Annotated in this window: 47 protein-coding genes and 5 tRNA genes (1 of these 52 only partly in view); 26 read left to right on the forward strand and 26 right to left on the reverse strand. The window is 71.8% G+C overall.

Features of this window, described 5'->3' with window-relative positions; genetic code table 11:
* Together AB0M93_RS41365 and AB0M93_RS41370 are read right to left on the reverse strand one after the other, a co-directional pair.
* On the reverse strand, positions 1 to 251 hold the 5' portion of the coding sequence (locus tag AB0M93_RS41365) for a YciI family protein (RefSeq protein WP_364284993.1). 100 nt of this gene lie to the left of the window's left edge; only the first 251 of its 351 coding nucleotides appear in the window; the start codon lies at positions 249 to 251; its stop codon lies beyond the left edge, outside the window.
* The gene (locus AB0M93_RS41370; protein ID WP_364284995.1) at positions 251 to 676 is read right to left on the reverse strand and encodes a YciI family protein; all 426 of its coding nucleotides are present in this window, start codon (positions 674 to 676) and stop codon (positions 251 to 253) included. Before AB0M93_RS41370 ends, AB0M93_RS41365 begins: the two co-directional genes overlap by 1 nt.
* A gap of 145 nt (positions 677 to 821) precedes the next feature.
* Here AB0M93_RS41370 and AB0M93_RS41375 point away from each other — a divergent pair, with 145 nt between their 5' ends.
* A complete protein-coding gene (locus AB0M93_RS41375) occupies positions 822 to 1,805 on the forward strand; it encodes a small ribosomal subunit Rsm22 family protein (protein WP_364284997.1) in 984 nt (327 codons plus the stop codon).
* Between the two features lie 22 nt (positions 1,806 to 1,827).
* Positions 1,828 to 2,403, forward strand: a complete 576-nt coding sequence (locus AB0M93_RS41380; RefSeq protein ID WP_364284999.1) for a dihydrofolate reductase family protein — start codon at positions 1,828 to 1,830, stop codon at positions 2,401 to 2,403.
* 320 nt (positions 2,404 to 2,723) lie between these two features.
* On the opposite strand, the gene AB0M93_RS41385 is transcribed toward AB0M93_RS41380, so the two are convergent.
* From AB0M93_RS41385 to AB0M93_RS41415, 7 genes are all read right to left on the reverse strand, one after another.
* Positions 2,724 to 3,560: a maleylpyruvate isomerase N-terminal domain-containing protein gene (locus tag AB0M93_RS41385; RefSeq protein ID WP_364285001.1), complete on the reverse strand. Its 837-nt coding sequence runs from the start codon at positions 3,558 to 3,560 to the stop codon at positions 2,724 to 2,726.
* Positions 3,561 to 3,799: 239 nt separating this feature from the next.
* Positions 3,800 to 4,396 (reverse strand): DUF4232 domain-containing protein, encoded by a 597-nt coding sequence (locus AB0M93_RS41390; protein WP_364285003.1) that lies wholly within the window; start codon positions 4,394 to 4,396, stop codon positions 3,800 to 3,802.
* Between the two features lie 20 nt (positions 4,397 to 4,416).
* A complete protein-coding gene (locus tag AB0M93_RS41395; protein ID WP_364285005.1) occupies positions 4,417 to 4,905 on the reverse strand; it encodes a DUF4232 domain-containing protein in 489 nt (162 codons plus the stop codon).
* Between the two features lie 131 nt (positions 4,906 to 5,036).
* The gene (locus AB0M93_RS41400) at positions 5,037 to 7,583 is read right to left on the reverse strand and encodes a CHAT domain-containing tetratricopeptide repeat protein (RefSeq protein ID WP_364285007.1); all 2,547 of its coding nucleotides are present in this window, start codon (positions 7,581 to 7,583) and stop codon (positions 5,037 to 5,039) included.
* An 85-nt stretch (positions 7,584 to 7,668) separates the two neighbouring features.
* Entirely contained in the window at positions 7,669 to 8,151 is a 483-nt protein-coding gene (locus AB0M93_RS41405; protein WP_364285009.1) for a hypothetical protein, read from the reverse strand.
* A complete protein-coding gene (locus tag AB0M93_RS41410) occupies positions 8,151 to 8,720 on the reverse strand; it encodes a sigma-70 family RNA polymerase sigma factor (protein WP_364285011.1) in 570 nt (189 codons plus the stop codon). The genes AB0M93_RS41405 and AB0M93_RS41410 overlap by 1 nt, the downstream gene beginning before the upstream one ends.
* A 2-nt stretch (positions 8,721 to 8,722) precedes the next feature.
* The gene (locus AB0M93_RS41415; protein ID WP_364285013.1) at positions 8,723 to 10,348 is read right to left on the reverse strand and encodes a S8/S53 family peptidase; all 1,626 of its coding nucleotides are present in this window, start codon (positions 10,346 to 10,348) and stop codon (positions 8,723 to 8,725) included.
* A 198-nt stretch (positions 10,349 to 10,546) separates the two neighbouring features.
* On the opposite strand from AB0M93_RS41415, the gene AB0M93_RS41420 reads away from it, so the two are divergent.
* A complete protein-coding gene (locus AB0M93_RS41420) occupies positions 10,547 to 13,630 on the forward strand; it encodes a SpvB/TcaC N-terminal domain-containing protein (protein WP_364285015.1) in 3,084 nt (1,027 codons plus the stop codon).
* 25 nt (positions 13,631 to 13,655) lie between these two features.
* On the opposite strand, the gene sigJ is transcribed toward AB0M93_RS41420, so the two are convergent.
* Entirely contained in the window at positions 13,656 to 14,537 is an 882-nt protein-coding gene (sigJ, locus tag AB0M93_RS41425) for an RNA polymerase sigma factor SigJ (RefSeq protein WP_364285017.1), read from the reverse strand.
* Between the two features lie 153 nt (positions 14,538 to 14,690).
* On the opposite strand from sigJ, the gene AB0M93_RS41430 reads away from it, so the two are divergent.
* Positions 14,691 to 17,510 carry an alpha-L-fucosidase gene (locus AB0M93_RS41430; protein ID WP_364285019.1) on the forward strand — a complete coding sequence of 940 codons (2,820 nt, stop codon included), beginning with the start codon at positions 14,691 to 14,693 and terminating at the stop codon, positions 17,508 to 17,510.
* Here the strand turns inward: AB0M93_RS41430 and AB0M93_RS41435 are convergent.
* The gene (locus tag AB0M93_RS41435) at positions 17,499 to 18,122 is read right to left on the reverse strand and encodes a hypothetical protein (protein ID WP_364285021.1); all 624 of its coding nucleotides are present in this window, start codon (positions 18,120 to 18,122) and stop codon (positions 17,499 to 17,501) included. The genes AB0M93_RS41430 and AB0M93_RS41435 overlap by 12 nt on opposite strands.
* A 77-nt stretch (positions 18,123 to 18,199) precedes the next feature.
* On the opposite strand from AB0M93_RS41435, the gene AB0M93_RS41440 reads away from it, so the two are divergent.
* Complete coding sequence (locus AB0M93_RS41440; RefSeq protein WP_364285023.1) at positions 18,200 to 19,393, forward strand: DUF2716 domain-containing protein; 1,194 nt, start codon at positions 18,200 to 18,202, stop codon at positions 19,391 to 19,393.
* Here the strand turns inward: AB0M93_RS41440 and AB0M93_RS41445 are convergent.
* Positions 19,382 to 20,611, reverse strand: a complete 1,230-nt coding sequence (locus AB0M93_RS41445) for a peptidase S8 (RefSeq protein ID WP_364285025.1) — start codon at positions 20,609 to 20,611, stop codon at positions 19,382 to 19,384. The two genes, AB0M93_RS41440 and AB0M93_RS41445, sit on opposite strands and share 12 nt — an antisense overlap.
* A 268-nt stretch (positions 20,612 to 20,879) precedes the next feature.
* Here AB0M93_RS41445 and AB0M93_RS41450 point away from each other — a divergent pair, with 268 nt between their 5' ends.
* Complete coding sequence (locus tag AB0M93_RS41450; protein WP_364285027.1) at positions 20,880 to 23,207, forward strand: chitobiase/beta-hexosaminidase C-terminal domain-containing protein; 2,328 nt, start codon at positions 20,880 to 20,882, stop codon at positions 23,205 to 23,207.
* A 48-nt stretch (positions 23,208 to 23,255) separates the two neighbouring features.
* Here the strand turns inward: AB0M93_RS41450 and AB0M93_RS41455 are convergent, their stop codons facing one another.
* Together AB0M93_RS41455 and AB0M93_RS41460 are read right to left on the reverse strand one after the other, a co-directional pair.
* Complete coding sequence (locus tag AB0M93_RS41455) at positions 23,256 to 24,149, reverse strand: hypothetical protein (protein WP_364285029.1); 894 nt, start codon at positions 24,147 to 24,149, stop codon at positions 23,256 to 23,258.
* 127 nt (positions 24,150 to 24,276) lie between these two features.
* A complete protein-coding gene (locus AB0M93_RS41460; protein WP_364285030.1) occupies positions 24,277 to 25,269 on the reverse strand; it encodes an erythromycin esterase family protein in 993 nt (330 codons plus the stop codon).
* A gap of 17 nt (positions 25,270 to 25,286) precedes the next feature.
* Here AB0M93_RS41460 and AB0M93_RS41465 point away from each other — a divergent pair, with 17 nt between their 5' ends.
* Positions 25,287 to 25,988, forward strand: a complete 702-nt coding sequence (locus tag AB0M93_RS41465) for a TioE family transcriptional regulator (RefSeq protein ID WP_364285032.1) — start codon at positions 25,287 to 25,289, stop codon at positions 25,986 to 25,988.
* Here AB0M93_RS41465 and AB0M93_RS41470 read toward each other — a convergent pair.
* Together AB0M93_RS41470 and AB0M93_RS41475 are read right to left on the reverse strand one after the other, a co-directional pair.
* Entirely contained in the window at positions 25,977 to 26,819 is an 843-nt protein-coding gene (locus tag AB0M93_RS41470) for an ion transporter (RefSeq protein WP_364285034.1), read from the reverse strand. The genes AB0M93_RS41465 and AB0M93_RS41470 overlap by 12 nt on opposite strands.
* Positions 26,820 to 27,021: 202 nt before the next feature.
* On the reverse strand, positions 27,022 to 28,005 hold the full coding sequence (locus AB0M93_RS41475; protein ID WP_364285036.1) for a hypothetical protein: 984 nt from the start codon (positions 28,003 to 28,005) through the stop codon (positions 27,022 to 27,024).
* Between the two features lie 398 nt (positions 28,006 to 28,403).
* On the opposite strand from AB0M93_RS41475, the gene AB0M93_RS41480 reads away from it, so the two are divergent.
* Complete coding sequence (locus AB0M93_RS41480; protein ID WP_364285038.1) at positions 28,404 to 30,599, forward strand: tetratricopeptide repeat protein; 2,196 nt, start codon at positions 28,404 to 28,406, stop codon at positions 30,597 to 30,599.
* 327 nt (positions 30,600 to 30,926) lie between these two features.
* Positions 30,927 to 31,088, forward strand: a complete 162-nt coding sequence (locus AB0M93_RS41485) for a hypothetical protein (RefSeq protein WP_364285040.1) — start codon at positions 30,927 to 30,929, stop codon at positions 31,086 to 31,088.
* A 15-nt stretch (positions 31,089 to 31,103) separates the two neighbouring features.
* Here the strand turns inward: AB0M93_RS41485 and AB0M93_RS41490 are convergent, their stop codons facing one another.
* From AB0M93_RS41490 to AB0M93_RS41520, 7 genes are all read right to left on the reverse strand, one after another.
* Complete coding sequence (locus AB0M93_RS41490; RefSeq protein WP_364285042.1) at positions 31,104 to 31,730, reverse strand: TetR/AcrR family transcriptional regulator; 627 nt, start codon at positions 31,728 to 31,730, stop codon at positions 31,104 to 31,106.
* A 14-nt stretch (positions 31,731 to 31,744) separates the two neighbouring features.
* Complete coding sequence (locus AB0M93_RS41495; RefSeq protein WP_364285044.1) at positions 31,745 to 33,148, reverse strand: MFS transporter; 1,404 nt, start codon at positions 33,146 to 33,148, stop codon at positions 31,745 to 31,747.
* A 108-nt stretch (positions 33,149 to 33,256) separates the two neighbouring features.
* Positions 33,257 to 34,117 (reverse strand): alpha/beta hydrolase, encoded by an 861-nt coding sequence (locus AB0M93_RS41500; protein ID WP_364285046.1) that lies wholly within the window; start codon positions 34,115 to 34,117, stop codon positions 33,257 to 33,259.
* A gap of 68 nt (positions 34,118 to 34,185) precedes the next feature.
* Positions 34,186 to 34,258: transfer RNA gene (locus tag AB0M93_RS41505), tRNA-Cys, on the reverse strand.
* Positions 34,259 to 34,489: 231 nt separating this feature from the next.
* A tRNA-Glu gene (locus AB0M93_RS41510) sits at positions 34,490 to 34,561 on the reverse strand.
* Positions 34,562 to 34,595: 34 nt separating this feature from the next.
* A tRNA-Arg gene (locus AB0M93_RS41515) sits at positions 34,596 to 34,672 on the reverse strand.
* Between the two features lie 53 nt (positions 34,673 to 34,725).
* A tRNA-Trp gene (locus AB0M93_RS41520) sits at positions 34,726 to 34,794 on the reverse strand.
* A 390-nt stretch (positions 34,795 to 35,184) separates the two neighbouring features.
* On the opposite strand from AB0M93_RS41520, the gene AB0M93_RS41525 reads away from it, so the two are divergent.
* Positions 35,185 to 36,396 carry an Ig-like domain-containing protein gene (locus tag AB0M93_RS41525; RefSeq protein WP_364285048.1) on the forward strand — a complete coding sequence of 404 codons (1,212 nt, stop codon included), beginning with the start codon at positions 35,185 to 35,187 and terminating at the stop codon, positions 36,394 to 36,396.
* A 110-nt stretch (positions 36,397 to 36,506) separates the two neighbouring features.
* Here the strand turns inward: AB0M93_RS41525 and AB0M93_RS41530 are convergent.
* A tRNA-Thr gene (locus tag AB0M93_RS41530) sits at positions 36,507 to 36,579 on the reverse strand.
* A gap of 179 nt (positions 36,580 to 36,758) precedes the next feature.
* Here AB0M93_RS41530 and AB0M93_RS41535 point away from each other — a divergent pair.
* The 8 genes from AB0M93_RS41535 to AB0M93_RS41570 all read left to right on the forward strand — a co-directional run bounded on the left by AB0M93_RS41535 (position 36,759) and on the right by AB0M93_RS41570 (position 46,652).
* A complete protein-coding gene (locus AB0M93_RS41535; protein ID WP_364285050.1) occupies positions 36,759 to 38,258 on the forward strand; it encodes a threonine/serine exporter family protein in 1,500 nt (499 codons plus the stop codon).
* Positions 38,259 to 38,339: 81 nt separating this feature from the next.
* Positions 38,340 to 39,782 (forward strand): trehalose-6-phosphate synthase, encoded by a 1,443-nt coding sequence (locus AB0M93_RS41540; RefSeq protein ID WP_364285052.1) that lies wholly within the window; start codon positions 38,340 to 38,342, stop codon positions 39,780 to 39,782.
* Between the two features lie 38 nt (positions 39,783 to 39,820).
* Entirely contained in the window at positions 39,821 to 42,355 is a 2,535-nt protein-coding gene (otsB, locus tag AB0M93_RS41545; protein WP_364285054.1) for a trehalose-phosphatase, read from the forward strand.
* Between the two features lie 88 nt (positions 42,356 to 42,443).
* Entirely contained in the window at positions 42,444 to 42,971 is a 528-nt protein-coding gene (locus AB0M93_RS41550) for a hypothetical protein (protein ID WP_364285056.1), read from the forward strand.
* 93 nt (positions 42,972 to 43,064) lie between these two features.
* On the forward strand, positions 43,065 to 43,631 hold the full coding sequence (locus tag AB0M93_RS41555) for a helix-turn-helix domain-containing protein (protein ID WP_364285058.1): 567 nt from the start codon (positions 43,065 to 43,067) through the stop codon (positions 43,629 to 43,631).
* A 48-nt stretch (positions 43,632 to 43,679) separates the two neighbouring features.
* The gene (locus AB0M93_RS41560; protein WP_364285138.1) at positions 43,680 to 44,945 is read left to right on the forward strand and encodes an alpha/beta hydrolase; all 1,266 of its coding nucleotides are present in this window, start codon (positions 43,680 to 43,682) and stop codon (positions 44,943 to 44,945) included.
* Between the two features lie 47 nt (positions 44,946 to 44,992).
* Positions 44,993 to 45,586 (forward strand): sigma-70 family RNA polymerase sigma factor, encoded by a 594-nt coding sequence (locus AB0M93_RS41565; protein WP_364285060.1) that lies wholly within the window; start codon positions 44,993 to 44,995, stop codon positions 45,584 to 45,586.
* The gene (locus tag AB0M93_RS41570; protein ID WP_364285062.1) at positions 45,579 to 46,652 is read left to right on the forward strand and encodes a CU044_5270 family protein; all 1,074 of its coding nucleotides are present in this window, start codon (positions 45,579 to 45,581) and stop codon (positions 46,650 to 46,652) included. Before AB0M93_RS41565 ends, AB0M93_RS41570 begins: the two co-directional genes overlap by 8 nt.
* Here AB0M93_RS41570 and radA read toward each other — a convergent pair whose 3' ends face one another.
* Together radA and AB0M93_RS41580 are read right to left on the reverse strand one after the other, a co-directional pair.
* On the reverse strand, positions 46,653 to 48,011 hold the full coding sequence (gene radA / locus AB0M93_RS41575) for a DNA repair protein RadA (RefSeq protein ID WP_364285064.1): 1,359 nt from the start codon (positions 48,009 to 48,011) through the stop codon (positions 46,653 to 46,655).
* 39 nt (positions 48,012 to 48,050) lie between these two features.
* Positions 48,051 to 48,758, reverse strand: a complete 708-nt coding sequence (locus AB0M93_RS41580) for a hypothetical protein (protein ID WP_364285066.1) — start codon at positions 48,756 to 48,758, stop codon at positions 48,051 to 48,053.
* Between the two features lie 286 nt (positions 48,759 to 49,044).
* Here AB0M93_RS41580 and AB0M93_RS41585 point away from each other — a divergent pair, with 286 nt between their 5' ends.
* Genes AB0M93_RS41585 through rlmB form a run of 8 tightly spaced genes read left to right on the forward strand, consistent with a single transcriptional unit; the run spans position 49,045 to position 54,625 of the window.
* Positions 49,045 to 49,536 (forward strand): CarD family transcriptional regulator, encoded by a 492-nt coding sequence (locus AB0M93_RS41585; protein ID WP_004559016.1) that lies wholly within the window; start codon positions 49,045 to 49,047, stop codon positions 49,534 to 49,536.
* A gap of 53 nt (positions 49,537 to 49,589) precedes the next feature.
* Positions 49,590 to 50,204, forward strand: coding sequence for a 2-C-methyl-D-erythritol 4-phosphate cytidylyltransferase (locus AB0M93_RS41590; protein ID WP_364285068.1), 615 nt, complete (start codon positions 49,590 to 49,592; stop codon positions 50,202 to 50,204).
* Positions 50,201 to 50,668 (forward strand): 2-C-methyl-D-erythritol 2,4-cyclodiphosphate synthase, encoded by a 468-nt coding sequence (gene ispF / locus AB0M93_RS41595; RefSeq protein WP_364285070.1) that lies wholly within the window; start codon positions 50,201 to 50,203, stop codon positions 50,666 to 50,668. Before AB0M93_RS41590 ends, ispF begins: the two co-directional genes overlap by 4 nt.
* A 28-nt stretch (positions 50,669 to 50,696) precedes the next feature.
* Complete coding sequence (locus tag AB0M93_RS41600; protein WP_364285071.1) at positions 50,697 to 51,092, forward strand: PPOX class F420-dependent oxidoreductase; 396 nt, start codon at positions 50,697 to 50,699, stop codon at positions 51,090 to 51,092.
* Between the two features lie 10 nt (positions 51,093 to 51,102).
* Positions 51,103 to 51,498: a PPOX class F420-dependent oxidoreductase gene (locus AB0M93_RS41605; RefSeq protein ID WP_364285073.1), complete on the forward strand. Its 396-nt coding sequence runs from the start codon at positions 51,103 to 51,105 to the stop codon at positions 51,496 to 51,498.
* Positions 51,499 to 51,520: 22 nt separating this feature from the next.
* The gene (locus AB0M93_RS41610) at positions 51,521 to 52,207 is read left to right on the forward strand and encodes an HAD family hydrolase (protein ID WP_364285075.1); all 687 of its coding nucleotides are present in this window, start codon (positions 51,521 to 51,523) and stop codon (positions 52,205 to 52,207) included.
* Positions 52,208 to 52,250: 43 nt separating this feature from the next.
* Positions 52,251 to 53,639 carry a cysteine--tRNA ligase gene (gene cysS / locus AB0M93_RS41615; protein WP_364285077.1) on the forward strand — a complete coding sequence of 463 codons (1,389 nt, stop codon included), beginning with the start codon at positions 52,251 to 52,253 and terminating at the stop codon, positions 53,637 to 53,639.
* A gap of 29 nt (positions 53,640 to 53,668) precedes the next feature.
* Complete coding sequence (gene rlmB, locus AB0M93_RS41620; RefSeq protein WP_364285079.1) at positions 53,669 to 54,625, forward strand: 23S rRNA (guanosine(2251)-2'-O)-methyltransferase RlmB; 957 nt, start codon at positions 53,669 to 53,671, stop codon at positions 54,623 to 54,625.
* Positions 54,626 to 54,732 lie beyond the last annotated feature (107 nt).

A 54,732-nucleotide genomic window follows, 5' to 3' on the forward strand; every position in this document is an offset into this window, starting at 1 on the left:
AGCACCCAGAACCCGGCGACCAGTTCCTTCGTCTCCGCGAAGGGCCCGTCGATCACCTTCGGCTCGGCCTCGCCGTCGAAGACGACCCGCGCGCCTTCCGCGCTCGACGTCAGCCCGTCCACGAGCACGATCCGGCCTTCGCTGAACAGCCGGTCGTTGAACTTCGTCATCTCGGCCAGATCCTCGGCGCTGGGCTGGAAGCCGGGTGCCTCGGACTCGGGGCTGGCCTTGACCATCACCAGGAACCGCATCACGCCTGCCCGGCGCTCTGCGCGCGCAGCCGGCCCTCCAGGGCTTCGACCTCGGGCGTCATGTTCTCGAAGTCGGCCGGCTCGGCGACGCGCCGGATCTCGACCTCGCCGGCGTGGCCGTCCTCGTTGGGCATCCGCTTGATCCACTCGATGCACTCTTCGCGGTCGCGGCACTGGAGGATCCAGAAGCCGCCGACGAGCTCCTTGGTCTCGGCGAACGGACCGTCGGCGACCTTGGGCTCTTCGGTGCCGGAGAAGATGACCCGCGCGCCCTGCGAGCTCGGGGTGAGGCCTTCGGCGGCGATCAGGATGCCGGCCTTGACCATCTCTTCGTTGAACTTCCCCATCTGCTCCAGCAGCTCCGCGCTGGGGCCCTTGCCCGCCTCGAAGTCCTCGTTCGCCTTGACGATCACCATGAACCGCATCGCGGTCTCCCTTCGTTGCCTTCGCCTACGCGTCGAACGGCCGGCCGCCGGATCGACAGCCGGCGCCGAAAAACTTCCCGGGCGGAAAACTAGCAGCTCAGGGCCGGTCCGAGTGGACAATCCGGACAGGGGAGAATCGACACCCGTGGCCGTTCTCCCCGACGATCTTTCCGCCGCCCTCGACACCGAGCTGGCCCGGCACCCGGTGGCCCGGCTGACGCAGTCCGTCGACCGGCTCAGCGCGCGCTACCGCCAAGGCGACGCCGCGGCTTCGCCGATCCTGAGCTCCGAAGCCGACGTCGCCGCGTACGCGGGCTACCGGATGCCAGCGACCTACGCCGCTGTACACGCTGTGCTCGCCGAAGCCGCTTCACGCGCTCCCGGCTTCGAGCCGCGTACGCAGATAGACGTCGGCGGAGGCACCGGTGCGGCGGTGTGGGCCGCCGCGGGGGTGTGGCCGTCGCTGACGAAGTGCACCGTGCTGGAGCAGGTGGCCAGCGCGATCGGCCTCGGCAAGCGGCTCGCCGCGGGGGCGGGTCTCGCGGCGGTCCGGGACGCGGAGTGGCGACGCGGGTTCGTCGACCCGGCCGCACCGGCCCCCGAGGCGGACCTCGTCACGCTGTCGTACGTGCTCGGCGAGCTGCCGGACGCGGGCCGCGCGGACGTCGTGCGGTGGCTGGCGGCGAAGGCCGGCGCGGTCGCGCTGATCGAGCCGGGCACACCGGCGGGCTACGAGCGGATCCGCGCGGCGCGGGCCGAGCTGATCGCCCTCGGCCTGCACGTGATCGCCCCCTGCCCGCACGACGCGGCGTGCCCGATCGTGCCGGGCGAGGACTGGTGCCACTTCGCCGCCCGCCTCCCGCGATCGGGCCTGCACCGGAAGCTCAAGGCGGGCACGCTCGGGTTCGAGGACGAGAAGTACGCCTACGTCGTCGCGTCCCGGATCGAACCGGACCGGCCGGACGCGCGGATCATCCGGCACCCGAAGAAGCACAAGGGGTGGGTGGCGCTGGACCTGTGCACGAGTTCGGAAGGGCTGAAGCCGGGCGTGGCGGTCTCGAAGAAGCAGGGCCCGCGGTACCGCGCGGCCCGCGACGCCGAGTGGGGCGACGGCTGGTCTTCCGCCTGATCCGGTGGCAAGGTGGCGGCCCATGGGGAGAGTCATCGCGGAGATCAGCGTTTCGGCGGACGGCATCGTGGCCGGCCCGGACACCAGCACCGAGCACCGCCTCGGCAAGGACGGCGACCTGCTGCACGAGTGGATGTTCGAGGGCACCGACGCCGACGGCGCGCTCGCGGCGCAGCTGTTCGACGGCACGGGCGCGTTCGTGGTCGGCCGGTCGATGTTCGACGTCGGCGTCGACCCCTGGGGCGACGACGGCACGTTCAAGAAGCCGGTGTTCGTGGTGACGAACCGCCCGCACGAACCGGTGGTCAAGGGCCCGACGACGTTCACGTTCGTCACCGACGGCGTGGAAAGCGCGCTGCGGCAGGCGAAAGCCGCGGCAGGCGAGGAGAACGTCGTCCTGATGGGCGGCGGCACGACGCTGCGGCAATTCTTGCTGGCCGGGGTGGTCGACGAGCTGCGCCTGCACGTGGTGCCGTTGTTGTTCGGCGCCGGGGTCCGGCTGTTCGACGCCGAGGTGGGCGAGCACGTGAAGCTGGAACGCACGGCGGTGCACGAGACGCCGAACGCGACGCACCTGACGTTCCGCGTGCTGAACTAAGGCATCCGTCTGCGGGAATCGCGGCCCGCCGAGCCCCATGGGCCAACGAATGTGGTGCTCCGGAGGGGGTTGTCCACAGCTTGGCCGTGATGTGGACAACGAGGCCGAGTCTCGGTTCTTTCGCGGCTTTTCGTCGGGCGGCGCCGATACGCTGGGCGCGGGGCGGAACCCCCGGGAGGGTGGGTGCTGCCCGGCGGCGTGCTGCACCAGGGCGTGGGCGTGCACGTGCTGGACCAGGGCGTGCGGAACCAAGGCGTACACGTGCTGGACCAAGGCGTGCGGAACCAAGGCGTACACGTGCTGGACCAAGGCGTGCCGGACTAAGGCATCCGGACGGTCCGCAGGAACTCCGGCAGCAGCCACGGCCGCGGGCCGCCGATCCGCACCCCGCCGAGCAACACCGCCCGCAGCTTCGATATCCGGCCGAACATCATCGGCACCAGCACTGCCGGGTCGAACCGCAGCCGCACGTCGGCCGTTCCGTCCGGCTTCTCCAACCGCAGCTGTCCGTGCTGCAGGGCCAGTACCGCCGGTCGCGTGTACGCCGAGCGGAACTCCACCGCGATGCGGCGGGGTGAGGGCGTTGCGTCGTCGAGCAGGTGGCCCGTGCCGCCCGAAACCATGCCGAACAGGAACAACTCCACGAACATAGCCTCGAGGCGGGCCGGGATCCGCCACGGCTGCCCGGCCGCCCGGGCGATGTCGAGGCCGTGGATCAGCAGCTCGTTGACCAGGTGCGCCAGGACGCCCGCCACCGGGACCCGGGAACCGCCCAGCCACCACACCGGCTTCCCCGGGTCGAGGTCCGCACTCACCACCAGCACCTCGGCGATGTCGGCGCGCAGGCGCTCGGCCAAGCGGAGCGGGTTGCGCTCCGGGTACAGCTCCAGGGCCAGCGCGTTCAGCCCGGCGATCGAGTCCACGCTCACCGCGTCGATCGGGTCCGCCAGGCCCGGCAGCGGGAGCGGGCCGCCGTCGCCGCGGATCATCGCCGTGTACATCAGGGCGATCATGCCGACGTGGGCTGCCGTTTCCGCGATCGACCACTCGCCCAGCGACCTCTGGTGCGGGTCCGGCACACCGGTCAGCAGGTCCGCGAACCGGCCGCCGGCCTCGGGCAGGGCCGCGCGCACCGACTCCCACTGTTCGACCGTCACGGCTTCCGACGCTAGCCGCGGGCACGCCGGCCCGGATCTTCGAAGGTGCGGTCTCCGCGCGAGCCGAAGCAGTACCCAAAGGACGGACTCCGCCGTGCCGCTCCACCGTGAGTAGGAAACTCGCAGCGGTAACCGGCCAGTCGGGGGGCGTGCCGGCCGGTTACCGCCGCACCGAGGAAGAGGGAACCCTGCGCCGGGAATGACGCGCGGCCCTGGGCTTCACTCGATCGAGTGACGGGTCAGGCCGGATCGGCCAGGATGCCGTTCACGTACGAGCCCGGGTGGGTCGCCGCGTCCTGGCGGAGAACCGGCAGGTCGGACGGCCACTCGACGCTCAGCGGCCGGGTCTGGCCCGGCGGGATCGTGGTCAGCTTGGCCGGCGTCCAGGACGCCCCGCCTTCCGACGGGGTCAGCACCGTGATGGTCGCTGAAGCCGTCGTCCCGGAGGTCACCTCGTTGTTCTTGACCCCGTTGTCGACGCGGGGCAGGTGGTACACCGGGCCGAACGTCGGGTCGTCCGGGCCGACCAGGTCGACGCCCGGGACGCCGTGCAGGGCGCACGTGTGGTCCGAGGTGTTCCGGTACGTCAGCGGCACGTCGAACTGCCCCGGTGCACCGGTCTTCTCCGCGGGCTTGCCCAGCGAGACGGCCAGGTCGGCCGTGGTGCACCGCGGGGTGGCGGCCGAAGCCACAGCCACGCCGCCCCCAGCGGGAGCCCCGGCGGCCGGAACCGCGGCCGCCCCACCCCCGGCCGGCGTCGACGCTGCGGACGTGCCGCACGCCGCCAGCGCGAACGCCCCCGCCACCGTGCCGAGCCCGATCAAGATGCGCTTCATGTGAGTTCCCCTCTCGAAGTTCAGCTGCTGACCGGCGTGACGGCGACGGTGTCGCCCTTCAGCGGTGCCCCCGCGGGCCACGCGACGCTCACCGGCTGGCCGTACGGCCCGGTCGGCAGGTCGAACGTGACGAAGTCCGGCGTGGCCGGCGCGGCGGCCGCGCGCTGCACGATCCGGGACACCGCCGGGTGGCCGTCGCGCAGGTTCACCGGCAGCGCCTCGCTGCCGTCCGGCCTCGCCGTGACCGGCAGCCGCTGCCCGCCGGCCAGGAAGGACACCGCCGTCGGCGTGCCCTCCAGCTTGCAGTTCGTGTTCGGCGACGCCGCGGTGTAGGTGAGCACGTAAGCCTCGTGCCCGGCAGCGTTCGACGGGTCCGGTGTCACGGTCACCCGCACGTCCGAAGCCCCGCACGGGTGATCGCTCGGCATGGCGTTCGCCGTCCCGCCCGCCAGGACCAGCCCCCCGGCCAGCAGACCCCCGGCGATCAGCGCGGTGCCAGTTCGCTTCATGGTCATCCTCCCGTGTTCCGTGATCGACTGGACTCACCGGGAAAGATGCCCACCTGCCCCGCGGGGATGCGCCGGGATGCGATCGATCACCGCAAAGCAACCCGCGAGATCGACAGACGTCGAAAAGAGTGTCAGCTGCGGCCGAAGCAGACGAACGGCATCAGCGGTTCCGACTGGGCCGCGTCCGCCAGGGCCCGCGCCGGGGGCGTGCCCACCGACAGCGCCTTGTGGAACGCCAGCATCACGCCGCCCGCGGTCCGGTCGTCGACCCGCGCCACGCTCGAGACCACCGTGCGGCTGCCGCCGTAGAGCAGCGCCGCCGTGAAGCCGAGGACCTCGTCGCCCGCGCGGACCACCGCCTGACCGACGTCGCACGACGACAGCACCACCTGCTCCGGCGCGGTCGCCAGCTGCTGGACGTCGTAGGCCATCAACGGCCCGTCGGCCAGGTTGAGCCGCGAGAACAGCACGTTTTCCTGCTCGTGGTGGCCGTGCGCGGCGAAGTGGGCCAGGCGGCAGCCGTCGAACGCCTTGAGCGTGGCCGCGACCGTGGCGTCCGGGCCGGTCAGCACCTCGGCGTCCGGGTACAGCGACGCCAGCCGGGCGACTTCCGCCTCGGCGTGGGTCAGGTCGGAACCCGCCACGAGCAGCGGCGCCCCGGTCGCCCGGCCGGCCCGGTGGCCCGCGTCGAGCCACGCCGACGACGACGGCGTGACCGTCACCGGGCGGCCGCGCAACGTCGGCAGCAGCCCCCACGGGATCGCCGAAAGCCCGCCGGTCGGCACGACGACGACGTCGAGGTCGCCGAGCCGGGAAGCCAGCGGGGCCAGCAGGATCGCGTCGAGCGCGGTCACCTGCGTCCGCACCGACCGGCGGATCACCTGGTCCAGCTGCGGCGGCAGCTGGCGCCCGCACAACGCGTCGAGGTCGCTGTGCAGCCGCGCGACCGGCTCCGCGACGGCCGACGCCGGGCCGAGTTCGACCAGCGCCACCCGGTGGTTCGCGATCACCTGCGCGCACAACGTCCCGCGGTCGGCGAGGAAGCACACCAGCGCGCTGCCGGTCGCCGCGAGCTCGTCGCCGACCTCGCGCAGCTTCGCTTCCGAGTGCTCGGCGGCTGCGCCTTCGGCCTGCCAGCCCTTGGCGCGGATCTCCCGTTCCAGCGCGGCACACCGCTTCGCGGCCTGGGTGTCCGGCTTCCCGGACAGCTCGCCCGCGCGGATCTGCATCGAGAGGAAGCGCAGCTCGGCGACGGCGTCGACGGTCTCCGGGTGGGACGGCGGCCGCACCGGCCGGAACCGGAACGCCTGGGCGCGCGACCGGTCGAGCCAGCGGAACACCACCCCGGGCGAACGCTGGGCGAGCGCGGCCGCGAGCCCCGCGGCGGCGAGTTCCTTGCCCAGCGACGTCGTCCCGGTCTGCAGGTCGACGCTGCCGAACCGGCTGCGGTGCCGCTGCAGCTGCGCCAGCCCGGCCCGCGCGTTCGCGAACGTCACACGCCGGTGCCCGCTCGCGGCCCCGAGTTCGGCCAGCGCGAGCCGCCGCACCAGGCGGTTCTCCAGCGGCGCGGTCCGGCGGTCGCGCGGGGCGATCCCGGCGCGGGCGCCGTCCAGGTCGCCCAGCGCGATCCGGGCCCGCGCGGCCAGCAGCGCCGCGATTTCCGCGTCGTTGCGCAGGCCCAGCCCGGTGAGCCGGTCGGCGAGCGCGGTCGCCTCCGCGCCGACCCGGGCGATCCGCCGTCCCGCCGCGAAGTCCGCGCGCAGCACGGTCAGCTGCGCAACCGCCGCCCAGGTTTCGTTGCCACGGCGGCGAAACCGCCGTTCGGCCCGGCCGGCCCAGCTCCGCGCGGCCGCCGGGTCGCCGCCGGCCAGCGCGGCCAGCGCCCGCGTCAGCTCGGCTTCGGCGTGTTCCTGGTTCATCCGCAGCCGCGGGAACTGTTCCAGCGCCGCGTCCAGTTCGGCGGCGGCTTCGTGCGGCAGCCCGGCGGCCAGCAGCGCCCGCGCCTTGTCGACGGCCAGCACGGGCAGCATCCCGACGCTCTGCTCGGCGTAGAACCCGCTCGCCGCGTCGAAGTCGCGCAGGGCGCCCGGGATGTCGCCGGTGAGCACGCGCGCCTGGCCGCGGCCGTGCGCTGCTTTCGCGAAGATCCGGGCCAGGCCGTCCTCCCCGGAGTGGCCGGCGCCGATCTGCTCGCACTGGTCGAGATCGGCGAGCGCGAGCCGGACGCGCCCGGCGTACTGGTGCAGCATCGCGCGGTTGAGCAGCGTCCGGGCGAGCACGACGTGCTCGCCGGCCTGCCGCAGCAGCGGGATCGCCTCGTCGAAGCACGTCAGCGCCGCGTCCATCCGGCCGATCAGGATGAGCACCAGCCCGCGTTGCTGGCGCAGGATCCCGCGCCCGGCGTCCGACACGAGCGCGTCGGCCTCGTCGAGCAGCGCCAGCCCGCGGGCGCTGTTGCCCAGCGCGGTTTCGACGGCCGCGTACGTGCCGAGGACGCGCGTCGCGAGGTCCGGCCAGGCGGGCCACTCGGGCGGAGGTTCCGTGGCGGGCAGGCCGAGAAGCCGCGCGGCCGAGCGGATCAGCCGCCCGCCGACGACGGGCTGGCCGTCGTTGGTCGCCGCGACCGCACGCCGGTGCAGCTCCCTGACCCGGTCTTCGACCTTCGGGGACGCGACCACGGGCTGCCCTTTCGGCCGGGGAAGGACGCCCCGGATCGTACCTCCGAGTCAGAGGTACCAGGCAGCTGACGCGAATCCCGCGAATTCAGAGTTCGATGGCCGGCGTGCTCACCGTCCTCGTCCGGCCGAGGGTGCGGACCAGCACCTGCACCATCCCGTGCGGTACGCCGCTCACCGCGAACCGGCCCTCCTCGTCCGACGTCGTCGTCAGGGGGCCGTTCGCCGTGCGGACCTCGATCGGGTGCTCGGCCGGGGGTGTCAGCCAGCCGTCCAGGCGGATCGTGCCGCCCTGCTCCGGGCTCACGTTCACCATGATCGTCAGGCTTTCGCTGTCGAACGTGATGAGGCGGCCCTGTTCGGCGGCGCTGCGGGTGACCGCCAGCCCCTCCTGCTCGCGGATGCGCATCACCTCCAGGTCGACGTCCTCCAGCTGGATCGCGAACCGGATCTGGTCCACCAGCGTGGCGGGCATCGGGTCGGCGTCTTCCCACAGCTCGCGCACGCCGGCCAGCAGCCGGAAGTCGAGCTCGTCCAAGGGCTCGTCGGCGCCTGGTGGTTCGACGGTCATCACAGCCAATCTCCTTCGCCGTTGGCGAGTAGCTGCTCGCGCAGGCGCGCGAGGCAGCGTCCCCTGGTCGGGCCGATACTCCCCCTCGGCATGCCCAGCCGGGCGCCGACTTCGGCGTAGTCCGGCCGGTGCACGAACGCGACGATCCGCAGCAGGCTGCGGCAGCGTTCGGGCAGGTTGTCCACCGCGCGCCACAACCGCGCGCGCTGGTCGTCGCGCAGCACCCGCTCCTCGGGTGCCGGTGACGCTTCGGACAGCCGCTCCGGGAGCTCCGGCAGCGGCCGTTCGACCTGGCGGCGTTCCCCCGTGCGCCAGGCCTCCCGTTTGGTGACGGTGATCAGCCAGCCGGTCAGCGCGACCGGCGAGCGGATCTCCGCGAACGAACCGAGCAGCCGCAGCCACGCCGTCTGCACGACGTCACCCGCCTGGTCGGCGTCGAGGCCCTGGTCACGCGCCACCTGCCAGAGCAACGGCGTGAGCAGGGCGACCAGCTCGTCCAGCGCCGCGCGGTCGCCATCCCGCGCCGCGCCGAACAGGGCCGCCACGCGGCCGTGGTCGGTCTTGGCCACGTTCACAGCGAGCCCAGCGCGGCCCACGCCCGCTTGACGCCGGTTTCGCGGTCGGCCGTGGCGAGGTCCCCCGACTGCAGCAGGGCCTTGCCGAGCTCGGCGGCGGCGAGCGGCGCGGCGAACGACGTCCCGTCCCAGACCGCGAAGCCGGCGCTGTAGTCGTCCGGGTCGAAGGAGTTGCGGCCGAAGCCCGGCACCTCGTGGTCGGCGGCCGCGCTGCCGCGGACGTCGGTCGGGTACGTGCTGACGACGCCGGCGCCGGTCGCCCAGCAGCGCACCCACGGGCCCTCGTTGGAGAACAGCGCCTTGCTCGCGGCGACGTCGGGGTTCAGCGCGCCGACGCTGATCACCTGCGGGCCGCAGCCGGGCCCGAGCGGCTGGTCGGCGAAGGCCGCCGGGTAGAACCGGCGGGTGGTGGCGTCGTTGCCCGCGGCCGCGACGACGAGCACGCCGAGGCCGAGCAGTTCGGCGATCACCGAACCGAACTGGCCGGTGAAGGCGACGTCCGCCGGGTCCTCGACGTAGTAGCCCATCGAGATGGAGACGATGTCCACCAGGTCCTGCGGGCGGTTGTCCGCCTGCGCGGTGCGGACGCGGTCGGCGAGCAGGTGCAGCGCGAGCAGCACGTCGGCCTCGTACGCGACGCCGTCGCTGTGCACGACGCGGATCGCCAGGGTGTCGGCCTCCGGGCAGGCCTGCCGGATGATGCCGGCGATGAACGTGCCGTGCCCGGTGTCGGTGTCGACGTCGCCGATCAGCGGCTGGCCGGTCGACGGCGCGTCCCAGTAGCCGTTCAGCAGCTGGGTGGGCAGGGTGCTGCCGACGGCGAGCTCGGCCTGCAGGATCGCGGCCTGGATGTCCGGGGCGACGGCGAGCCCCGAGCCGGCCGGCGGCGGGCCGGAGCGGTCGGTCATGCCGAACCAGGGGTGCGGGCCGATGCCGGTGTCGAGCACGGCGATCACCGGCCGCCGGTGGGCGGGCTTCTCGCTGCGGTACGGCGGGGCCGCGGACAGCGTCACCGGGATCCGGTTGGCGCCGTGGGTGCGCCCGTACGAGCTGCCCGCGCCGAACCCGCTGGTCTCCCAGGGTGTGCCGCCGAGGCCGCTGGTCTCCCACGGCACCCCGCCGAACACGGGCGTCGTGAACAGCAGGTGCTCGGCCGACATCTCCCGGACGATCTCCGGGTCCAGTTCCGGCTTTTCCCCCGAGGCGGCGGACCGCAGCAGCTGCAGCGCCTTCCAGCAGTCGACGACGACGGGGTCGGCGTCTTCGCGCACGTGCAGCGTTGCGCGGACAGGCAGGTCGTCGAGCTGCCGCGAGCGGGCGAGCTCCTTGCTGTCGCCGCCGGCCGGGGCGGCGTAGAGGCCGATGCGGGCGAGCACGCGGTTGATCGCCGAGAGCGTCTCCGGGTCGCGCAGGTACCGCTGGGGCAGGAGGAACACGCCCGGCCGGTACACCGTCGTGCGCGGGGCCGGCTGCCCGGCCGCGACGACGGCCGTCGCCGGGTCCAGCACGCGGGCGCCGTGCCGGTCGAGCAACTGCTTCGGCGGGGTCGGGAGCTCGTTGAGCGTGCTCGCGTCCTCCGCCGCTGTTTCCGCGGTCTCGTCCCGTACGAACTTGACGACCATCGGGTCCACCCTCCTGCTGCCTTTGCCCCCGCCATTGATCACCGCCGGCACCCGGGAAAGACCCGTGGGCCGCCACCGGGATACGACACCGACATCACGAATGAGTAACGCCCACGGCAAACGGGTGACGACGTATCTGGCGCCCCCGGCTCACCCACTTGGCCCTCCGGACGTCACGAATCCACGCGGGGAGATCACATGCTTGTGCTCCGGTCGAGCACGCAGGACGCCGCCTTCACGCCGGACCCGGCGACCGGCGGCGGCCGCTTCACGGTGCCACTCGACCTGCCGCCCGGACCCGGCGGCATCGCGCCGGCGCTCGCGCTGCGCTACACGACCGGCGCGCCGAACGGCCCGTTCGGCGGTGGCTTCGCGGTCCCGCTGCCGCACGTCGGGGTGTCCGACGGGCAGGCGCGGTCCCGCACGGCGGACCGGCTCGTCCGCCGCGGCGACGGCTTCCTGCTGACCACCCGGTCCGGGCTCCGGCACTTCCTCACCCCCGCCGACGGCTCGGCCTGGTACCTCGACCGGACCGAAGACCCGTTCGGCGCGACCGTGAAGTTCGGCTGGGCGCACCACAGCGGCCAGGCGTACCTCACGCGGATCTCCTACGGCCCCTACGAAGTGGAGTTCACGTACGAGCCGCGCCCGGACGTGCTGCGCTGGGGCCGCGGCGGCACCCTCGTCACGACGGCGCTGCGGTGCGCGCGGATCGACCTGCGGGTGCCCGCCGGCACGCGGCCGCTCGTGCGGCGGTGGACCCTCGGTTACGACGCCGACGACGTCACCGGCGCGTCCATGCTGACGTCGGTGGCGCTCAGCGGGTTCGACACCCAGGGCGCCGAAACCGCCGCGCCGGTGCTGCGCCTGGCCTACGCCACCGTCGAGTTCCCGCCGCCGCGGCGGGTGCAGCTGGCCGCGCGGGCGCAGGCCGGCGGCGGGGTGTCGCTGCTCGACGCCGTGCCGTACCACTCGTTCGAAGACGTTCCCCGCGCCGGACGGCTGAGCGAGATCGACAACGGGATCGGGCTGCACACCGCCCTCGAGTACGCGGTCGTCGCCTCGGTGCCGGTGGTCCGGCGGATCTCCCGGCGCGAAGCGGGCACCGGCCACGTGGGCGTGACGGAGTTCGAGTACCACGACAGCCGGTTCCCCGTGTTCGGCCGGGTGGTGCAGGACGAGCTCGGCGACGAGTACGCGCCGACGCTGCGGACCGTGCGCTGGTTCGGCGACGACGGGCTGCTGGACAAGGAGGAGAGCTACGGCCTCGACGGCTCGCCCGCCGAGGACCGGCCGTACCGCCGGGTCGAGCACATCCGCCGTCCACAGTGGACTCATTCGGTGACGACCCAGTTCGAGCGGCGGACGACCCCGGTCTCCGTCACCACGAAGGAAACCGCGTTCGACGCGACCGGGAACCCCACGCGCGAAGTGGAGACGACCGAGCGGCCCGGCCGGCCGCCGGTCGTGCGGGAAACGCGCACGACGTACGCGAGCGACCCCGAGCACCGGTTCACCGGGCTGCCCGCCCGGGTCCGCGAGGTGGACGGCAGCGGGAAAGTCCGCTCCGACACGCTGTTCCGGTACGACGAAGAGCCCGACGGGTCGGCCGGTGCGCACGGCTTCTGCACCGCGCGGGAGGAGCTGGTGCTCACCGACGCGCTCGTCGCCGACGTCTACGGCCGGGTCCCGCCCGACTTCGGGCGCCACGGCTACCACCGCCGTCCCGGCGAAGAGGGCTGGTGGGTCACGACGTTCCACGGGCGGTTCGACACCGTCACCGGCCTGCGCACCACGACGACCGACCCGCTCGGCCACACCCGCGAGGTCCGCTATTCGGCCGACCACTGCTTCCCGGAGGTGGTCACCGACCCGCTCAGGAACACCACGGTCACGCGCCACGACGTCCGGACGGCAACGGTGTGCGAGGTGGCCGATCCGGCGGGCGCGGTGACCACGGTGACCCACGACCCGCTGGGCCGTCCCGAAACGGTCGTGCGGCCGGGCGACTCGGCGGAACTGCCGACCGTCCGCTACCGCTACGACCACCGCGGGCCGGTCCGGGTCACCACCGAGCAGCGCGCGGTGTCCGGCGAGGCGGAGGTGCTCGTCACCGCCGAGCTCCGCGACGGCGCCGGCCGGCTGCTGGAACGACGGCACGCCGAACTCCTCGGCGACGTCGTCGACGAGCGCCACGAGTACTGCGCGCGCGGCCTGGTGTGCCGGACCAGCCGCGGGTTCCGGGACGGCGAGCTGCCGGACGGCGCGGAGGAGTTCCGCTACGACGCGCTGGGCCGTCCGCTCGCCGGGCAAGCCGGCGAAGCCCACCACCCCGAGGGCCGGCACGACCTCCTGGGGCGGGAGCTGCGCGACGCGGACGGCGTCGTGCACCTGCGGGACGCCGCCGGCAACGAGGTCGAGACGCGGACCGTGGACGGGCACACCGTGTACCGCGTGCACGACGCCGCCGACCGGGTGGTCGCGGTGCTGGTCGACGACCCGCGCGGCACCCCGGTCGCGAAGTTCACCCACCACGACGGCGGGCTGCCGGTGCCGCCGGAGGCGGGGCCGCACAGCTGCGGGCGGCTGGTGCGCGTCGCCGACGAATCCGGCGTCACGCTGCTCGGCTACGACGCGCTCGGCCGGGTGGCCGAGAAGCGCTGGCGGCCGGCGCACGTGGCCGTCGAGTACCGGCTGGACGTCGTGCGCCGCGCGGACGGCCGGCTGTCCGAAGTGGCCTACCCCGACGCCGGCGACGGGCGGCTGACCGTCCACCACCAGTACGACGAGGTCGGCCGGCTGGTGAGCGTGCCCGGTTTCGTCGACGCCATCCAGTACGACCTGCGCGGCCGGCGGACCGCGGTGCACTACGCGAACGGCGTCAGCGAGCACTTCTTCCCGGAGCACGTGATCACCGGCCCGGGCGGCCTGCGGCACGACGTCACACCCGGCTCCCCGGACGAGCCCCCGCCGGGCAGCGAAATCCGGGACGCGTTCGGCCGGCTGCGCGGGGTGCACGGCGACGAGGGCAACGCGCTCTACGGCTACGACCACGCCGGCCGCCGCGTCCGCACGCTGGTCACCAACGGCACGCTCATCCACGAAGTCCTGACCCCGGACGAGCTGTACGCGATCGAGAACGGCGAGCTGGTGATCGTCGTGGCGGACGCGGTGTGGCAGTACCCGGACGGCCGCCGCCGCTACCGCCACTTCGCCGCGGACGGCACCCTGGCCCTGGTCACCGACGAGCGCGGCGCGGTCGTGAGTGGTAAGGCGAGTTAGAACTCGCCTTACCACTCACGAGGCTTCAGTCGAGGACGGCCAGATCCAGCCGGCTGAGGCGCTCAGGGTCGGCGAGGATGTCGATCTCGACGATCCGGCCGCCGGTGACCGTGAAGCCCAGCACCGAGAACGGCCGGCCCTCGCGCGTGGCGACCACGCCCGCCGCGCCGTTGACCAGGGCCCGGTGGACCACGCCGCCGCCGGCGCCGAGCCGGGAGAACGTCAGGGCCTGGTTCGCGACCGCCGCCGCGCCGCGGACCTCGTCCGAGCCGCCCCGGGCCGGTCCGCGGTCGGCGCGCAGCACGACGTCGGGGTCCAGGACCGAGACCAGCGCGTCGAAGTCGCCGCCGCGCGCCGCCGCCAGGAAGGCGTCGACGACTTCGCGCTGGCGGTTGAGGTCGGGGTCCGGCGCGACCGGCGCGCCCTGCACCCGCCGCCGGGCCCGGCTGGCCAGCTGCCGGGTCGCCGCCTCGGACCGGCCGACGATCGGCGCGATCTCCTCGAACGGCATCGCGAACATGTCCCGCAGCACGAACGCCAGCCGTTCGGCCGGGGTGAGCGTGTCGAGCACGACCAGCAGCGCGAGGCCGACCGAGTCCGCCATCAGCGCCTCGTGCTCGGGGCCGGCATCGTCGCGGCTGATGATCGGATCGGGCACCAGGGTGTCCCACGGCTCCTCGCGCCGGGCCTTGCGCGAACGCAGCATGTCGAGGCACACACGGCCGACGACCGTGGTCAGCCAGCCGCCGAGGTTCCCGACGGCGGCGCTGTCGCTCCGGCTCAGCTTGAGCCACGCCTCCTGGACGGCGTCCTCGGCCTCGGTCAGCGAGCCGAGCATCCGGTAGGCCACCGAACGCAGGTGGCCGCGGTGGGTCTCGAAGCTGCGGGCCAAGAGCTCCTCGTTCACGGGTCCGTCCTTTCGCGGGTCGGTCAGCACCATGACGAACGCGGGGCAGGATTTGTGACAGATCGGACGATTGTGTGCCGATGAGCGGCATCTTCCCTTGACGTACGATATACGACCCCTTAATCATCGGATCTCTCCGGACGAGGAGGTCCCTTGAGAATCCGACTGCTTGCCTGCCTCGCCGCAGCCGTCGCGCTGGTGGCGAGCCTGGTCAACCCCGCCGGCGCCGAGCTGTACAACCCGCGCCAGGACTGGCTGCGGGCCTCGACGGCCGGGCTGTTCCTGCACTGGGGCATGTTCACCGCGCCGCGGCACACCGACTGCGCCGCCTGGGAGCGCGACGTCACCGGCGGCGGCTGGACGCCGGGCTACTGGATCGACGAGGCCAAGAAGCTGGGCGCGTCCTACGTCGTCCTCACCACCTTCCACAGCCGGCTGGGCTACGCGCGGCCGTGGCCGTCGAAGATCCCGGGCAGCTGCTCGACCCAGCGCGACTTCCTCGGCGAATTGATCGCCGCCGGCCAAGCCAAGGGTGTCCGCGTGCTGCTCTACATGACCGACGACCCCCAGTGGCACAACGAAACCGGGCACGAGTCGCTCGACTCGGCCGCCTACTCGGCGTACAAGGGCCACCCGGTCGACCTGACCACCCGCCCGGGCTTCGGCGAGTTCAGCTACGACCTGTTCGACGAGGTCATGGACCGCTACTCCGGCCTCGCCGGCTTCTGGATCGACAACGACAACGAGTACTGGGAGCAGCACGGGCTCTACGAGCACATCCGCGAGAAGCGGCCGTCCTGGTTGCTGAGCAACAACAACGAGGACACGCCGATCATGGACACGGTCAGCAACGAGCAGAAGACCGGCATGACGCCGTCGTACGACTACCCCCAGGCGATCTACACGCCGATGCCGCGGCTCACCGAAGCGGACTACAAGCTGCCCACCAACGGCGACTGGTGGTACAGCGGCGGCGACCAAGCCGTCGACGTCCGGCTCTCCACCGGCCGGTACATCACGAACGCGGGTTCGTCGATCAAGTCGCTGATGGCCGAAACCGCCATGCTCAACGGGAAGTTCCCGCCGCAGCAGGAGGCGTTCAACAACTTCATGGCGTCCTGGACACAGCCGATCAAGGAGTCGCTGACCGGCACCGAGGGCGGCGGCTACATGTACGGCGGCATGCAGCCGGGCTTCTGGAACGACGGCGCCCACGGCGTGATCACCGTTCGTCCCGGCGCGAAGACCCAGTACGTCCACGTCGTCACCCGGCCGTCGACGAACCTGGTCCGGCTGCGGGACAACGGCTACCACGTGACCGGCGTGTCCGATTTGCGCACCGGCAAGCCGATGCGGTTCGCGCAGTCCGGCGGTTATCTGTCCATCCTGGACATCACGGACTGGGACACCTACGACACTGTGTTCAAAGTGGACACCGCCGGACAGCAGTACTTCTACGACAAGAGCACGATCAAGGCGACCGCGTCGGCTTCCGCAGACGGGCACCCGGCGGCGAACCTCGTCGACGGCAGCTACCTGAACTACTGGGACGCGGGCGGTCAGCTCCCGGTGTCCGTGACGCTGGACCTGGGCCGGAAGCGGTCGACGGCCTACCTGGCGGTGCACGAGCGCGAGTCGTCGCCGACGACCGCGCGGGAGTCCTTCGGCCGCGCCGAGGACTCCGCGCGGATCAAGGACTACCGCGTCTACGCCAGCGACGACGGGACGAACTGGGGCGCGCCCGTGCGCACCGGCGCCCTGCCGAGCAACCGCGGCGTGCAGTTCATCGACGTCGGCGAGGTGCACGCCCGGTACCTGAAGCTCGAGGTGCTGAACACGTGGTCCGGGCCGCAGGCCAAGCCGTTCTACCGGCAGCTCGCGCTCGACGAGATCGACGTCGCCTACGGCTACCCCGATCCGCGCGGCGAGGTACCGCTCGAAGCGGAGTCGTGGCGCAACGGCTTCGAGGGCAAGGCGTCGCCGGTGTGGTGCGAGGCGTGCTCGGGCACGAACGCGGTCACCGGCCTCGACCACGGTGCCGTCGTCTTCCGCAACGTCCAGGCCACCGGCCCGTCACGGCTCCAGCTGGACACCACGGGCCCGGGCACGCTCGCGGTGAGCGTGAACGGCGCCGCGCCGATCACCGTCGACGCGCCCGGGGCGATCGCGGCGCCGCTGGTCGCGGGCGCCAACACGGTCAGGGTCTCCGGGACCACCGGCCTGGACCGGATCGCAGTGGCGCCCCTGCCACCCGAGCCGTACACGCCGAGGACGACGTTGACCGTGCAACCCGCGGGCGTGCAATGGGTTTCCCCGGGGCAGCAGTCGTTGACGGTGACCGCGTCGCTGCGGCTCGACGTCGACGACCCCATCGGCCAGGTGTCGCTGGCGCCGGTCGTCCCGGCGGGCTGGACGGTCCAGGGTGCCCCCGTGACGGCGGCGAACCTGCGGCTCGGTCAGGTCCTCAGTGGATCGTGGACGGTCACCGCCCCGGCGGCCCAGGACGTGAGCATCCCGGTGACGGCGTCGTTCACCACGCTCGGCCGCGCGAAGTCCGTCAGCAAGCCGGTGCAGGTGAAGCCGCGGCCGGCGGACCGGGTGTTCATGCGTGAAGCGGAGGACTCGGCGAACGACATCGGCGACGCCGGCGTCACGAACTGCTCGCCGTGCTCGGGCGGGCAGAAGGTCCGCAACATCGGCGGCAGCCCGGGCTCGGCGGTGACGTTCCCCGGCGTGACGGTGGCCGCAGCCGGGCAGTACACGCTGTACCTGGACTTCACCGTCAACGGCGACCGGTCGTACTTCGTGTCCGTCAACGGCGGCGCACCGGCGGAGGTGAAGGTCAGCGGCGCCGGGAACAGCACGCCGTACACCACTTCGGTCCCGGTGACGCTGACCGCGGGCGCCAATACGATCCGGATCGGCAACGACCGGGCGGGCGCTCCGGATCTGGACCGGATTTCACTGGGTTAGCTCCCGCAGCACCCGGGCCGCGTCGATGTCGACGGCGCGGCCCGGGTCCCCGCCCGCCGCGCACCACGCGACGGACACCCACAGCTCGGCGTAGTCACCGCGGTCGACGCGCGGCAGCCGCCAGGTGAGCCGGCCCCCGGTCCGCTCGACGGCGTCCCCGCCGACCAGCCGCGACCAGTACGGCGGCACGTGCTGCCCGGCCCGCGAACACCGCCGCAGCCGGTCGGCACTGGGACCGCCGACGCTCACGGCGGTGCCGGCCAGCTCGGCCGTGAAGGCGCTTTCCCAGCTGCGGTCCTCGTGCGGCGCCCCGGCCAGCTCGGCCCGGACGACGAACTCGCCGACGTCCTCCCGGGCCAGCACCCGGAAGACGGTGACCTCCCGGGTGACGCCGGGCAGCCCGGACGCGGTCGGCCCGGCCACGACGTCGAGCCGCACGGACCGGTGCCGCCACCGGCACAGCCACGCGCCGGAATCGAGGCGCCAGGTGAGCTCGGGCCGCGCGGGCACGTCCCAGCCACCGGCGCGCACGGCGAACCGGACGTCCCCGAGCGGCGTGACGACGTCCAGCGCCCGGGGCGGCATCCGCGAGAGGACTTCGGTGTCCAGCATGAGGACATCGTTACCCCGCGCGGGGACCAGCGAAAACGCACTGCGGGAACGTCACCCGACCGGGGAGAATCGGCGGCATGGAGGAGGCATTGAACCGCCTGCGCGGCCGGGTACCCGACCTGCCGCCGGTCGGCGCGGTGGTCGAGCGGGACGAGCCGATCGTCCGGACCCACTACGGCACACACGGCGAGGTGAACCACGGGCCGCTGTCCGAGGCCGGTCTTGACGCGCTGGTCGCCCGCCAGGTCGAGGCGTTCGCGCGCCGGAACGAGCCGGTGGTGTGGCCGGTGTACGGCTACGACACCGGCCTCGCCGAGCGCTTGCGCGCCGCGGGCTTCGCGGCCGAGCCGGAGCGGGCGGTGCTCGTCTGTCCGATCGGGACGGACCACCCGAAGCTGCGCGGCGTCCACGAGTGGGCGGAGCACGAGCGGATCGCGGCCGTGGCCGAAGCGTCCGGCCCGCACCGCCGTCCGTACTCCGAGTTCGCCGCCGACGTGCGCCCGAGCGACCGGTCGGCCGAGGTCGTGCTCGACGACGCCGGCCGCGCGGCGTGGGTCGAGGCGGCCGGTGAGTTCCTGGTCCTGGGTGGCGTCACCGACCCCGGCTTCGCCGCCGCGCTGGCCACTCGCGACTGGCGCAGCCCGGAACGGCCGGCCTGGTTGCGGCACCCCGATGTGCGGTACTTCCTCGCCGAAGCCGGCGGCGAGCTGCGCGAAGCGTTCGAAGCGGCCGGGATGCGGGCGATCACGACGGTCACCCGCTACCGTCGGCCGTCACCCGGCGCGCCGGCACGAACCCGGCCGATCCGGTTGCTGTCGAGACAGCCGGACCACGACGAAATCTGGACGCGCTTCCACGAGGAATTCGCCTTCCGGCCCGACATGCACGAGTTCCCGGGCATCACCGAACCCGCAGGCTCCGCGACCTGGCACATCGGCGACCTCGGCGACCCGCAGCTGGACGCTCTGGAAGACATCGTTCACGAGGGATTCCGCACGTCCGCGTCGCCCGGCGAGGAGCTGTACTGGCTCGACTGGCAGCACGTCGGCTACCGCTTCGACCCCGCCCGGGTCGGCGGCGCCGGGCCACCCCGGCCCGGCGCCGTCTTCCCGGACGGCGACTACTGCCTCTACCTGACCGGCGACCTCCGCCTGGGCACCTTCGGCCACCCCTGGGAGGAGACGGTCTGCGTCTTCGGCGACCTGCGCACGCGGATCGACGCGCAGCTCACCGCGGCGATCGGCGAGCCGATCCGGCGCTCAGAACCCTGAGGTCCCGTTCGGCGTGCCCAGCCCGGTCGGCCCGTCGTACCCGGCGCCCGCGGTGCAGAGGTAGCTCCCGCCGCAGCTGCCGTTCGAGCCCGACGTCACGTCGTACAGGCCGCTGGTGTGCGCGTACGGGTACGAGCCGGACGTCACCGAGTTGCCCGCCAGTGCGTACACGCTCGCGATCACCGGCGAGGACAGGCTCGTGCCGCCGACCTGCACCCAGCCGTCCGCGCCCTGGGCCAAGCCCAGCGACAGCAGGAAGTCGCACCACGACGACGTGCCGCAGCTGTTGTACGTGTCGTACACCCCGAGCCCGGTGGCCGGGTCGGCGACCGCCGAGACGTCCGCGACCGTCCGCTTCGCACACCCGGTGTCGTGCTGCCAGGACGGCTTCGGCTCCAGGGTCGAACACCCGCTGCCGCTGCCGCTCCACGCCGTTTCGGTCCAGCCGCGCGTGGTGGTCGCGGCCTTCTTCAGCGTCGTGCCGCCGACCGCGGTGACGTACGGGGAGGACGCCGGCCAGCTGACGCCGTAGCCCGAGTCACCCGAGGACGCCGTGACCGCGATGCCCGGGTGGTTCAGGTGCGCGTCCGCGGCCAGGATCGTCGAGTCCTCGGCGCCGCCGTAGCTGTTGGAGATGGCCACCACGCCCGGCGTCGCCGCGGCCGTGTCGACCGCCGTCATCAGCGGGTCGGTGTCCGGGGAATTGGCCTCCACCAACAGGATGTGGCAGTCCGGGCAGGTCGCCGACACCGCGTCGAGGTCGAGGCTGATTTCCTCGGCCCAGCCGTAGTCGGGGGCCGGGAGCGGGCTCGCCGCGCCGTTCTGGTTGACCTTCTTGAAGCAGCCGTTGGCCGTCGTGCACGGGGAAAGCCCGCGCGCGGAGCGGAACTTCGCCAGGTCGGCCTCCGCGGTCGGCGCGTCCTGAGCGTCCACAATGGCCACTGTGCGGCCGTTCGCGTGCAGCCCGCCGAGGTTGTAGGCGGCCTGGATCTCGGCCGGGCCGTAACCGACCGGGGTCGAGACGACCAGCGGGCCGTTGCCGTTCGGCGACCGGACCGCTTTCCCGAGGCAGTGCAGCTTGCCGGAGGTCGCGCAGCCGAAGCTGACGACACCGCCGCTCTGCAGCGGCGCGGCTTCGGCGGTCGAGGTGGCCACCGCGAGCGGGGCCGCGAGCAGGGAGAGGACGACGAGGGACCGGAACAACCGTGGAGACGCCATGGCCTACTCCTCGGTAGGGGACGAGGTGTGGCGACGGATCGTCGCATGTCACCCGGTCGAGGTCACCCGACGGAAGAAGGTTTCTCGGTTCAGTCAATCGCCCAGCGTGGGCTCAAAGCGACGAAGAGTGACGAACCGCTTCACCCGTTCGCGCATTGGTCCAGACAAGTGTTATTCAACCGTGATCGAAGCACCGCTGACTGGGAGCTACTTTGTTGCGACTGGCAACAAATACCTCGTGGATCCCCAACGGCGGAGGTGTCACGGCGTGAACCGGACCTTGGACAAGCTACGACGACGCGGCCCGGGGCTCGCGCTCGTCGCCTCGACACTACTGGCGGCGGCCGGGCTGACCGCCCCCGCCGCGCTCGCCGCGGACGACTACACCCAGAGCGTCACGCAGCTCAGCTCGACGCAGGTGCAGCTCAACTTCACCCCCACAACCCCTGCTCTGTACGTGGACGCGCACTACACCGGCGTCCCCGGTCTCGGCCAGCAGAACGTCCGGATGACCAACGGCTCCGGCACGTGGCAGACGACCGTCGGCGGCCTGAGCACCGGCAACGTCCTCGACTACTGGTTCACCTACGAGAAGAGCGGCCCGCAGTACGACACCCCGCACTTCAGCTACACCGTGGGTGGCGGCGGCACGACGACGGTGGCCGCGCCGACGTTCAGCCCGCCCGGCGGCACCTACTCGAGCGCGCAGACGGTGACCATCAGCAGCGCCACCGCGGGCGCGACCATCCAGTACACAGTGGACGGTTCGACGCCCACCGCGTCTTCGGCCCTCTACAGCGGACCGATCAGCGTCCCGAACTCCCGCACGGTCAACGCGATCGCGCTGAAGTCCGGGTCGACGACGTCGCCGGTGTCGAGCGCGACCTACACGATCGGCACCCAGGCGGGCTGCCCGACGCAGTCCGACACCCCGAACTTCGGGTCCAACGTGCGGATCTTCGACCCGAGCATGTCGGCGGCGTCCATCCAGGCCCAGCTCGACACGGACTTCAACAACCAGAAGGACACGCTCACCGCGCAGTTCGCCGAGCGGCGCGTCGCACACCTCTTCAAGCCGGGCACCTACAACAACGTGCACGACAACGTCGGCTTCTACACCTCGGTGGCCGGCCTCGGCCAGAACCCCGGCGACGTCCTGATCAACGGCGACGTCACGGTCGACGCCTTCAACGCCTCCGACAACGGCGTCGCACTGCAGAACTTCTGGCGCTCGGCCGAGAACATGGCGGTCAACCCGTCCGGCGGCCAGGAACGCTGGGCGGTCGCGCAGGCCGCGCCGTTCCGCCGGATGGACGTCCGCGGCGGGCTGCAGCTGTACCCGGCGAGCTACGGCTACGCCAGCGGCGGCTACATCGCCGACACGAAGGTGGCCGGCCAGGCCGCGTCGGTTTCGCAGCAGCAGTGGTACACCCGGGACTCGAGCCTGGGCAGCTGGGCCGGCGGCGTGTGGAACATGGTCTTCTCCGGCACGAGCGGTGCGCCGGCGAACACGTTCCCGAACCCGCCGGAGACCACGCTGGCCACGACGCCGGTCTCCCGTGACGTGCCCTACCTCTACGTCGACGGCACCAGCAAGTACCGCGTGTTCCTCCCGTCCCTGCGCACGAACGCGTCCGGGCCGAGCTGGGCGAACGGCAGCACGCCGGGGTCGTCGGTGCCGATGAGCCAGTTCTACGTCGTGAAGTCCGGCGACACGGCCGCGTCGATCAACAACGCGCTGGCCGCCGGCTGCAACCTGTTCTTCACGCCGGGCATCTACCACCTGAACCAGACGCTCAACGTGACCCGTGCGAACACGACCATCCTCGGCATCGGCTACCCGACGCTGGTGCCCGACAACGGCGTCAACGCCATGCAGGTGTCCGATGTGGACGGTGTCCGGCTGAAGGGCCTGCTCTTCGACGCCGGCACGGCGAACTCGCAGGCGCTGCTCACCGTCGGCCAGTCCGGCTCCTCGGCGTCGCACGCTTCGAACCCGACGACGGTCCAGGACGTGTTCTTCCGGATCGGCGGCGAGCTCGCCGGCAAGGCGACGAACAGCCTGGTCGTCAACAGCGCCGACACGATCATCGACCACATCTGGGCGTGGCGGGCCGACCACGGCAACGCGGGCACGGTCGGCTGGACCACGAACACCGCCGACACCGGGCTCGTGGTGAACGGCGCGAACGTGCTGGCCACCGGCCTGTTCGTCGAGCACTACCAGAAGTACCAGGTGATCTGGAACGGCCAGGGCGGGAAGACGATCTTCTTCCAGAACGAGATGCCCTACGACGTGCCGAACCAGGCGTCGTGGAACGCCCCATCGGGCGTCGCCGGGTACGCCGCGTACAAGGTCGCGTCGAACGTGACGTCCCATGAGGCGTGGGGCCTCGGGAGCTACTGCTTCTTCGACACGAACCCGGCGGTGTCCAGCTACCACGCGTTCGAGGTGCCGAACAACAGCGGCGTCCGGTTCCACAGCCTGCTGACGGTGTCGCTCAACTACCGCGGCACGATCACCCACGTCATCAACGACACCGGCGGCGTCACGCCTTCGGGCACGGTGCCGGTCAACGTGGTCAGCTACCCCTAACCGGCGAAGGACGCCTTCAGCGATGCGCTGAAGGCGTCCTTCCCGGGGTCACTTCACCACGATGTAGTACTCGCGGCCGAGGCCGGACTGGGTGCCGTCGGCGGTCCGGCTGTAGACCTGCATCGGGTAGTAACCCGACGCGGCGGGCGTGTAGGTGAAGGTCGCCCGGCCGTCGGGGCCGGCCGGGACCACCGTCGGGTTGTCCCAGTCCTCGTAGAAGTAGTAGACGTACTCGACGACGCCCGGCGTGCGCGGGGTCAAGGTGAAGGTGCCGGTGACGCCGGGGCCGCCGCTGCTCACGAAGTCCGGGTAGTCGGTGCTCGCCACCAGCGGGGCGTCACTGGCCGAGTAGCCGTTGCCGGCGATCCCGGAAGTCAACCCGGTGCTGGTCGTGCTCCACACGTTGAGCCGGTGGGAACCCCGGGTCGCCGTGACGACGTTCGCGGTCGCGGTTCCGTCGGCCGCGGCGGCCACGGTGGTCTCGGACCCGTTGTCGATCCGGTAGGTGTAGGAGACGACATCGGCCATGCGGGGCGAGAAGCGGAATTCGGCCGGAACTCCGACCCCGGTCTCCCGTGGCCCGTTGACCAGCGGCTCCGTCGACTGCACGTAGAAGTGGTGGACGTGCTGGGGCGACCGGTTGCCCGCGCTGTCGACGCTCGCCACGTAGAGGTCGTTGGGGCCGGACGCCTGCGGCGTGTAGGACACCGTCGCGGACCCGCCGGGGTGATCCGCCGCCACGAAGGTGCCGGCCGGATCGGTGTTGCCCCAGGAGAACCCGACGACCGAGTCGTCGCCGCCGGCGTCGAAGGTGAACGAACCCGGCACGCCGGCACCGGGGTGCCAGGCGCCGTCGTCCGGGTACTCGGCCGACGTCACCGTCGGCTCGGCGATCGAGGTGGCGGCACTCGCCTGGGCCGGTACGGCGCCTAACGCCACCACGGCCAGAAGTGCGGTGACCCCATGACGAACTCTCATCGGAACCCCCCATGTGAACCCTGTGTCATTTACAGCTAAGCACAATCCCGCATGGACACCACCGGATTTCGGCCGGCTGCGAGCCCGGGGGTCAGGCGACGTGCCACACCGCGGCGGCGCCGTCGAGCACGTCGGCGTCGAGGCCGAAGTAGCCGCGTCCGGGCTTGGTGTCGGTGCGCTTGCGCCCGTCCGGGACGCCGGCCGGCCGCCAGGTCTTCGTGCCCCGCTGCAGAACGCCCTCGTAGGTGTCCGGCTCCGGCTCGCCGAGCCCGATGGCTTCGCTGTGGCCGAGGCTGCCGGCGACGAAGGCGTACCGGTCACCGAGCAGCGCCCCGACGATCGCGCCCGCGCCGGACCCCGAGCGTTGCAGGTGGCTGTTGTGCGCGAACACCAGCGTCCGGCCGCGGGGTGCTTCGACGGCGTGGATGTCCAGCAGGTTCTCGGCCATGAGCACCGCGCGCATGCCCGCGAGGCGCGAGATCCGCGTGTCGCGGTCACCGGGCTGGGCCGAGGCCGCGTGGTAGCGCAGCAGGCCGCGTCCGGCGAGGGTGTGAATCTTGGCTCGCCACCAAGCGGCGTCCCGCTGTGGCGCCCGGGCGTGGACGGCGACGAGCAGGTCGTCCGCGATGACGCGCAGCTCACGGGCTTCCGCGGTGGCGCCCGGCGACTGAGCCGGGTCGAGGATCGCCTCCTGACGGCTCCACCACTCGTCGTCGCCGGTCAAGGCCGCGATGTCGACGTCGAGACCGAGGTAGTCGCGGGCGTGTTCGAGGTAGGTCCGCGGGCTGGGGGCGCTGAACATCTCGGCCGGCGCGTCGAAGCCGTGGAAAACCAGCGGCTCGCCGGCCTGCTCGTTGTACTCACGCAGCCAGGCGATCAGCTGCCGGTTGGCGTCCACTTCGCCCAAGCCGTGCGAGAAGCCGCCGTCGAGCGCGGCCACGCGGTCGGTCTCCAACGCGATCGACCGGAAGCCGTGCTCGGCGAGCCGGGCGAAGAAGTCGTTGCGCAGGCGCGCGCAGGCCGGTTCGAAGTGGGTCGGCTCGCCCAGGGCGAGCAGGTCGGCGGTGAACTCGGTGAGGTCCATGTGGTTGAATCGTATCCTTGAACACTCCGTTGAGACCTGCTGATCTCGCGCGCGAACACGGCATCTCGACGCAGGCGGTCCGGAACTACGAGCGTGACGGCTTCCTCCCACCGGCCTCGCGCACGCCGAGCGGCTACCGCGTCTACACGGAAGTGCACGCGGCGGCGCTGCGTGCGTTCCTCGCCCTGGTCTCGGCGCACGGACACGCGACGGCGGGCGGGATCATGCACGCGGTGCACGACGGCGACGTCGAGCGTGCGCTGACGCTCGTCGACCGCGGCCATGCCCAGCTGGCCCGTGACCGCGAAACCCTCAACACGGTCCGCGCGGCGAGCGGCTCCCTGCCGGTCGGCGCGGTGCCGGAACCGGCCGGGGGCGAGCGGACGGTCGGCGAGCTGGCCCACCGCCTCGGCGTCACCGCGGCCACCGTCCGCGCGTGGGAACGCGCGGGCATCCTGGTCCCCGGCCGCAACCCCGCCACCGGCCACCGGGTGTTCCGCGCGGCCGACGTCCGCGACGCCGAGCTGACCCACCTCCTGCGCCGCGGCGGCTACCCGCTCACCCACATCGCCACCGTGGTCGAGCAGGTCCGGACCGCGGGCGGCACCGAATCGCTCACCCAGGCCCTCGAAACCTGGCAGAGCAGGCTGACCGGCCGCGGTCTCGCCATGCTCGACGCCGCCGCGCGGCTCAGCGCGTACCTCCGCTCACGGCCGTGACCCCGGGTGCAGCCGGTCGTACTCGTGCGCGGCCGCACGCTGGGTGCGCACCGGCAGCTCCTTCTCCTCGTCCTCGTCGTCGACCTCGTTGAGCCCGAGCTGCACGGCCAGCCGGATCTGCTCGCGGTTTTCGCGGACCACAGCCGAGAAGAAGTCGTCGATCCGCGGGTCGAGGAGCACTTCCAGGAGCACGCGGAAGGAGGTGTCGACGCAGGCGCGCACGATCTCGTCGTGGAACGGCAGCCGCTTGAGCTTCCCGAGCTGCGGGTCCGCGGCGATCTTCTCGGCGATGATCGTGCGCAGCTCTTCCCGGTGCGCGCCGAGGGACTTGGCGAGGTTTTCCGGGTAGTTGCCCGTTTCCAGCACCTTGACGACCTCGTCGAGCACCGCGACGGTGATCGGCTTCTTGATCGCCTTGACGATCGGCTCGGAAAGCTTGTCGACGAGCCGGTAGGTGAACTGCTCGCCGACGGCCCGGTCCGCGGCCCGCCCGATCCGGACGAGCAGCAGCACGACGGTGACGAACTTGTGCGCGACCATCGCCGGGTGCGCGACCGGGATCATGGCGAACAGCTCGTACCAGTTGCGCACGAGGAACTTCTTCGCCCACCGCCGTTTCCGCCACCGCCAGAGGAACTCGACGAGGAAGACCCCGCAGATCCCGCAGTCGACGGCGAAGATCACCAGGCCGGCGTCCCGCGACGGCGGGCTGAGCACCATGAACCCCAGCAACCCGACCGACCCGGCGGCGAGCACGAGCATGATCCAGTCGTCGGCGCGCACGTTCCCGGGCAGGATCCCGCTGTTGAGCTCCGGTTCGCTGGTGACCATGCCCGATGATGGCACGGACGGCGCTGATCAGCCGGTCCGGCGGCCGCGCGTGGTGTCAGGTTTCTGTCCGGTTTTCGTCGCGGTGCAATTGCCCCCGGATGCGGCATTCTGGAAGCAGGCGGTCACGACGAGGAGGAGCATGGCGCGCACACCGCACAGCCGGCGCGCGCCCGTGCGTGAGGGCGTGACACGGGCTGGCAGTTCAGGGGGTGGGCTGCCAGCCCACGCCGTACGACCGCGCGGGCCGCAGGTCGCGGAAGCTGGTGTGCACCTCACCCGCGTTGTCGAGGAACAGCGGTTTGCGCGCGGGCAGCGGGTCCTGGGCGTCCTTCGAGAGGTCGCCGTCGATGCGCCAGACGCGCTGCGGCGGCTCGCGCCGGTCGAACCGGACGTTGAGCTCGAAGCTCTCGCACAGGAATTCCGGCGTGCAGCAGTAGAACGGCGCCGGCAACTCCGCCAGCCGGATCCGGAAGAAGAACTCGTGCTGATCACCGGCGTCCAGCGGCTGCGGCGGCCGCAGGCTGAACGCGACCCGGGTGGAGCTGACCAGCCGCACCGAATGCACCTCGCCACCGGCGAGAACGTCGATGCCGAGCCCCGACAGGTCCGGCGGGCTCGTCGTGCTGGCCGGCCGGGCGAGGGAGATCGCGTGCTCGATCTCGGCGAGCCCCGCGACGTGGCTGACCACCCGGCGCGTCTCGAACACCTCGGCGGCGGAGCCGGTCAGGGTCAGGTTGACCGCCAAGCCGGACGTGTGCCACGGCCCGTCCTGGCTGATCGCCGAAACACCCCCGAACGGCGACGGCGCCCCGTACGCGGCCTCGGCGAGCAGGTAGATCACGTCGTCGGCGCGCCGCTGCATCGTGCGCACGTTGCGGTCGGCTCCCGTGCCCAGCAGCTGCAGGCGCTGGGTGTAGCGCTCGTCCGGGCCGGTGCCGAAACCCAGCACGATCCGCGCCGTTTCCCGCTGCGATCCGGGCAGTTTTTCGATCAGCCGGCGAAGCGTGTCGACGACCTTGCCGCGAACTGTTCCGGCGTTGTCCTCTTCGTGAACACCACACACTTCGCGCAGCCGTTCACCGGCGATTGCGGGCAGGTTCTTCGCTTGGATACCGAGCCCCTTGCGAAGCAGTTTCAACTCCGCTGAGAGAGCGTTGATCTTGGCGTCGGCCGCCTCCTGAGCCAAGCCGCCCACCTCCGTCCTGGTCGTCGCCGGCAAAGTCTACCCGCGCGTCGCCGGCCACCCACGACGCTGTCACCTGTTTCCCGCTGTTTCCGGTTTCCGGAAACAGTGCAGGCACGCGCGGGTGTCCTCGATTCTTCTTGAGCCGCAACAGGAAACGTCTGTCATCGCGGAAATCGCCGGGTCACGCTTGCGTCGTCGAAATCCTTCGGCAACCAAGGAAACCCGCCGCACCGAAACGGCGGCGGGGGCGATCGGGAAAGGACACCGCAGATGCACACGCACCTCATCATCGTGCTCGGCCAGCTCGTCTCCCTGCTGGGCTGACCAGGAGCAGGCCGGCGGGCCCGGGCCGCCGGCCGACCTTCCCACCGCTCATCGGATACAGGATGATTCGAGCCATGCCGGACTTTGGAGCGGAATTGAAGCGTCGCCGAGCGTCGGCCGGCATGTCACTGACGGGCCTCGCCGCGTCCGTCCATTTCACTAAGGGCTACCTGAGCAAGGTCGAGAACGGCAAGGTCCGGGTGAACCGGGACCTCGCCAAGGCCTGCGACCAGGCGCTGAACGCCGGCGGAGAACTGCTCGCCCTGGTCGCGGAGGCCACGTTGCCCGCGCGCCGGAGCGCCGGCGGCCTCGCCGGGCTGCCGGACACCGGCCGGTACTTCGTCGGCCGCGAGACCGAACTCGAAGCGCTTTCCGGACTGCTGCTCGGCTCGGACGACGCCCGCGTCGGCGTGGTGCACGGGATGGCGGGAGCCGGCAAGACGGCGCTGGCCGTCGCCGCCGCCCGGCAGGTCGCGGGCTCGTTCCCCGACGGCTGCCTGTTCTTCGACCTCCGGGGCCACACCCCCGGCGCCGCCGAGCTTTCGCCCGGCGAAGCCCTGCAACGGCTGCTGCGGCTGCTGGACGTCCCCGCCGACCAGCTCCCCGCCGACGAGGACGGCCTGGCCAACCTGGCCCGGGACCAGCTGCGCGGGCGGCGGATGATCCTCGTCCTCGACAACGTCCGGTCCGCCGAACAGGTCCGTGCCATCACCGGCGGCGAGACGCCGTCCCGGATCCTGGTGACCAGCCGGGGCCGGCTGCCCGCGCTCGACGACGCCTGGCACTTCCCGGTCGGGGTCCTGCCGCTCGCCGACGCCGTGCACCTGCTCCGGTCCGTCGCCGGGAACCACGCCCCGGCCGACGAAGCGGTGGCGACCGAGATCGTCCGGTTTTGCGGGCAGCTGCCCCTCGCCGTGCGCATCGTGGCCGCCCGGTTCATCGCCGGCGGCTGGACCGCGGCGAAACTGCGCGACCGGCTGGCCGACGAAACGACCCGCCTCGGCGCCCTGGAAGACGGCGAGCGGAGCATCGCGACCGCGTTCGCCGTCTCCTACGAAGCCCTGCCACCCGGCCAGCGGCGGCTGCTGGGCCTGCTCGCCCTCCACCCCGCGGCCGCCGCGGAAACCGGCGCGGTCGAGGCGCTCGCCGGCCTCGCCCCCGGCGAAACGGACCGGCTGGTGGACCGGCTGCACGACGCGCACCTGGTCGTCCGCGACGAACGCGGGTACGTCGAGCTCCACGACCTGATGCGCACCTTCGCGGCGAAGCACGCCCTCCCGCAGATCGAGCCGGCTGACCAGGAAGCAGCCGTACGCCGGCTCGTCGACCACTTCGTCGCGACCACGCTGGCGGCCGACGAACTCGCCGAACCCGACCGGTTCCGCCCGGCGACCGGCCTGTCCGTCCCCGCCGGCCTGCCGTTTTCGGACGCGGCCGAGGCACTCGCCTGGCTCGGCGCGCAGTGGCCGGCGCTCGCCGACGTCGTCGACACCGCGGCCCGGCACCAGCTGCACGACCGCTGCTGGCAGCTGGCGTTCGTCCTCCGCGCGTTCTTCTTCCGCGAGAAGCTGTTCGAGCCGTGGATCCGCACGCACGAGCGCGCGCTCGACGCGGCGCGCTCGGCCGGCCGGCCGAGCGCGACCGGCATGATCCTCAACAACCTCGGCATGGCGTACCTGGAGTCGGGCCGCGTCGCCGAAGCCGTCGTCTTCCACCAGCAGGCCCAGGAGCAGTTCGCGCTGGCCGACGACGACCGCGGCGCGATCGACGCGCTGTCGAGCCTGGCGTGGGCGCGCCTGTACCGCGGCGAGGCCGAAGCGGCCCTGGCCGACCTGACGACGGTGCTGGCCGTCTACCGCCGGACCGGCCGCACCCGCAACGCGATGATCGCGCTGCGCGGGATCGCGCTCGCGTCGGCGTCACTCGGCCGCTTCCCCGAGGCACTGGCCGCCGCCCGGGAGGCGACCGAGCTGAGCCGGCTGCCGGTGGACCGGGCGATGTCGGGCAACTGCGAGGCCTGGGTGCACTTCCGCGCCGGCGAGTGGGCCGACGCCGAGCGCTGCTACCACCGCGCGGCCGAGGTGGCCGACGACGCGGGCAGCGAGTACGAGCGGGCGCGGGCGCTGACGGGCCTGGGCAACACGGCGGCCGGGCGCGGCGACCGGGCGGAGGCGGAGCGCTGGTGGGCGGAGGCGGCCGAGTACCGGGTCACGCTCAACCCCGCCGTCCTCGGCGAGGCCGAATACCGGAACCGGCCGTCCTTCGCGTAGCGATCTGCGGAAACGGGCCAAAAACAGGACACTTACCGGCCACGGCCCGCACGGCGGTAGCGAAGGGCGCCGTCGCGGCGATCAACGCCGCAGAAGCCGAAACCGTGGTGAGGTCGCCGTCATGACAACGCACCGAGTTCCGAAGACCGGAAACCCCGGCGGCCCGCCGGGGTTTCCCGGGTTTCCTGGTGCGCAGCCGTTTCCGGCAACGGGAAACGCCTTGTGGCGCGCTGTTGCCCGGCACATCATTGAGGCAGACCGCAATTCCGCGAAACACCGCGGAACCATTCGACCCCGGGTCGCCGGGGAAATCGCCAGGAGCCTGCCATGATGGTCGTCTGTTCCGTTTCCGCTCTCGTCCGCACGGCCCTGTTCATCGTCGCGCTCGCGCTGGTCACCGGGCTGGCCCTCGCCGGGCCGTCCGAGTCGGCCACCACGCCCGGCGCCGGCCCGGCGGCGGCGTCCACTTCGGAATCCGTCACGCACTGAGCGCGCACCCGGCCGTCAGGTCTTGTCCGGCCCCAGGTGCTCGACCAGCCTGGCCAGCTGGTCGGCGTACCGCCGGACGAAATCGGGCGAGTCCGCGCCGGTCAGCCCGTCCACCACGTGCGGCAGCGTCACCGGGGCCATCGCCGCCGCCATCAGCAACACCGTCAGGCACGCCGGGTCGACCCACTCCGGCAGCCGGCCCTCGGCTTTCAGCGCCGCGATCTGGTCCACCGTCCCGGCCAGTCGCTGGGCGCGGGGCCCGTGGTCGGGATCGCTGTCCGGGCCGTCGTACTCCAGGCCCGACCAGGCCAGCAGCCGGACGCCGTCGCGGCTGGCCAGGGCCTCCATGGCGAACCGCCGCACCTGCTCGGACAGCGGCAGGCCGGGGGCCAGCAGCTCGCTCTGCCGCTCACCCCAGCCTTCCGACATCGCCCGGTACAGGCCTTCCTTGCCGTCGAAGTAGTACGAGATCAGCTGCTGGTTGACCCCGGCCCGCGCCGCGATCGCCGCGATCCGCGCCCCGGCGTACCCGTTCGCCGCGAACTCCGCGCCCGCCGCCTCCAGGATCAGCCGGCGGGTGCGCTCCGGATCCCGTTGCCGCTCTTGGGGCTTCGGCGAACGGCGGGGCTTCGACGCGGTCACGCGGCGACTATACGTCAACCAACCGCTTGACTCTGCGGAACAGAAGGTTGACCGACGGGCAGGGCCGCCGTCAGCGCGAGTGCGAGCAGGAGCACGCCGGCGCTGACGGCCAGCGCGCTCGCCGTCGCGGCTGCCGAACCACTGCCCAGCCGGGCGAAGAAAACCGTGCCCGACAGGGCGATCCCGGTCGCCGTGCCGAGCTGGACGGTGGTGTTCACGACGCCGGACGCCGCCCCGGCCCGTTCCGGCCGGACCCCCGCCATCGCCGCGCCGAACAACGCGTTCAGCACCGCGCCCAGCCCGAGCCCGACGGCGATCACCGGCACCAGCAACGCCCACCCGGTCAGGGCGGAACCCAGCCACACCACCAGAACCGCGACCGTCACCAGGCCGGCCAGCAACACCGCGACGGCCCCGGCGACGAACGCCCGGCCGAGCTTCGGGGCGAGGCGCATGCCCAGGACGTTGCCCGCGACGATGCCGAGCGTCGACGGCGCGAACGTCAACGCCGCCTCCCACGGCGAAAACCCGAGCCCGAGCTGCAGGTGCAGGGTCAGGACGAAGAACACGCCGAGGCCGGTGCCGACGCACAGCAGCACCGCCTGGCTGCCGGCGAGCTGCCGCAGCAGGTCCGGCGGGACCAGCGGTTCACCGCCGCGGCGGAACTCCCGCCGCTGGTGCCACGCGAACACCGCGAACAGCGGGACGGCGGCGGCCACCAGCACGATCGACCACACCGGCCAGCCCAGCTCGCGGCCCTGCACCAGCGGGTAGAACACCGCGAACAACCCGGCGGTCAGCAGCCCGAGCCCGGCCGGGTCCGTGCGGCGCCGGGCGAACCCCGCCCGCCCCGGCATGGTGGCGAAGGCGCCGGCCAGCGCGAGCACCCCGATGGGCACGTTGACCAGGAAGATCGCCCGCCAGCCGGTGCCGAACAGGTCGGCCTCGGTCAGCGCGCCACCCAGCAGCGGCCCGGCGAGGCCGCCGACCGGGAACGCGCCCGCGTACCAGGTCATCGCCTTCGGCCGCTCCCGCTCGTCGAACTCCGCGTGGATGAACGACAGGACCTGCGGCACCATCAGCCCGGATCCGACGCCCTGCACGACACGCGCGGCGATCAGCACGCCGACGTGCCCGGCCAGGCCGGCCGCCAGCGAGGCGCCGGTGAACACGAGCATGCCCGCGACGAACAGCTTCTTCGTCCCGTGGCGGTCGCCCAGCCGTCCCCCGGTGATCAAGGTGAGCGCGAACCCCAGCGCGTAGCCCGCCGAAATCCACTGCAGCGCGGCGTCGCCGGCGCCGAGCTGCCGCCGGATCGTCGGCAGGGCCACCGCCACGATCTGGTTGTCGATCATGTCCACCAGCACGGCGAGCACCGTGACCGCCAGTGCCCACCACCTGAGCGCGTGTCTGCCCACGACGTTCTCCTCCCCGCAGTGACCGTGACCCAGCCATGGTCAAACAGACGGACAACTCTGTCAACCAGATGTTTGATTGAGTCCGCCGGTCGTCGGGAAGGTGTTGGTTCAGCTCTCGAGGACCTCCCGCAGCTTCCGGGCGAAGGCTTCGGGCTGACCGGCGTAACCGTGCTCGCCGCCGAGGAAACCGCCGTGGTGGCTCGGGAAGACGGTCGCCTCCTGCCCGAGCAGCGCGGCGGTCGCGATCGCGGCCCGGCCGGTGAAGACGTCACGGGACTCCGCGCCCACTGCGACGACGATGCGCGTCGGCGCCGCGGTGAGCGCTTCGACGTCGAGCCGGTAGGTGGTGACGGCCAGGGAGCGGTCGGTCAGCAGCGGGTCGTCGCGGCGGCCGTCGTCCTCGGTGGGCAGGCCGGCCTGCGCCGGATCGGCCGGCGGCAGCGCGAAGTAGTCGTCGGTGAATTCGCCGGGCCACGACGCCATCGCGAAGAACGCCGCCATCCCGGCCCCGAACTCCTTGGCCTGGTAGGCGTCCCGCACGGCTTGGCCGGCGCGCTCGGCCGCGGCGGCGTCGGGCAGCGACCGCACGAGCGGCGGCTCGTGGGCGACGAGAGTGCCGACATCGCCGGGGTGGGCGGTGACGAGGGCGAGCGCGGCGACCGCGCCGCCGCTGCTGCCGAACACGTCGACCGGGCCGCCGCCGAGCGCCTGGATCACGGCGTGCAGGTCACCCGCCTGGACGGCGGGAACGTGGTCCTCGCGCCCGTCTTTGCGGACGCTGCGCCCGAGCCCGCGCGGGTCGTAGGTGACGACCGTGCGGTCCGGGAAGTGCGACGCCAGGGTGCCGAACCCTTCGGCGGTCATCGGCTGCCCGACCAGCAGCAGCGGCGGGCTTCCGGTGGGCACCGGGCCGTGGACGTCGTAGACGATGTCGGCTTCGGGTGTTTCGAGCGTGTGCGTGGTGGTCATGGTTTCCTCCCCGGTTCGGGCCTCTGCGCCAGAGGCTAAACCGGGGTACCGACAGTTTTGGCTGCTCGGAGACCCGCCCGGGAGTCGAACCCGGCACCAGCGGCTTTGCAGGCCGCCCCATGACCGTCATGACACGGGTCGTGCGTGATGCAGTCGCGCGCCGTGGTGTCGATCCACGTCGGCGAGGCTTATGAGGCCCCGCTGGCTGCCGAACCGCGCGCGTGAGTGGCCGACCGGACTCGCACCGGCTTGACCCGGGGTCACAACCCGGGGCTTCGTCTCCTTCGGCATCGGCCACGGTGGAAGACGTGGGTGTCGAACCCACCGAGGCGATCGTGCAAGGATCGCCCGCGCTCCGGCGCGTCTCCCCGGTAGCGCGTCCGGGAGTCGAACCCGGGTCTCCCGGGTGAAAACCGGGGATCCGTACCGCTGGACCAACGCGCCGCCGGAGCCGGCGCACCCCCCTCGGCGCGTCGGCTGGTGCCCCCGGCAGGAGTCGAACCTGCGACCTGCGGCTTCGGAAGCCGCTGCTGGCGTCCACTGAGCCACGGAGGCGCACCCGCGTCGCCCGCACTGATTGCGGCCGAGACGAGCGCAGGGAAAAACAGCACCGGCGGAAGGAGTCGAACCCTCGGGCCGCGGTTTTGGAGACCACGCCGCTTCCGAAGCACGCCGATAACGGAATTGCGAGCACACGAAAAGAGAAAGCCGCCCGAATCGGTTTCCCGAAGGGCGGCTCCCGTGCCGTGACCAGCGCTCAGGTCATGGCGGAGAGCCAGGAAGGTGCCAACACCGCAGGCAGCAGCCCATCGACGCACACACGACGGCTTCGGCGGTGTGCCGCGCCTCTCGCGTTGCCACGTGCGTCATGATCACTCCCGGTGTTTTGTGTGCCCCCATCATCACGCACCCGAGCGGGCGCGGTCAACGCATTTACGGAAACAATTCCGGCCGCTATGCGGAAGCCAGGACGGGCCGCGGATCGGACGCTCAGCCCCAGGTCGGCGGCAAGAGATCGGATTGTGACCCAACTTGGGGCGCCGTGGGACGTCTGAGGGTGCGTGAGAGTGATCCGTATCGCCGGGTTCGGCGTGGTGGCCCTGCTGCTGGCCGCGTGCAGTGGACAGAACGAGACCGCCGGGACCGCGCAGGCGGCCGGCATGGCCGGTGCGACCGGCGGCACCTCGTCGGTGCCCGGCGTACCCGCCGCGACCGTGGCCTTCGAGGGCGGGGACCAGCTGAGCCCGAAGGACCCGATCGTCGTCAAGGCGTCCGGGGGCACCCTGCAGGCGGTCACGGTCACGAACCCGCAGACCGGCAACGCCGTCAAGGGCGACCTCTCGCCGGACAAGACGACGTGGACGAGCCAGGACCACCTGCGGTACGCGTCCACCTACCAGGTGGTCGCCACCGCCGTGAACCAGGCGGGCGACCCGACCGAGCAGCGCGGGGAAGTCCACACGATCAAGCCGTCCGGGGTCGCCACCCCGGCGCTCTTCCAGCCCGCGGCGGGCGATTTCGGGGTCGGCCTGATCATCGGGCTGAAGTTCGACCACGACATCGCCGACAAGGCCACGGTCGAGAAGTCCCTGAAGGTGACGTCCTCGCCCGCCCAGGGCGGCGGCTGGTACTGGGTCGGCAAGCGCGAGGTGCACTTCCGGCCCAAGGACTACTGGAAGCCGGGCTCGACCGTGAAGCTCGAGACCACGACCTTCGGCACGCCGATCGGCGGCGGCGTGTACGGCGGCCAGGACGTCTCGGTCACCTACAAGGTGCACGACTCCTGGGTCGCCAAGGCGGACGGCAAGACGCACCAGATCAAGGCGTACCACAACGGCGAGCTGGTGAAGACCGCGCCGATCAGCATGGGCAAGACCGCCGACACCCCACCGCGGGGCGCGACGCCGACCTTCAACGGCACGCACACCGTGCTCGGCAAGGAGGACCACAAGATCATGGACTCCTGCAGCTACGGCGTGTGCGAAGGCGACCCCGGCTACTACAAGGCACCGGAGAACTGGAACGTCCGGATCTCCAACGACGGCGAGTACCTGCACGAGAACCTGAAGACGGTCGGCGTACAGGGCAGCGACAACGTCTCCAACGGCTGCCTCAACATGAACACCGAGAACGCCAAGTGGTTCTTCGACACGTTCAACGTCGGCGACGTCGTCGAAATCACCAACTCGGGCGGCCCCCAGCTGGCCATCAACAACGGCCACGGCGACTGGGCGATCAGCTGGACGGCCTGGCAGGCAGGCAGCGCCCTGCACGGCTGACGACCTCACGACGCAGCGGGTGTCCACTTCGGACACCCGCTGTTGTTGCGTTCAGGGGTCGGAAACAGGAGGCGGTCGTGACCCCCGGTTCATCGGAGGTCACCTTCCGGAGCCGGCAAGGGGGCTCGAACCCCTGACCTTCTGTTTACAAGACAGATGCTCTACCAGCTGAGCTATACCGGCCTGGCGCCAGGACGCCGCACACAGTGTATCGGGCCGCGGTCCATGATCCGCTCGGGAGGCATCATCCCCTGGTCCAGGCCACTATGGAGGGACGTGGTGAAGGCCACTCCATGATCCGTGCAACGGTCGGTGGGTAGCCGTCGATGGTCATCGGGGACGAGCGAGGAGGTGGATGGATCATGAAGATCAACGAGCGCACCAACGGGGGGCGGGCGACCAGATGGCCGCTGCTCGAACCGCCCGCTCAGCGACCCCGGGTCCATCGCCCCAACCTGCTCAAGAGGCGGCCGTGGCACGTCCTCGAGGCGCCGACCGGGGAGTTTCCCGCCGTTGACGCCGAAGAGGCCATGGGGCCTCAGCTGCCCGACGAGGCCACCGTCAACTTCGTGCTCGACCTCTCCCTGCGGATCGGTGAGGTCCAGATGGCCAGTGGCGCCGGTGCGTCCGACGTCACCGCGACCATCCTCGCCATCGCCGGGGCGCTCGGGCTGCCGCACTGCGAGGTCGACGTCATCTTCACCTCGATCACCGTCACCTGCCACCGTGGCACCGACCTGACGCCGATCACCGCGCTGCGGGTCGTGCGGAGCCGGAGCCTCGACTACACGCGGCTCACCGAGACCGAAAAGCTCGTCCGCAAGATCGTCCGCGGGCACATGGGGGCCGAGCAGGCGCAGACCGAGCTGGAGCGGATCACCTCCGCGCCGCACCCGTACCCGCGCTGGGTCGCGACGCTGTCCTGGGGCGGGGTCGCCGCCTTCGTCACCATCCTGCTCGGCGGCGGCTTCGACATCGCGCTCGTCGCCTTCGTCATCAGCGGTGTCATCGACCGGGTCGGCCGGGTCGTGAACCGCTACGGGCTGCCGTTCTTCTTCCAGCAGGTCGTCGGGGGCCTGGTCGCGACGCTCTCGGCCATGGTCATCGTCAGCAGCAACGTCCTGACCACCGACAAGCCGACGCTGGTCGTCGCGGCCGCGGTCACCGTGCTGCTGTCCGGGCTGTCCACCGTCTCGGCGGTGCAGGACGCCATCACCGGCTACAACGTCACCGCCGCCGGCCGCACCATGGAGACCGCGCTGATGTCGGCGGGCCTGATCGCCGGGGTCGTGCTCGCCCTGCGGATCGCCGTCATGCTCGGCCTGCCGCGCACCCCGCTGCCCGAGGTGACCGGGTCGACGCCGCAGCAGCTGCCGCTCGTCGTGCTCGGCGGGGCCGGCGCCGCCGCCTGCTTCGCGCTCGCCAGCTACTCGAAGATGCGCGCCATGCTGGTCGCGGCGGCCGCCGGGGGCATCGGCGCCGCCGTCTACGGCGCCCTCATGCTGGCCAAGCTCGACGGCGTCAGTTCGTCCGCGGTGGCCGCGACGCTGGTCGGTTTCTGCGGTGGCGTGCTCGCGCGGCGGCTCGGCGTTACTCCACTGGTCGTAGCCGTGTCCGGGATCACTCCGCTGCTTCCGGGCCTCTCCACCTACCGTGGTCTGTACCAGATCGGGGTCGAGCCGAGCGGCAACATTTCGACGCTCATGACGGCCGTCGCAATCGGGCTTGCGCTGGCAGCGGGCGTGGTACTCGGGGAATGGCTGGCCCAGCCGGTGCGCACCGGCCTGGGCCGGCTCGAGCGGCGGTTCGCCGGACCACGCATGGCTGGTCCGCTCGAACCGACCGAACGAAGCTTGGAGTAACACCGCGGTCACTGAATGTTCATCGCTCACGCGATAGGGTTTCACTCTGGGGCCGCGACCCAGACGCGAGGAGCAGGCGACGTGAGTGACCAGAAGGAGAACTCGAACCAGGCCGATTTCGTCGTGGTGGCGAACCGGCTTCCGGTGGACCTCGAACGCACGGCGGACGGTGAGCGCCGCTGGACGGCCAGCCCGGGCGGGCTCGTCTCCGCCCTGGAGCCGTTCCTGCGGTCGCGGAAGGGCGCCTGGGTCGGCTGGCCGGGCATCCCGGACGTCGACGTCGACGAGTTCGACGACGACGGCCTCGTGCTGCATCCGGTGTCGTTGAGCGCCGACGAGGTCCGCGACTACTACGAAGGTTTCTCCAACGCGACGCTCTGGCCGCTCTACCACGACGTCGTCGAGCGCCCGGTGTTCGACCGCGCGTGGTGGAACAGCTACGTCAAGGTGAACCGCCGGTTCGCGCAGGCCAGCGCCGACGTCGCCGCCCAGGGCGCGACCGTGTGGATCCAGGACTACCAGCTCCAGCTGGTGCCGGCGATGCTGCGCGAGCTCCGGCCGGACCTGCGCATCGGCTTCTTCCTGCACATCCCGTTCCCGCCGGTCGAGCTGTTCATGCAGATGCCGTGGCGCGCGGCGATCATCCGCGGCCTCACCGGCGCGGACCTCGTCGGCTTCCACCGCCCGGGCGGGGCGCAGAACTTCCTGTGGCTGTGCCGCCAGCTGATCGGCCTCGAGTCGACGCGCGGCGCGGTCGGCGTCCGGTCGCGGCCGGGCACCATGCAGGTCGGCGACCGGACCGTCCGGGTCGGCGCCTTCCCGATCTCCATCGACGCCGCCGGGCTGGACAACCTGGCCCGCACGAAGGGCGTCCAGGAGCGGGCCGCGCAGCTGCGCCGCGACCTCGGCAACCCCAAGACGGTCATGCTGGGCGTCGACCGGCTCGACTACACCAAGGGCATCGACCTGCGGCTGCAGGCGCTGCACGAGCTGCTGCACGAGGGCAGGCTGCAGCCGGACGACGTCACGTTCGTCCAGCTCGCCACCCCGAGCCGCGAGCGCGTCGAGCACTACCAGCGGATGCGCGGCGAAATCGAGCAGATGGTCGGCCGGATCAACGGCGAGTTCTCCCGGGTCGGCCACCCGGTCGTGCACTACCTGCACCAGTCGGTGGACCGCACCGAGCTGGCCGGTTTCTTCTCCGCTGCCGATGTCATGGTGGTGACACCGCTGCGCGACGGCATGAACCTGGTCTGCAAGGAGTACGTCGCCGCCCGGCACGACCTGGGCGGTGCGCTGGTGCTTTCCGAGTTCGCGGGGGCGGCCGCCGAGCTCTCTAGCGCATTCCTCGTGAACCCCCACGACCTGGACGGGGTGAAGGACGCTCTAGTGGCTGCCATTACGCTCGACCCGGCAGAGGGCCGTCGCCGGATGCGCGCCATGCGTCGCCAGGTCCTCACTCATGACGTTGACCGATGGGCGCGCTCGTTCCTCCAGGCCTTGGGTACGGAGGCGGTCGACTGACATAGTCCCCCGACCCATGCACGAGCTCCTGAGGAGGAGTGTTGACTGCCGAGGCCCTGCCCGCCGAGCTACGGCGCGCGATCGTCCAGATCGCCCGTACTCCGCGTCTGCTGGTCGCCTGCGATTACGACGGCACGCTGGCACCCATCACGCTCAACCCGGACGAGGCACGCCCGCTGCCGGAGTCCGTCGGGGCCCTCAGATCGCTCGCCGGTCTGCACGAGACCACCACGGCGGTCATCTCCGGCCGCGCGCTGCGCGACCTGGCCACGCTCTCCCGGCTGCCGTCCGAGGTGAACCTCGTCGGCAGCCACGGCTCGGAGTTCGACATCGGCTTCATCCACGCCCTCGACGAGAAGGCGCGGGAGCTGCACCGGCGGCTGGAGTCGGAGCTCGAACAACTCGTGCTGGACGTCCCGGGCGTGTCGCTCGAGGTCAAGCCGGCCAGCATCGCGGTGCATGTGCGCCGCGCGGAGCACGAGGCGGGCCGCCGCGTGCTCGCGGCCGTCCACTCCGGACCTTCGACCTGGGAAGGCGTGTCGACCACCGACGGCAAGGAGGTGGTCGAGCTGGCGGTCGTCCAAACGGACAAAGGCCGCGCGCTGGACATCCTCCGCCACCAGGTCGGCGCCACGGCGGCGATCTTCCTCGGCGACGACGTCACCGACGAGAAGGCCTTCGCCCGGCTGTCCGGCCCCGACCTGGGCATCAAGGTCGGCGACGGCGAGACGCTCGCCGCGTTCCGGGTGCCCGACACCGTCGACGTCGCCCTGGTGCTCGGCTTCCTCCTGGAGGAGCGCCGCAACTGGCTCTACGGCGAGTCGGCCCCGCCGATCGAGCGGCTGTCGATGCTGGCCAACGAGCGGTCGGTCGCGCTGCTGACCCCGGACGCCAAGCTGACCTGGCTGTGCCACCCCGGCCCGGACGCGCCGGCCGTGTTCGCCGACCTGCTCGGCGGCGAGGGCGCGGGCCACTTCTCCATCAAGCCGCACCGCAACGGCCTCCCGCTCGGCCAGCGCTACCTGCCGAACACGATGACGGTCGAGACGCGCTGGTCGCGCCTGCTCGTCACCGACTACCTCGAGCCGGAGAGCGCGCCGCACCGGACGGACCTGGTGCGCGTGATCTCGGGCGAGGCGGCGGCGAGCGTCAAGTTCGCGCCGCGGCCCGAGTTCGGCGGCGTGCCGGTGAAGCTGGAGATCGTCGAAGGCGGCGTGCGCGTGCTCGGCACGTCGGAGCCGTTCGTGCTGTACTCGCCGGGCGTGGAGTGGACCATCACCTCCGACGGCCTGCACGACACCGCGACCGCGCTCGTGCAGCCGACGCCGACTCAGCCGGTCGTGCTCGAACTGCGCTGCGGCACCACGGACCTCGGCGAACACGAACTGTCCGAAGTGGAACGCCGGGACCGCGCGGGCCGCTACTGGAGCGAGTGGACGTCGAAGCTGCAGCTGCCGACGGTGCAGACCGATCTGGTGCTGCGCTCGGCGCTGACGCTGCGCGGCCTGGTCAACACCGACACCGGCGGCGTGCTGGCGGCGGCGACGTCGTCGCTGCCGGAGGAGATCGGCGGCGTCCGCAACTGGGACTACCGCTACTGCTGGATCCGCGACGCCGCGATGACCGTGCGGGAGCTCGTGCACCTGGGCTCGATCGAGGAGGCCGAGGGCTACCTGCGGTGGCTGCACGGCGTGCTCGCCACGCTGGCCGGCCCGGAGCGCCTGCACCCGCTGTACACCCTCGCCGGCAGCGTCATCGGTGCCGAAGCCGTCATCGAGTCGCTGCCCGGGTACGCGGGTTCCCGGCCGGTGCGCGTCGGCAACCTGGCGAACCACCAGGTGCAGCTGGACGTCTTCGGCCCGGTCGTCGAGCTCGTGCAGACCCTGGCGTCGGCGCGCGGCGAGCTGCGTGACGAGGACTGGCAGATGGTGCGCGCGATGGCGGAAGCCGTGACGCGGCGCTGGAACGAGCCGGACCACGGGATCTGGGAGGAGCGGCACGTGCCGCGCCACCGGGTCTACTCGCGGGTCATGTGCTGGGTGACGATCGACCGCGCGATCACGCTGGGCGAGCAGTACGGCCGGGAGATCCCGGGCAACTGGCACGGCCTGCGCGAAGAGATCAAGACCGACGTCCTCACGCACGGCTGGAACGACGAGGTCCAGGCGTTCACCACGGCCTACGACGGCACAGACCTGGACGCGGCGTCGCTGTTCGTCGGGCTCACCGGGCTGATCGACCCGGCCGACGAGCGGTTCCAGCAGACGGTGACGGCGATCGAGGCGGAGCTGCGCAGCGGGTCCACTGTGTACCGTTACCGCCGCGACGACGGCCTGCCGGGTGGCGAAGGCGGCTTCCACATCTGCGCGGCCTGGCTGATCGAGGCGTACCTGCTCACCGGGCGGCGCACCGAGGCGCAGGAGCTGTTCGACCAGATCGTCGCGGCGGCCGGCCCGACCGGGCTGCTGCCGGAGCAGTACGACCCGATCGCGGAGCGGTCCCTCGGCAACCACCCGCAGGCGTATTCGCACATCGGGCTGATCCGGTGCGCCAACTTGCTGGCGGCCAGTTAGCCCTTTCGGTCCGAAAGTTCGTGAAGGCCACGTTGGGGGACGGTGAGTCCCTTACTGTGGCCTTCACGCACTTTCGGAGGTGAGACGGGTGCAGGGGACTTTCGGACAGGTCGAGTTCGTGCCGCTGCCCCCGCGGTTCGCCGACCGGGTGCGCTGGGGTTCGGTGGTCGTCGGCTGCTCCATGATCGCCGGGATGGTGCTGCTGTTCGGGCTGACGACGTACCTGCAGGGCATCGTGCACGGCCACGCGTTCCCGGACACGCTGCTGGGCAAGGCCGCGGCGGTGCTGCCGCCGCTGGGCGTGCTGGCGATCGCGGTCCTGGTCCTGACGTGCCGCCGCTGCCTCCGCGGCGACTACCTGGTGGTGGCCAGCGCCGCGTCGGCACGCGGCGCGCTGCTGTTCACCTACCTGTTGACGCTGGTCCTGATCCTCGGCTCGTTCGCGGTGCCGATCGTGTTCCGGGTGTGGCGCGACACCCCGCACCTGCAGGCGCCCGACCTGCTCACGACGTTCTCGACGCTCACCTTCGCCACCATGGGTTTCCTGGCCGGGATGGTGTACGTGCGGCCGTCCGTGCAGACGCTCCGGAAGTACAGCGACCACCCGATCTGGTAAGTCCACTTTAGACATCGCCGCCCCGGGCACCGGCCTGCGCCGAGTTGCACAGATTTCTTTGCACAATTTCCTTTGCACGGCTACAGTGAGCTCATGACCAGCGCTCCACCGCCGGAAGAGCTCGACCCGGACGCCCTCAAAGCCGTCGCGCACCCGTTGCGCCGCCGGATGCTCGGCGTCCTGTCGGCCGGGCCGGCCACGGCCACGAAGCTCGCCAAGGCCCTGGGCGAGAACACCGGCGCGACCAGCTACCACCTGCGGGAACTGGCGCGGTTCGGGTTCGTCGAGGAAGCTCCGGAGCTCGCCAAGGGCAAGGAACGGTGGTGGCGGACGCGGCCGCGGGACATCCGCTGGCCGCGCCGCAGCGAGCAGAGCGCCGAATCCCGGGTGCTGTTCGACGACATGCAGCGCCAGGGATTCGAGGAAGACCTCGAAAAGCTCAACCGGTTCGCGGAACAGCGCGACGAACTGCCCGGCGACTGGCCGGACGCGCTGCTCTACGCACGCGGCGGCACCTGGCTCACCGCCGAGGAGCTGCACCAGTTCTGGAACGACTACATGGAGCTGTTCCGCCGGTACTGGCGGGCCGAGGACGACCGGTCACCGGAAGCGCGGCGCGTGCTCGTGCGCTGGCTCGCGTTCCCGGATCCAGGGGAATGACATGACACCAGGGGGTTTTCCATGCGAAGAGGGGTTCTACTGGCCGGGGTGATCCTGGCGGTCACGGCGTCGGCGCCACCGGCATCGGCCGCGGACGGCGACGTGACCTTCACGAACGGCGGGGTGACCTTGCACGGCACCGTCGTCGCACCACCCGGCGGCACGAAACTGCCGGGCCTGGTGATGGTCCACGGCTCGGGGGCGCACAGCCGCGAGGACTACCGCGATCAGGCGGAAGCCTTTGCCCGGCAAGGCATCGCGACACTCATCTACGACAAGCGCACCGAAGGCTATTCGCAGTTCGAACGCTCGTATTCGAGGCTCGCGGACGACGCACTGGCCGCGGTCGAGGCATTGCGGAAGCGGCCGGAGGTCGATCCGGCGCGGGTCGGCGTCTGGGGGCTGAGCGAAGGCGGCTGGGTCGCGCCGCTGGCGGCTTCCCGTTCCGCGGACGTCGCTTTCGTCGTGACGGTCGGCGCGAACGGCGTCAAACCGGCGCAGCAGCAGGCGTGGGCGATCGAGAACCAGCTGCGCCGGCTGGACATGGACGGCTCGATCGTGCGGACGGCGTCGTCGACGATGATGCGCCAGCTCGTCGGCGGCGGCGTGTTCCCGGAGGCGTACTACGACCCGGTGCCGGTGCTGCGGAGCCTGCGCCAGCCGGTGCTCGGGCTGTGGGGCGCGAAGGACGTCCTGACGCCGCCGGGCGAGGCCCTGCGGATCTTCGGGGAGACCGTCGCGCGGCACACGCTGCGCGTCTTCCCCGGCGCCCAGCACCAGCTGCGCCGGACCACGGACGGCTTCGACAAGCTGCCCGGCTACGCGCCGGGCTACCTCGAGCTGGTGGGCAGCTGGGTGAACAACCCGCCCGCCGTCTCCAGTGCCGACGCGCCGCCCGCGCAGGACCGGCCGAGCGTCGAGATCACGCCGTTGCACTGGGCCGAGTCGACCTGGGTGCAGCTGGCCGTCCTGCTGGCCCTGCTGGTGGCGTTCGCGTGGTACCCGCTGGTCCGGCGGGGTCCGGGGGCGGCGTCGGCGCGCTGGCTGACGGCGACCGGGTTGCTCGCGGTGCTCGGCTTCCTGGTCGTCGACGTGGTGATCCAGCTGAGCTTGGGCAGGTCGCTGGGCCCGGTGGTGCTGGGCCGCCCGCTGCCGTGGCTGGCGTTGCAGCTGCTTTCGCTCGGCGCGGTGGCGGCGGCGATCGGCACGGCGGTCGCGTGGTGGCGGCACCGGACCCCGCGGCTGGGCGTCCTGCTGGCCGGCGGCGTCCTGTTCGTCCCGTGGGCGGTGTACTGGGGACTGCTGGGCGTCTGAACCACGTTCGCCGTGAACGCTCGGGGAGGCTGCGGGCAACTGGGGGCATGCAGGTGATCCACGAAGGATCGGAGCTCTGGGGGGACGACCGCCCGGACCTGGGCGGACCCGAGCCCGGGCCGGCGTTCGGCCGGCTCTTCGACGCCCATGCCGCCCAGTTGCGCCGCTACCTCGCCCGCCGGGTCGGTGCCGAACCGGCGAACGACCTCGTCGCCGAGACCTTCCTGGTCGCGTTGCGGCGCCGCGAGACCTACCGGCCGGAGCTGGGCACCGCGCGGTCGTGGCTCTACGGCATCGCCACCAACCTGCTGCGCCACCACGTGCGGTCGGAACTGCGCGGGCTGCAGGCCACCGCCCGGCTGGCGCGGACCGGCGACCACAGCCACGCGCCGCACGACGGCCGGGTCGCCGAACAGGTCGACGCCCAGGCACGGGCGGCCCGGCTGGCCGGCGCGCTGGCCCGGCTCAGCCCCGCCGACCGCGACACGCTGCTGCTCGTGTCCTGGGCGGGGCTGGAGCCGGCCGAGGTCGCCGAGGCCCTCGGGATCCCGCCGGGTACCGTCCGGTCCCGGTTGCACCGGATCAGACGCTGGCTCAGGACGAACGCCCCGGCCCAAGAGGAGGTGCAGGACCTTGCGTGAAGACAACGTCCGGAAGATCTGGTCCGAAGCCGAACTCGACGCGGCGCTCGCGGACCTGCACGACGACGTCGGCGAGGACGACGGGCTGGCCTTCGCCCGCGCGTCCCTGCTCGCGGCGGCCGGCGTCGAGGAGGCCCCGCCCGCCGGGCCGCGCCGGTCCGGGGCGTGGCGGTGGCTCGCCGTGGCCGCGGCGGTCGTGACCCTGGTCGGCGGGCTCGGCGTCGCCGCGGCCCTGTGGACGCCGGACGCGCCGGAACCGGCCCGGCCGGCCGCCTCGCTCCCCGACCTCGACCGCCCGCTCGTGCCCGGCGAGTTCCACTACACGCAGATGCGCGACTGGTCGACGTACGTCACACCGCGGTTCGCGACCAAGGTCCAGCGGCGGATCGAGCTCTGGATCCCGGCCGACCCCGCGGGCGTGTGGCACCGGCGCACGACGCTGACCACCGAGCCGCGCTGGTCCGACGGCCGGGCCGTCGACCCGCTGCCCCAGCCCGTCGACGAATACGGACCCGCCGGCGTGTTCCCCGCCCCCCGGTTGAACTGGCTGACGCCGGACGCGCGGTTCATCGCCACGCTCGTCCCCGACCGGCAGAAGCTGGCCGAGCGGCTGGCCTCCGACGCCACCGGCGTCAACAGCCCGCAGAAGGGCCGGCCGCACTCCGCCGCGGAGTCGCTCACCATGGTCCGGAGTGTGCTGGAGACTGGTCTGCTGCGGCCCGACGTCCGACGCGCACTGCTCGAGGCCCTGGCGATCGTCCCGGGCATCTACGTCGCGCCCCACCAGACCACCCCGGACCGGCAGCCCGCCACCGTCTACGTGGCCAAGGACACCGGCCAGCGGCTGTTCCTCGACCCGGTGACGGCGCGGCTGCTGGCCGCGGACAGCGCGCCGACCTCGGTCATCGTCGGCAACAAGGGGGTACCGCTGACCACGCCCCTCCCGCCGCCGAGCTCCGTGGCCGTGCCGACCACCACCAGGATGCGGCAGGTGCCCGACTCCCCGCAGCGGCCCGGCGACCCGGACACGCAGTACTCCTACGCCATCACGCGGACCTCGGGGTGATCAGCGCGCGTGGCCGGCGGCGTTCAGCGCGTCCGCGACGTTCGCGACCTCCAGGACGCGGATCCCGGCAGGCGGCTTGCCCGAGTCCGGCGGGACCAGCGCGTGCGTGAACCCGAGCCGGGCCGCCTCCGCGAGCCGGCGGCTCACGCTCGGCACGCGCCGGATCTCCCCGGCCAGCCCGACCTCGCCCACCGAGACGAGCCGCGGCGACAGGGCGACGTCTTCGAAACTCGACGTCAGCGCCAGTACCAGCGCCAGGTCGATGCCCGGTTCGGTGATCTTCATGCCGCCGACGGTGGCCGCGTAGACGTCCTTGTCGCCGAGCTTCAGCCCGCCGCGCTTCTCCAGGACCGCCAGCACCATCGCCACCCGCGCGGAGTCGAGGCCGCTGACCGCGCGTCGCGGCTGGGGCGCCGCCGTGGCCGACACGAGCGCCTGGACCTCGCCCAGCAGTGGCCGCTTGCCCTCCATCGAGACCGTGATCGCCGTACCGGACACCGGCTCGGCCGTGCGGCTCATGAACAGCCCCGACGGGTCCGGCACCCCGACGATGCCTTCTTCCTGCAGTTCGAAGCAGCCGATCTCGTCGGACGCGCCGAACCGGTTCTTGATGCCGCGGAGCATCCGCAGGGTCGAGTGCTTGTCGCCCTCGAACTGCAGCACGACGTCGACCAGGTGCTCCAGCACGCGCGGGCCGGCCACCGAGCCGTCCTTCGTGACGTGTCCGACGAGCACCACCGGCAGCCCGCGTTCCTTGGCCAGCGCGACCAGCCCGGACGTCACCGCGCGGACCTGCGTCACGCCGCCGGGTGAGCCGTCGACCTGCGGGGACGCCATGGTCTGCACCGAGTCGACGATCAGCACCCCCGGTTTGACGTCGTCGACGTGCCCGAGGATGGCCGAAAGGTCGCTTTCGGCGGCCAGGTACATCCGGTCGTGAACGTTGCCCGTTCGCTCCGCGCGCAACCGGACCTGGCCCGCGGACTCCTCGCCGGTGACGTACAGCGACCGGTCGACGGTCTTCGCCCACTGGTAGGCGACCTCGAGCAGCAGGGTCGACTTGCCGACACCCGGTTCACCGGCGAGCAGCACCACCGCGCCCGGTACCAGGCCGCCGCCCAGCACCCGGTCGAGCTCGGAGACGCCGGTCCGGCGGGCTCGCGCCGCCTCGACGTCGACCTCGGCGATCGGCCGCGCCGGCGCGCTCGGCGCCCCGGCCGCGACGCGCTGGATGGCCGGCCTGGCCGGCGCGCCGCGCTCCTCGAACGAGCCCCATTCCTGGCACTCCGGACACCGGCCGAGCCACTTGGCCGCTTCGTACCCGCAGCTGCCGCAGCGGTAGGTGGTCCCCTTCTTCACCCCGCGAGGCTATCGGCGACCACCGACAAAACCGGGGACCTACTGCTTGACGTGCGCCGGCGCCGCCACCGGCAGCTCGACGGTGACCGGTCCGGCGTTCTTGAAGACGAACGTGACCTTGATGACCTGGCCGGGCCAGAGCGGCTGCTTCAGCGCGGGCAGCGTCACGGTGGCCTGGCCGACCTTCTCGGGCGCGGTCGGCGTCGCGGCCGGGCCGGACGACGGGACCTCGGAGGTGGCCGTGGCGGTGAGGTTGTTGCCCGGGCTGTTCGTGGCCGAGCTGCTGCCGGCCGGGGCGCTCGAGGACGTCGGAGCGCTCGACGACGAGGTCGGCGAGGACGTCGGCGCGGCCGAAGACGTGGGCTGCACCTCGTTGGTGGACTCGACCGCGTCGTCCGGGCCGATCACCAGCGAGTGCGCCGCGACGACGGTCTTCGAGCCGCTGATGGTGGCCTGGCCGCCGTCCTCGGTGGTCACCGAAACGAGCGAGTCGTCCTGGGCGCCGCGGTTCACGATCGTCAGGGTCAGCGCGGGCGTCGCACCGGCCGGGTAGCCCGGGCCGGACGTGGGGTACTGGACCGCCGCGTTGCGCAGGTCGATGGTCTTGACCTGGGCGTGCGTCCCGTTGACCGCGGCCTGCTGCGTCGAGGTCTGGGTGATCTGGCCTGCCCCGCACCCGGCGAGCGCGAACGCGGCACCGAGCGCCAGCACGCCCGCACCGAGCACGCGACGATTCTGCAGCCTCACGTCGCAGTCCTTCCCTTTTCACGGCCTCGTCGCCCCGAAGACTAGCCGGGGTCGATCTCCGCCGCGGAACGGGTGTGGGTTGCCGGGGCGCGGCGACCAAGATCAACCGTCCACAAAGGATTTCCCACCCTGTGACGAAACGCTTCCCTGCTACCTGCGTGAGCACGGGGGTCCGACGTTTGTCAACCCCCGGCCAGGCCGCTGACCTGCGAGGACGAGTCCGGCCCGCTAGGTGGGCACTGGCGGCCCGTGCTAGGATGGAGTCAGCGAAAGGGGCAGAGGACACATGGTTTTCAAGGTCGGAGAGACCGTCGTCTACCCGCACCACGGTGCCGCACTCATCGAAGCCATCGAGACCCGCGTGATCAAGGGCGAGGAAAAGAAGTACCTCGTCCTCAAGGTCGCGCAAGGGGATCTCACGGTTCGCGTGCCCGCAGACAACGCCGAGATCGTCGGCGTTCGCGATGTCGTCGGGCAAGAAGGACTGGACAAGGTCTTCGACGTTCTGCGTGCTCCGCACACCGAGGAGCCAACCAACTGGTCTCGTCGGTACAAGGCCAACCTCGAGAAGCTCGCCTCCGGCGATGTGAACAAGGTGGCCGAAGTGGTGCGCGACCTCTGGCGGCGAGAGAAGGACCGCGGGCTTTCGGCAGGCGAGAAGCGCATGCTGGCGAAGGCGCGGCAAATTCTGGTCAGCGAGCTCGCGCTCGCGGAGGGCACCGACGAGGACAAGGCTGAGGTCCTCCTCGACGAAGTTCTGGAAACCGCGACGGTCTGAGCCCAGGGCACTCCGCTCGACGGGCGGGCGGGTGCCTCTACGATCGCGTACCGATGAACGTCGTCGCGATCGTTACCGTCGCACATCATGCCTCCGACGGGGAGTCAGCTCTCACGCCGGTCCATGGTGACGCGCTACTCACGCACACCGTGCGGGGGCTGCTTGCTGTACCGGAGATCGATCTGGTGCTCGTGGCGGCCCCCCAGCGGTGTGCGTCGTCGTTTTCCGAGGCCGTCAGCGGCCTCGGCTGCCGGGTCGTCCCCGGCTCGCTCCGGCAGGCCTTCGCCGCCGTCGAGCCCGAGCTTTCCCGTGATTCAGTTGTACTCCTCCACGACGCGCTGCGGGCCTTCATTCCTGCGCAAACGGTCCGTGACGTGATCAATGCGGTCCGTGACGGCGCGCCCGTGGTCGTCCCGGTGCTGCCGATGGCCGACACGGTGAAGGTGACCGACGATGCGTCCCTCATCATCGGCACGGAGGACCGTTCGCGCCTGCGCACCCTCCAGACGCCGGTGGGCTACGCGTCCGCGGCGTTCCGGCCGGACCTCGCCCCCGCCGGCGCGGCCACGGTCGACGGCCACCCGGACGCGATGCGCGTCACGAGCGAGTTCGAACTTTCCCTGGCCGAGGCGATCGCGGCGGCACCGAAGAACGAGGAGACGCTGTGAGGATCGGCAACGGGGTGGACGTCCACCCGATCGAAGCGGGCCGCGAGTGCTGGATGGCGGGCCTGCGCTGGCCGGAGGCGGACGGCTGCGCGGGCCACTCGGACGGCGACGTCGCAGCTCACGCCCTGTGCGACGCCCTCCTGTCGGCCGCGGGCCTCGGCGACCTCGGCGCCGTCTTCGGCACCGGCGACCCCCGGATGGACGGCGCCCACGGCGCGGACATGCTCGCCGAAGTGCGTGGCCTCATCGAGGCGGCGGGCTGGCGAGTGGGGAACGCCACGGTCCAGATCGTCGGCAACGCCCCGCGGGTCGGGAAGCGGCGCGACGAGGCGCAGAAGGTGCTCTCCGAAGCGGTGGGCGGCCCGGTGAGCGTGTCCGGCACCACGTCGGACGGCCTGGGGCTGACGGGCCGCGGCGAGGGCATCGCGGCCTTCGCGACCGCGCTGCTGCTGGCGGCGGAATAGGTCCCCGCCCACGCCGGTTCGCCGTGATATGCCCCTCACTCTTCCGGACGCCGTCCGGGCGCTGATCGACGGCAAGAACTTCGCCACGGTCGCCACCCTCGACCCGGACGGCGGGCCGCAGACCTCCGTCGTCTGGGTGGGCCTCGACGACGGCGACCTCGTCTTCAGCGCCACCGAGGACCGCCGGAAGGTCCGTAACCTGCGCCGCGATCCTCGGCTGAGCGTCTCGATCACCGACGCCGGGAACCCGTACCGCCACACCCAGCTGCGCGGCACGGCCACGATCACGCCGGATCCCGGCAAGACGCTCCCGAAGACCCTCAGCCACAAGTACCTCGCCCAGGACCCGCCGCCCGAAGGCGCGGAAACCGAACGCGTGATCGTCCGGCTGCGGGTCGACAAGATCGCCGGGAACGTGAAATAGGGTCCAAGCCATGGGTGTGACGTTCAACGAGGCCACGAAGGCCCTGCTCGACGGCCGTAACTACCCGGTCGTGGCCACCACCAACGCCGACGGCTCGCCGCAGAGCTCCGTCGTCTGGGCGCGCCGCGACGGCGACACCGTGGTCTTCGTGACCGTCCAGGGCCGGCGCAAGGAACGCAACATCCGCCGCGACCCGCGGGTGTCGCTGTCCGTCTTCGACCTGGCGGACCCGGAGAACTACGTCGAGATCCGGGGCCGCGCCGAGGTCACCGTCGAGGGCGGGCGCGAGCTGAACGACGAGCTCGCCCGCAAGTACACCGGCACCGTCTTCCCGCCCGAGCCGGCCGACGTCGTGCGCGTGCTCGTGCGGGTTGTCCCCGAACACATCACAGGGCATTCCGCCTGATCCCCCGGTTAGGGTGGGGACCATGACGATCAGGGCGGTGTTGTTCGACTTCTCCGGCACGCTCTTCCGGCTCGAGCAGGACGAGTCCTGGCTCACCGAACTGACCGACCACAACGGGGACCCGCTCGACATCGAGGCGCAGGCCGAGCTGATGCGCCGGATGACCGCCCCGGTCGGGCAGGTCGTCGAGCTGGACGCCGAGCACGTGCACGCCTGGCACCACCGGGACCGCGACCCCGAGCTGCACCGGAAGGTGTACCTGGAGGTGCTCAAGAAGTCCGGTGTCCCGCAGGCTGACCAGGCGAAGGCGCTCTACGACCGGCTCATCGATCCCAGCCAGTGGACGCCGTACCCGGACACCGAAGCCGCGCTCAAAGCGGCGGCCGAGCGGGGCCTGAAAGTGGGCGTGCTGAGCAACATCGCCTTCGACATCCGGCCCGCGTTCACCGCCCGCGGGTGGGACGCCTACGTCGACGAGTTCGTGCTGTCCTTCGAGGTCGGCGCCATCAAGCCGGAGCTGGAGATCTTCCGCAAGGCCGTCGAGTCGCTCGGCGTGCCCGCCACCGAGACGCTGATGGTCGGCGACAGCGAGGAGGCCGACGGCGGCGCCCGCGCGCTGGGCTGCGAGTTCGCGCTGGTCGACCCGCTGCCGACCGCCGAACGGCCGGACGCCCTGCTCACGGCCCTGCGCAACCACGGCGTCGGCTGAGACCCAGAGATATTCCTCTCGCCCCACCCCGTACCCTTTGAGGGTGGCCCTTCACCTTTTCGACACAGCGACCCGGAGCGTGCGGGAGTTCCACCCCGTCCGTAGCGGAACGGCGTCGATCTACGTGTGTGGCGCCACCGTGCAGGGCGTTCCGCACATCGGGCACATCCGCGGCGCCCTGAACTACGACGTCCTGCGCCGCTGGCTCGTCCACAGTGGACTGGACGTGCTGCTGGTCCGCAACGTCACCGACATCGACGACAAGATCCTCACCAAGGCCGCCGACAACGGGCGTCCCTGGTGGGAGTGGGCGGCGACGCACGAGCGCGCCTTCGAGGCCGCGTACGAGCAGCTCGGCTGCCTGCCGCCGTCGATCAACCCGCGCGCGACCGGGCACGTCACCCAGATGGTCGAGCTGATGGAACGCCTCATCGAGAGCGGCCACGGCTACGTCGCGGACGGCGACGTCTACTTCTCGGTGAAGTCGTTCGACGGCTACGGGAAGCTGTCCGGCCAGGTCCTCGAGGACGTCCAGCAGGGCGAGACGCCGACGCGCGGCAAGCGCGACCCGCGCGACTTCACCATGTGGAAGAGCGCGAAGCCGGGCGAGCCGTCGTGGCCGACGCCGTGGGGTCCCGGCCGGCCGGGCTGGCACCTGGAGTGCTCGGCGATGGCGACGGCCTACCTCGGCACGGAGTTCGACATCCACGGCGGCGGCATCGACCTCGTCTTCCCGCACCACGAGAACGAGCGCGCCCAGTCCAACGCGGCCGGCGACCCGTTCGCCCGCTACTGGCTGCACAACGCGTGGGTGACGATGGCCGGCGAGAAGATGGCCAAGTCGCTCGGGAACACCGTGTCGATCCCGGCCATGCTGGAGCGCTACCGCGCGCCGGAGCTGCGCTACTACCTCGTGCAGCCGCACTACCGGTCGAACGTCGAGTACTCCGACGGGGCGGTCGCCGAGGCCGCGCAGGGGTACCGGCGGATCGAGACGTTCCTGCGCCGCGCGGCCGCGGCGGGCGAGGTCCCGATCGGCACGATCCCCGAGGCGTTCGCCGCCGCGCTCGACGACGACCTGGCCACCCCGCAGGCGTTCGCCGTGGTCCACACCACGGTGCGGAACGGTAACGCCGCCCTCGACGCGGGCGACACCCCCAAGGCACTCGAACTCGCCGCGGCCGTCCGCGCGATGACCGACGTGCTCGGCCTCGACCCGCTGTCCGCGCGCTGGTCCGAGACGGGCGGTTCCGACACGCCCACCAAAGAAGCGCTGGCCCGGATCGTCGAAGGGCTGCTGGCCGAGCGCCAGCAGGCCCGCGCCGAGAAGGACTTCGCCCGCGCGGACGCCGCCCGTGACCGCCTCCAGCAGGCGGGCATCGCGGTGGAGGACACCCCCAACGGTCCTCAGTGGACTGTGAAGTCCGACTGAACCGGCTTTCTACGCAAGGAACTTTCACCATGGCAGGCAACTCGCGGCGCCAGGGCGCGATCCGCAAGACGGGCACCAAGAAGGGTGCCGTCGTCGGCTCGGGCGGTCAGCGCCGCAAGGCCCTCGAAGGCAAGGGCCCGACCCCGAAGGCGGAGGACCGCCCCGGGCACAAGGCCTACCGCCAGGCCAACGCGGCGACCAAGCGCGACCAGGCCCGGCAGAAGAAGGCCGACAAGCCGGAGCTGATCGCCGGGCGCAACCCGGTGGTCGAGGCGCTGCGCGCCGGCGTCCCGGCGACGGCGCTGTACGTCGCGCTGAACATCGAGATCGACGACCGGGTCAACGACGCCGTCCGGCTGGCCGGCGACAAGGGCATCTCGATCCTGGAGATCCCGCGCGAAGAGCTGGACCGCAAGACCAACCGGGCCGTGCACCAGGGCCTGGGCCTGCAGGTCCCGCCGTTCGAGTACGCCCACCCGGACGACCTGATGGCGGTGGCCCGCAACTCGGGCGAGGTGCCGCTGTTCGTCGCGCTCGACGGCGTCACCGACCCGCGCAACCTGGGCGCGGTGATCCGCTCGGCGGCCGCGTTCGGCGCGCACGGCGTGCTGCTGCCGGAGCGGCGCAGCGCGGGCATGACGGCGGTGGCGTGGCGGACGAGCGCGGGCACGGCGGCGAAGCTGCCGATCGCGGTCGCGACCAACCTGACGCGTCAGCTCAAGGCATGGGCGAACGACGGCCTGATGCTGGTCGGCCTGGACGCGGACGGTTCGGTGGACATCGACGAGCTGGAGCTGGCGGCCGACCCGCTGGTCATCGTGCTGGGCTCGGAGGGCCGTGGACTCTCCCGCCTGGTCCGCGAAACGTGCGACGCGACGGTGTCGATCCCGATGGCGGCGGGCGTCGAGTCGTTGAACGCCTCGGTGGCGGCGGGCGTGCTGCTCGCGGAGGTGGCCCGGCGCCGCCGTGCCGCCGGCCGCGTCTGACACGGCTCGTGGGGGGGGGGTGTGGGCCGGGGGGGGCGGCCGGGCCAACACCACCCCCCCCCCCCCCCCCACCCCCCCCACCGGCTTTTTTGCCCCGCGGACAACCA

Source organism: Amycolatopsis sp. NPDC051102, assembly GCF_040682815.1.
Taxonomy (GTDB): domain Bacteria; phylum Actinomycetota; class Actinomycetes; order Mycobacteriales; family Pseudonocardiaceae; genus Amycolatopsis.

Coding starts and splice junctions, on each gene's coding strand:
- AB0M93_RS41485 (WP_364285040.1), top strand. CDS start 30,927: ATGATGGTCGTCTGTTCCGTTTCCGCTCTCGTCCGCACGGCCCTGTTC.
- AB0M93_RS41420 (WP_364285015.1), top strand. CDS start 10,547: ATGCTTGTGCTCCGGTCGAGCACGCAGGACGCCGCCTTCACGCCGGAC.
- AB0M93_RS41395 (WP_364285005.1), bottom strand. CDS start 4,905: ATGAAGCGAACTGGCACCGCGCTGATCGCCGGGGGTCTGCTGGCCGGG.
- AB0M93_RS41585 (WP_004559016.1), top strand. CDS start 49,045: ATGGTTTTCAAGGTCGGAGAGACCGTCGTCTACCCGCACCACGGTGCC.
- AB0M93_RS41390 (WP_364285003.1), bottom strand. CDS start 4,396: ATGAAGCGCATCTTGATCGGGCTCGGCACGGTGGCGGGGGCGTTCGCG.
- AB0M93_RS41435 (WP_364285021.1), bottom strand. CDS start 18,122: ATGCTGGACACCGAAGTCCTCTCGCGGATGCCGCCCCGGGCGCTGGAC.
- AB0M93_RS41555 (WP_364285058.1), top strand. CDS start 43,065: ATGACCAGCGCTCCACCGCCGGAAGAGCTCGACCCGGACGCCCTCAAA.
- AB0M93_RS41610 (WP_364285075.1), top strand. CDS start 51,521: ATGACGATCAGGGCGGTGTTGTTCGACTTCTCCGGCACGCTCTTCCGG.
- AB0M93_RS41470 (WP_364285034.1), bottom strand. CDS start 26,819: ATGGTCACCAGCGAACCGGAGCTCAACAGCGGGATCCTGCCCGGGAAC.
- AB0M93_RS41605 (WP_364285073.1), top strand. CDS start 51,103: ATGGGTGTGACGTTCAACGAGGCCACGAAGGCCCTGCTCGACGGCCGT.
- AB0M93_RS41565 (WP_364285060.1), top strand. CDS start 44,993: ATGCAGGTGATCCACGAAGGATCGGAGCTCTGGGGGGACGACCGCCCG.
- AB0M93_RS41480 (WP_364285038.1), top strand. CDS start 28,404: ATGCCGGACTTTGGAGCGGAATTGAAGCGTCGCCGAGCGTCGGCCGGC.
- AB0M93_RS41440 (WP_364285023.1), top strand. CDS start 18,200: ATGGAGGAGGCATTGAACCGCCTGCGCGGCCGGGTACCCGACCTGCCG.
- AB0M93_RS41380 (WP_364284999.1), top strand. CDS start 1,828: ATGGGGAGAGTCATCGCGGAGATCAGCGTTTCGGCGGACGGCATCGTG.
- AB0M93_RS41500 (WP_364285046.1), bottom strand. CDS start 34,117: ATGACCACCACGCACACGCTCGAAACACCCGAAGCCGACATCGTCTAC.
- AB0M93_RS41590 (WP_364285068.1), top strand. CDS start 49,590: ATGAACGTCGTCGCGATCGTTACCGTCGCACATCATGCCTCCGACGGG.
- AB0M93_RS41460 (WP_364285030.1), bottom strand. CDS start 25,269: ATGGACCTCACCGAGTTCACCGCCGACCTGCTCGCCCTGGGCGAGCCG.
- AB0M93_RS41415 (WP_364285013.1), bottom strand. CDS start 10,348: ATGGTCGTCAAGTTCGTACGGGACGAGACCGCGGAAACAGCGGCGGAG.
- AB0M93_RS41600 (WP_364285071.1), top strand. CDS start 50,697: ATGCCCCTCACTCTTCCGGACGCCGTCCGGGCGCTGATCGACGGCAAG.
- AB0M93_RS41405 (WP_364285009.1), bottom strand. CDS start 8,151: ATGACCGTCGAACCACCAGGCGCCGACGAGCCCTTGGACGAGCTCGAC.
- AB0M93_RS41370 (WP_364284995.1), bottom strand. CDS start 676: ATGCGGTTCATGGTGATCGTCAAGGCGAACGAGGACTTCGAGGCGGGC.
- AB0M93_RS41445 (WP_364285025.1), bottom strand. CDS start 20,611: ATGGCGTCTCCACGGTTGTTCCGGTCCCTCGTCGTCCTCTCCCTGCTC.
- rlmB (WP_364285079.1), top strand. CDS start 53,669: ATGGCAGGCAACTCGCGGCGCCAGGGCGCGATCCGCAAGACGGGCACC.
- AB0M93_RS41535 (WP_364285050.1), top strand. CDS start 36,759: ATGAAGATCAACGAGCGCACCAACGGGGGGCGGGCGACCAGATGGCCG.